Origin of the sequence: Micromonospora sp. NPDC049203 (genome assembly GCF_043197215.1) — a bacterium.
Taxonomy (GTDB): domain Bacteria; phylum Actinomycetota; class Actinomycetes; order Mycobacteriales; family Micromonosporaceae; genus Micromonospora.
On record NZ_JBICSV010000011.1, the window covers coordinates 1 to 56,321 of the forward strand.

Sequence of the window (56,321 nt, forward strand, 5' to 3'; positions counted from 1 at the left end):
CATCCGCTGGGAAATCCGCGACGACATCCACGAAGCCTTCCTCAGCCTCGCCTGCGCCCTCATCTGCTGGCGCCAACTCCAACGTTAGGAGTTCTAAGAAGGGGCCCTTCCTTACACAGCGGCGGGTGGGTGCCAGGTGACGCCGCGCAGGAGCTGGTCGGCGCCGAGCCAGGCCACGTTCATCATCCGCGTGGCGGTCTTCCCGGCGTCGGCCTCGGGGTGGTCGGCCAGCCAGTCGGCGAGCGACTCACTGGCGCCGACCAGCCCGTACGCGACCACCTCCAGGTCGGTGGCGCCGATCTCACGGCCGGACGCGCGCAGCGCGTGGTCGAGCATCCCGGCGACCACCTCGACCAGCCGGCCGCGCATGGCGGCGAGTTCGGCGGCGAACGGCTGGGAGCCGCGCGCCTGCCGGTAGAGCACCGCCCAGCCGTCCCGGTGTGCGCCGACGAAGCCGAAGAACGCGCGCAGCCCGCGCCAGAGCCGCTCGTCGGCGGGCAGGTCGGGGGCGGCGGCGCCGGCGATCGCCTCCATCATCCGGGTGCTCTCCCGGTGCAGGCAGGCGATGAAGAGTTCCTCCTTGGTGCCGAGATAGGCGTAGACCATCGGCTTGGAGATGCCGGCGTCGTCGGCGATCTCGTCCATGCTGGCGGCGTGGAAGCCGCGGCGGGAGAACACCTTCACCGCCGCGTCGAGCATCTGCTGCTCGCGTACGGCCCGGGGGAGGCGCTTGAAGGTCGGCGTGCTGGACACCCTTGCGAGCATACCTACCCGTGCGTAAGGTTACGCCAGAGTAACCAAAATGGCCCCGCCCGAGAGGTGCAATCCCCCATGACTGACTTCGACCCCGCCAACTTCGCGAACGTCGGCCCGAAGGAGTTCGCGCAGCTGGTCAAGTCCACGCCGGACGCCAAGATCGCCGAGATCATGTCCGGCGAGTCGCGCGGCAAGATCCTCAGCGAGGTCTTCAACCGGATGCCCGCGCTGTTCCGTGCCGACCGTGCCGGCGCCACCAACGCGGTCATCCACTGGAACATCACCGGCCGCCCGGACGGTGGCACCGACACCTACGAGGTCGTCATCGAGAACGGCACCTGCACCGCCTCGGAGACCCCGACCCGCGACCCGAAGCTGAGCCTCACCATGGGCCCGGTCGAGTTCCTGAAGATCATCACCGGCGGCGCCAACCCGGTGATGATGTTCATGACCGGCAAGCTGAAGGCCAAGGGCGACCTGGGCCTGGCCGCCAACATCGCCAACCTGTTCGACATCCCCAAGGCCTGACATGGCCGAGTTCTCGCTCGACCTGAACGAGGAACAGCGGGACCTTCGCGACTGGGTGCACGGCTTCGCCGCCGAGGTCGTGCGCCCGGCCGCGGCCGAGTGGGACGCCCGGGAGGAAACCCCCTGGCCGATCATCCAGGAGGCCGCGAAGGTCGGCCTGTACGGGTTCGAGTTCCTCGCCACCTGCTGGGCCGACCCCACCGGCCTCTCCCTGCCGATCGCCAGCGAGGAACTCTTCTGGGGTGACGCCGGCATCGGCCTGAGCATCTTCGGAACCTCCCTCGCGGTCGCCGCGATCTACGGCGCCGGCACCCCCGACCAGCTCGTCGAATGGGTGCCGCAGTGCTTCGGCGACGTCGACTCCCCGGCCGTCGCCGCGTTCTGCACGAGCGAGCCGGAGGCCGGCTCCGACGTCGGGTCGATGCGTACCCGCGCCGTCTACGACGAGGCCACCGACGAGTGGGTGCTCAACGGGCAGAAGGCGTACGCCACCAACGGCGGTATCGCCGGGGTGCACGTGGTCACCGCCTCGATCGAGCCCGAGCTGGGCTCGCGCGGGCAGGCCGCGTTCGTCGTACCCCCTGGCACGCCCGGCCTGACCGCGACCCGCAAGCTGCGCAAGCTGGGCCTGCGCGCCTCGCACACCGCCGACGTCTTCCTCGACGACGTCCGGGTGCCCGGCCGCTGCCTGCTCGGCGGCAAGGACGCGCTCGACGAGCGGCTGGCCCGCGCCCGGTCCGGGCAGCGTGCCTCCGGCCAGGCGGCGATGCGGACGTTCGAGCTGTCCCGCCCGACAGTCGGCGCGCAGGCGCTGGGCGTGGCCCGCGCCGCCTACGAGTACGCGCTGGACTACGCCAAGGAGCGGGTCCAGTTCGGACGCCCGATCATCTCCAACCAGGCGGTAGCGTTCGCGCTCGCCGACATGAAGATGGAGATCGACGCGGCCCGGCTGCTGGTCTGGCGCGCGTCCTGGATGGGCCGCAACAACCGGCCGTTCACCGCCGGCGAGGGCTCGATGTCCAAGCTCAAGGCCGGCGAGGTCGCCGTCTCGGTGACCGACAAGGCGGTCCAGCTCCTCGGCGGCGCCGGCTTCCTGCGCGACCACCCGGTCGAGCGGTGGTACCGCGACGCCAAGATCTACACCATCTTCGAGGGCACCTCCGAGATCCAGCGGCTGGTCATCTCCCGGGCCATCTCCGGGATGCAGATCCGCTGACCGCCGGCGGGCCGCGGCCCGACCCGTGACGACGCCTCGTGCCGTCACGGGCCGGGCCGCCGCTCCCGGGCCGACCCGAACCGCGATCGGGCACAAGATCACGCCGAACCGGACGGCAGACCGTCCGGAGCCTGGTCGACGAACCACGAACGCGAAGGAGTTGCGCCTTGGACCTGCCGTTCATCGCCGCCACGCTGACCCGACGTGGACTACTCGCCCCGGGCGGACCGATCCGCGTGGTCTCCCAACTGAACGCGCTACGCCGGTGGGGCTGGAGCCTCGCCGGGGAGCTGCGCCAGGCCGCCGCCCGCGACCCCGGCCGCGTCGCGGTGGTCGACGAGCGCGGCGCCACCATGACGTACCAGGAACTGCTCGACCGCTCCGAGCGGCTGGCCCGGTCGCTGCGGTCCCACCTCGGCGTGCGGACCGGCGACCGGGTCGGCGTGCTCTGCCGCAACCACCACGGCCTGATCGAGGCGATAGTCGCCGCGATGCTGCTCGGCGCGGACGCCGTCCTGGTAAACACCGGGCTGTCCGCCGCGCAACTCGTGACGGTGGCCGAGGAACAGGGCCTGCGCGTCCTGGTGCACGACGGCGAGTTCACCGAACGGGTCCTCGGCCTCCCGCCCGAGCTGTACCGGGTCGACGAGCGGCGGCAGGAGGAGCTGATCGCCGCCGCCGTGCCCGGCGAGAAGCTCCAGCCGCCGGAGCGCGACGGCCGCACCATAGTGCTGACCTCCGGCACCACCGGCGCGCCGAAGGGCGCCCGCCGGCCCACCCCGCACGGCTTCGGCCCGCTGGTGTCCATCATCGACCGCATCCCGCTGCACGCGCGGAACACCGTGATGATCGCCGCGCCGGTCTTCCACACCTGGGGGTACGCGGCGCTCCAGGTCTCGTTCGCGCTGCGCGCCACAGTGGTGCTGCACCGCCGTTTCGACCCGGCCGCCACGCTCGCCGCGCTCACCGCCCAGCGGTGCGACGCCATGTTCGCCGTACCGGTGATGCTCCAACGGCTGATGGAGGTCGCGCCGCCGCAGCCCCGGCCGCCGCTCAAAGTGGTGGCGGTGAGCGGATCCGCGCTGCCCGGCAACCTGGCCACCGCGTTCATGGACCGCTACGGCGACGTGCTCTACAACCTCTACGGCTCGACCGAGGTCTCCTGGGCCTCCATCGCCGGCCCCGCCGAGCTTCGTGCCGCGCCCACCACGGCGGGACGCCCGCCGCACGGCACCCGGCTGGCCATCCTGGACGGCACCGGCCGCCCGGTCCGCGACGGCGAGGTCGGGCGGATCTTCGTGGGCAACGAGATGCTGTTCGAGGGCTACACGTCCGGCGCCGGGCGGGAGAGCCGCGACGGCCTGCTGGACACCGGGGACCTGGGCCGGCTGAACGCCGACGGGCTCCTCTTCGTCGACGGCCGCGCCGACGACATGATCGTCTCGGGTGGCGAGAACGTCTTCCCGTCCGAGGTGGAGGATCTGATCGCCCGGCTGCCGCAGGTCCGCGAGGTCGCCGTGATCGGCGTACCGGACCCCGACTACGGTCAGCGGCTGGCCGCGTTCCTGGCGCTGCACACCGGCGAGACGCTCGATCCGGAGGCGGTCCGCGAGTACGTCCGGCGCTACCTGGCCCGCTTCTCCGTGCCGCGCGACGTGGTGTTCGTCAAGTACCTACCGCGCAACGCCACCGGCAAGGTGCTCAGCCGGGAGCTGCGCCGCTACTTCGACTGATCCACATCGGTCAGACAGCCGGTGCCTCCCGATGCTACGGTCTCCCCCGATCGAACGGGGAGACGGGGTGTGCCACAATGGACCGATTTCGGCGTCGTACCGCTCTCGGCCTTCTCGTCGGCGGCGCGTCCGCCGCCGCCCTCGGCCCGCTCGACCCGGTCTTCGGCGGCCGGCCCGGCGACTCACCCAACCGGTTGCCGATCCCGCCGGTCTCGCCGGTCGAGCGGGAGAACCGCGCCGCCGGTGAGCCGTGGTGGCCGGAAGACGACGGCCAGGCCGCCGACGACCGGCGGCGCCAGATCCAGGGGTACGCCTCGACGACGAGCGTCGCCCCCGGCGAGGAGATCACGTTCCACGTCGCGGTCAACCCGGCCGGCCGGTTCCGGATCAGCGTGCACCGCCTCGGCTGGTACGGCGGCGCGGGCGCCCGCACGATGCTGACCAGCCCCGAGCTGCGCGGCGTACCGCAGCCCGTGCCGGACGCCGACCCGGACACCGGCGTGCTCGACTGCCGGTGGCCGGTGTCCTGGCGGCTGTCCGTCCCGCACGGCTGGGCCTCCGGCCTCTACCAGGCGGTCTTCACCTCGGCCGACGGCTGGCGGGCGTGCACGCCGTTCGTGGTGCGCGACGACAGGCGTCCGGCCGCGCTCTGCGTGGTGCTGCCGGTGACCACCTGGCAGGCGTACAACCAGTGGCCACGCGACCGGCGGAACGGCAAGAGCCTCTACGGCGGCTACCGGCCCGACGGGCGGCGCGACCCCGAGCTGCGGGCCCGCGCTGTCACGTTCGACCGTCCCTACTCCGGTGCCGGCCGGCCCTTCCACTCCGACCGCGACGAGAACGCGATCCGGTGGCTGGAACGCAACCTCTACGACGTCACCTACGCCACCAGCTTCGACCTGCACTCCGGGCGGCTCGACCCGGCCCGGTACCGGGGCCTGGTGTTCTGCGGGCACGACGAGTACTGGTCGGCCGAGATGCGCCGCGCCACCGAGGTCGGCCTGGCCGGGGGCACAAGCCTGGCGTTCCTCGGCGCGAACAGCGTCTACTGGCACGCCCGCGTCCACCCCGCCGCCGACGGCCGGCCCGACCGGGTCGTCGAGTGCGCCAAGACCGACCCCCGCCGGGGTGCCGACGGCAGCGACCCGACGTTGACCTGGCGCAACCTCGACCAGCCGGAGCAGGCGCTGCTCGGCGTGCAGTACAACGGCATCGTGCTGACCCCGCAGCCGCTCGTGGTGCGCGGCGCCGACCACTGGGTGTGGGCCGGCACCGGCGTGGCCGACGGCGACCGCATCCCGGGTGTGGTCGCGGGCGAGGCGGACGGGGTGCACACCGCCCTCGCCCGGCCCGCCGGGACCACGCTCAGCTCGTCGCCGTACCCGGCCCAGCAGGGCGGGCGGCGGGTCCAGAACAGCCACGTCCACGAGACGGCACGCGGCGCTGTGGTCTTCGCCAGCGGCACGCTGGGCTGGACCATGGCACTGGACCGGCAGGGGCACCGTGACCCGCGCATCGAGCGGGCCACGGAGAACGTGCTCGACCGGATGGCCGGCCGGCGTCGCACGACATCGACCTGATCCGAGCCGCTACCGGCTCCGGCCGCCCGCCACCCTGTCCGCCGAGCGGGAGAACATCATTCACGGATAGAGCGTCAGCCCTGGTGCCTGCGCCAGAGCCGCCAACTGACCGACGGTGAGCAGTGGATTCCGGGCCCCGCGGGTCGGCTCGCGGTTCGCACCGACCTCCGCGTTGCTGGTGGTCACCGTCACCGTGGTGCCGTCCGTCCGCGCCACGACCGCCTGGCGCTGCACCACCCCGGGCACCCCGTACGGCGTCTCGATGACCAGCAGCGCACCGCCGTCGGGCAGCTCGGTCGTCGTGCAACGGTCGCGGGCGAGGGTGTACTGCTCGCAGTCGAGCCGCTCGCCCGCCCCGGTGGGTCGGACCGAGACGTGCAGGGGCCCCTGCTCGGTGGCCGTGGCCAGTCGCCCGCCCGCGGTGTACTCCCGGTAGCTCCGCTCGTACTGGAACTGCGGCGCGGTGCAACCGGGCAGGACCCCGCGCACGGTGACGCCGGACGGCACGTCGTTCTTCAACGCCTCGCGCAACTCCGCCGACAGGCGCTGCACGGCCGCCGCCGGCGCTTCGGTGGGAAGCGTCCGCACCGTCGGATCCGACTGCATCGGCGCGGTTGGTCCACTCGGCCTCGGCGTCACCGGTGCGCAGGCGGGCGTCGTGGGAGAGCCGACGGGCCCAGGCCATCCTGGGGCTGGGCGGCCCGAGGACGGGTCGCCTCCTCCCAGGCCCCGCAGGACGGGCGGGGCGACGAGCACCGACGCCAGCGTCACCGCCACCACGGCACCACCCGTCATCCATCCACGCCTCCGGCGATCCCGGTGATAGGTGGTGATCAGTCGGTCCAGGTCGATTCGGCTGGGTGGCGCCTCCGCTGTCGCCGCCCGCAGTTCCCGCATCAGCTCATCCATCGGTCCGCACCTCCAGACGGCCTCGCAGCGTCTTGAGCGCTCGCGCGGCTTGGCTCTTCACTGTCCCCGGGGAGCAGCCGAGTTCCCGCGCCGTCTCCTCGACCGACAGGTCGCAGAAGTAGCGCAGCACCAGGACGGCTCGCCGTCGTGGTGGCAGCTCGGCCAGCAGAGCGAGGAGGCTGAGACGTTCGGCGCTGTCCTCCGACACGGTGTGGACTCCGGTGTCCGGCACCTCCGCCCAGGAGCGCTCCCGCCGCCAGGGTCGGCGACGCTCGTCCAACCACACGCGCAGCAGTATCCGCCGGACGTAGGCGTCGGGATCGTCCATCGCAGAGACCCGGCGCCAGTGCCGGAGCAGTCGGAGCAACGCGGCCGACACCAGGTCGTCGGCGGTGTGCCAGTCGCCGCAGAGCAGGTACGCGGTACGCCGCAGCGGCTCCATGCGCGCCACGACATACGCGCGGTAACCCTCGATGTCCACCGGCAACCCGGCCACCTCCTCGCTTCCCCCTTCAAACGGAGGAAGCGACCGGCCGGGTTGCCCGGATCAGCGGGGAATCGTGACCCGTCCGCCGACCGCCGCGGCGGCGATGTCGGTGCGGTGGTGGGAACCGGCCAGCTCCACGTCGCGTACCAGGGCGTAGGCGGCGTCGCGCGCGGCGGCCAGATCCGGCCCGGTCGCCGTACCGCAGAGGACCCGGCCGCCCGCGGAGCGCAACGTGCCGTCGGCGTCCCGGCGGGTGCCGGCGTGGATGATCCCGGCGCGGTCCGCGCCGGTGATCACATCACCGGTACGCGGGCCCGCCGGGTAGCCGTCGGCCGCCACCACGACGGTGACCGCCGCGCCGTCGCGCCAGCGCAGCGGCGGGTGCGCGCCCAGCGTGCCGGCGGCGGCGGCGTGCAGCAGCCCACCCAGCGGCGTCTCCAGCAGGGCGAGCACCACCTGCGTCTCCGGGTCGCCGAAGCGCGCGTTGAACTCGATCACCCGTGGGCCGGACGGGGTGATCGCCAGGCCCACGTAGAGCAGACCGGCGAACGGGGTGCCCCGGCGGCGCAGCTCCGCCAGCGTCGGGTGCACCACGTCGCGCATCACGTCGTCGACCAGGCCGGGCGGGGCCCACGGCAGCGGCGCGTACGCGCCCATGCCGCCCGTGTTCGGCCCGGTGTCGCCGTCGCCGACCCGCTTGAAGTCCTGCGCCGGCAGCAACGGCACGGCCGCCTCGCCGTCGGTCACCACGAACAGGGAGACCTCGGGACCGGACAGGTACTCCTCGATCACCACCCGGCCGCACTCCGCCGCGTGCCGCTCGGCGGCCGCCCGGTCGTCGGTCACCACCACTCCCTTGCCGGCGGCGAGCCCGTCGTCCTTCACCACGTACGGTGCGCCGAACTCGTCCAGCGCGTGCGCCACGGCCCCCGCGTCCTCGCAGGTGTACGCGCGTGCGGTCGGCACACCGGCGGCGGTCATCACGTCCTTGGCGAACGTCTTCGAGCCCTCCAGCCGGGCCGCCTCCGCGCTCGGGCCGAACACCGCGATGCCCTTGGCGCGTACCGCGTCGGCGACGCCCGCCACCAGCGGCGCCTCCGGCCCGATGACAACCAGGTCGGCCGCGACCTCGACGGCGAGGGCCGCCACTGCTGCCGGGTCGGTGGGTGTCACCTCCCGCAGCTGCGCCACGGCCGCGATCCCCGGATTCCCCGGAGCCGCGACAAGTGCCTCGACGGCCGGATCCCCGGCGAGCCCGAGCGCGAGAGCGTGCTCCCGCCCACCACCACCCACAAGAAGTACGCGCACGACCGGCATCCTACTGACCACCCCACCCCTCCCCGTCGATCAAGGAGTTTGCGTCTCAGATTCGCGTGCCGAGGTCCGCAAACTCCTTGATCACCGGCGCTTCAGGGCGTGTTTGACCGTCTGGGGGATGTAGTCGGGGCGCAGGGTGTCGGACCAGGTGAAGCGGAGGATCCGCCAACCGGCGTTCACCAGGCGGTTCTGCCGGAAGCGGTCCGCGTAGACGGCCTCGGGCGTCAGGTGCGGGGCCCGGCCGTCCGCCTCGGCCAGGAATCCCCGCGCGGCAACCGCCCCCGGCGTCCCGTGAGGTGCGCGAGCACCAGAGAGGTCGCTCTCGGCCAGGATCCCCTGGTTGAGCGCGGAGTCGAGAACGCACACCGCCGGGTAGCGCCGAGCCCGCAGCAACACGTCGGCGACCGTGCGCGCCGGGGTCGTAGCCGGGATGTCGCCGGCCCGGCACACGTCCGCGTCGGCGAGCGTCAACTGGTGCACGGTCAGGCCGGGCTCCCCCCGCCGCTGCACGTGCGGTCGATCCGGCGGCACCGAGACGTGGATCGCCTCCGTCTGCGGAAGGCCGGCGATGCCGTGCAGTTCGGCGGCGGTGCCCAGCACGGCGACCGCGCCCGGCCCGAGGCTCGCAATCGTCGCCCGGATCACGGCCTGTCGTAGCGCCACCGGTGCCGGAACGGCGGGAAACGGCAGGTAGCAGCCACGTGAGACGCGCGTCCATCGCCCGGAGCGGACGAGGTACCGGATCCGCTCCCGGCCCAGGCCCAGCCGCAACGCCTGCCCCGCCGTCACGAACCCGCCCTGCGTCGCGGCCAGCCGCGTCAGCTCGTCGAATTCACCCACCCGCGCAGGCTCTCCCGCGCTACCCCACAGCCGACACCCCTGTGGACAACCTTGTGGATAACGAGAACGCCCTGCCCGCCTCCGCCCCGCCCCCGGCCGCCCTCGCCCGCAACCGCCCTCGCCCCGGGGGGTGAGGGGTGGGGGTTAGGGGAGGAGGGGGTGGCGGAGGACGTTTTCCTCTCGGCCTGGGCCTACGCCTACCACGCTCACGCGGGTGCCGGTCAGTTCCTCGATGCGGGCGATGTAGCGGCGGGCGTTCTCGGGGAGCTCGTCCTCGGTCCGCGCCTTGGTGATGTCCTCCCACCAGCCGTCGAGCTCTTCGTAGATCGGCGTGGCGTGGTGGAAGTCGGTCTGCGTCATCGGCATGTCGTCGAAGCGCTCGCCGTTGATCTCGTAGCCGACGCAGATCGGCACCTTCGCGAGGCCGGTCAGCACGTCCAGCTTGGTGACCACCAGGTCGGTGACGCCGTTGAGGCGGCACGCGTACCGGGCCACGACGGCGTCGAACCAGCCGCAGCGGCGCTCCCGGCCGGTGGTGGTGCCGTACTCGTGACCGACCTTGCGCAGGTGCTGCCCGTTGTCGTCGAACAGCTCGGTCGGGAACGGGCCGGAGCCCACCCGCGTCGTGTACGCCTTGCTCACCGCGATGACCTTGGTGATGGCGGTCGGCGGGATGCCCGCGCCCACGCACGCCCCGCCGGCCGTCGGGTTCGACGAGGTGACGAACGGGTAGGTGCCGTGGTCCATGTCGAGCATGGTGGCCTGGGCACCCTCCAGCAGCACGGTCTCGCCGCGGTCGAGCGCGTCCCAGAGCATCACCCGGGTCTCGGCGATGTACGGGCGTAGCCGCTCGGCGTACCGGAGGTATTCCTCGACGGTCTCCTCGACGTCGATCGCCTTACGGTTGTAGATCTTGAACAGGAGCTGGTTCTTCTCGCGGAGCGCCAGCTCCAGCTTCTTGCGCAGGATGCCCGGGTCGAGCAGGTCCTGAAGCCGGATGCCCATCCGGGCGACCTTGTCGCCGTACGCGGGACCGATGCCCCGGCCGGTGGTGCCGATGCGGGAGCTGCCGAGGTAGCGCTCGACCACCCGGTCCAGCGCCCGGTGGTGCGGCATGATCAGGTGCGCGTCGCCGGAGATGCGCAGGCGGGACACGTCCACGCCGCGCTCGGCGAGCCCGTCGATCTCCTGCAGCAGCACCTTCGGGTCGACCACCACGCCGTTGCCGATCACGATCATCGCGCTCGGTGACAGCGCACCGGACGGCATGAGGTGCAGCGCGTACTTCTGGCCGTCCGGCGTGATCACCGTGTGGCCTGCGTTGTTGCCGCCGGAGTAACGCACGACGTAGTCGACCCGCTCACCCAGCAGGTCGGTAACCTTGCCCTTGCCCTCGTCGCCCCACTGGGCGCCGAGCAGCACGATCGCTGGCATCTTCTCGCCTCCAGAAGGCTCGGGTGCCAGGTGGCGACCGGTCAGCGAGCCCGGGGTGTCAGGCTAACAAGTAGTGACGGTGGGACCAGCAGGGGTTGGTCAAGAACCAGGAGGCTCCTTCGTGTACGACGTGGTGCTGCTCACCCTCGGCTCGGAGCGGGACGCTCCCGGCGGTGGCTGCGGCAGCGGCGGCGCCTGCTGCGGCGGCGCGGACGACACCGCCGCCGAGAGCGGCGAGGAGCGCTGCGAGACGCCGCGCGTACCGGTGCTGGCCTGCGCGGACGAGCTGACCGCCCGGGGCGCGCGGGTGACCACCGTGACCGCCCGGTCGGACAAGGAGATCGACGAGGTGCTGGCCCGCCTCGACGGCCCGCCGCGTGCCGACGGCCTCACCTGGCCGGATTCCGACGGCAAGACCCGGCTGATCGTCGCCACCGCCAGTGACGGTCAGTTGCGCGCCGTCCTGCGCCGGCTGGTGCGCCGGTACGCTCCGCCGCCGAGCCGCCGCCCCGACGATCTGGCCGACAACCGTACGGTGCCCGACCTGCCGCCGGTCGGCGTACTCCCGCTCGATCCGGCCCGGTCCGGGACGGCGCGGGACCTGGCCGCGCAGCTCGGGCTGCCCCGGGATCCGGCCGGCGTGGCCGCCGCGGTGCTGGACGGCACCGCACGGCGGCTGGACCTGCTGCGCAACGACGGCGGCTCGGTGACGCTGGACGGCGCGCTGCTCGGCGCCGCCGACGACGCGGGCCGGCCGCTGCACTGGCGGGCCCGGGTCGAGGTCGACGGTGCGGTGCTCAGCGACGGCTCCGAGCCGATCACCGCGTGCGCGATCGGAAACGCGGGCGGGTACGGGCGCCTGGGCGAGGTGGACCTGCTGGCCGACCCGGATCCGGCCGACGGGCGGGTGACGGTGGGCGTCGCCGTACCGGTGGTCACCCGGTCGGCGTTGGGCCGGAAGAAGGTCCGGCTGGAGGTACGCCGGGCGCGGGGACGCGCGGTGGCGGTCGTGCCCCGTGACGAGAAGGTCCCCTTCCTCGACGACGGCGTCGAGGGCGAGCTGAGCCGCAAGCGCTCCTGGTGGACCGAGCCGGGCGCCTGGGCGGTCTGGACGGGCTGACCTCGGTCGATTCCCACCCGGCTCGCGCCGCTGGCCGAACCGCCTATCCTCGGCGGAGGGAATGGGGAGGAACCGTGGTGCACGAGAACGACGACCGGGCCCACGTACCGGGCCGACCGCAGGTGCCGCAGCGGGACGTCGAGCCGCTCTGGCCGCCGGAGGAGACCGACGCGGCGGCGGCCGCGATCCCGCCGTGGGCGTCGGTGCCCTGGCCGCTCCCGCCGGCGGACGCTCCCACGCCGGCGGCGGACGTCCCGGCGCCCGCTGTCGACCTGGACCGGCCGTTCACGCTCGACCAGGCGGCTTCCGGCCCGGCCGAACCGGCGGCGTCCGGCTCGCCGGCCACGGCGCCGGTGAGCCCGCCTTCGCCAACGCAGCAGCAGGTGACGCCCGTCCCCGAAACCACGCCGGTCCCGCAGGCCACGCCGGTTCCGGAGACCCCGCCGGTTCCGGGGGCCGGTGGCGAGGGTGCCGGGAACGGGCGGACCACCTCCCCCTGGGCGCAGCCGCCGCAGCGGACCACGCCGGAGAGCGCCACCACGCCTGATCCCGCTTCCGACGCCAGCGCGGCTGCGTGGCCCGGCGCACCGGAGGCCGACGGCACCGTCTCCGGCCGCGCCACCGTCGCCGGGCCACCGCCACCCGACGCCCTCCAGGCCGAGGGCCGGGCCACGGTCACCGCGCCACCGCCACCCGACACTTTCCAGGCCGAGGGCCCCGTCTCCGGGCGTGCCACGGTGGCCGGGGCAGCGCTCCCGCCGCCGTCGCCGGAATCCGGCGCGGGGCCGGGAGGGCCGGGCGATCCCACCCCGGAGCCGCCCCGGCTCGGACCGTTCCCGCCGTCGCCGGGCGTGCCGGCGCAGCCGTCCCCCTACGGCAACGGCTACCCGCAGCCCGGGTACCCGCCGCAGCCCGGTCAGGCCGGCTGGTACCCGCCGCCCGGCTGGACGCCCCAGGCCGGCCCGCCCCAGCCGGGCGTCCCGGTGCCTCCGCAGGCGCCGGTGTCCGGCCCCGTCGTGCCCCCTCCACCGCATGCCCAGCCGGAGCAGGGCTGGACGCCTCAGCAGGCGGTGCCGCCGACCGCCGAGGACTTCGCCCGCCGCCGCCAGGCCCGGCCGGTCGACCCGGTGGCCACCATGGGCGTACGCGCGGTGGTCAACAAGATCGGGCTGGTCCGGCTCGCGCCCGGGCGGCACGAGCAGGAGGTGCGGCGCGACATCGAGATGGTCCGCCGCAACTTCGGCGGGCTGCGCCAGGTGACTGTGGTCAACCCGAAGGGCGGCGCCGGCAAGACGGTCGCCATCCTGCTGCTCGCCATGACGTTCGGCCAGAAGCGCGGCGGGTACGTGCTGGCCTGGGACAACAACGAGACCCAGGGCACCCTCGGCATGCGGGCCCAGCAGGACTTCCACGCCCGTACGGTGCGGGACATGCTGCGCGACCTGTCCCAGTTCCAGGGTCCGCACGGCCGGGTCGGTGACCTGTCGCAGTACGTCCGCTCACAGGGCGAGGGCATGTTCGACGTGCTGGCCTCGGACGAGTCCGCGACCGGCGGCGAGATGCTCACCGCCGCCGCGTTCGCGGAGATCCGTGAGGTGGTCAGCCGGTTCTACAAGCTGATCTTCGTGGACACCGGGAACAACGTCCGGGCGCAGAACTGGCAGGCCGCGATGGACGCCACCGACCAGCTCGTGGTGACCATGTCGGCGCGTAACGACTCGGCCGAGACCGCCGCCCGGATGCTCGACCACCTGGAGCAGAGCGGCCGGCAGCGGCTGGTCCGGCAGGCGGTCACCGTGGTGTCGATGCCGCCGTCGCGCAAGGAGATCGACCTGCCCGCCATCCAGGCCCACTTCGCGGCGCGGACCCGGGCGGTGCTGCTGGCGCCGTACGAGCGGCTCATCGACACCGGCGAGCCGCTGCGGTACGGGCAGCTCTCCTCCGCCACCCGCGACGCCTGGCTGAAGATCGCCGCGTCGGTGGCGGAGGGGCTGTAGGACGGGCGCGACGGCCGGCACCCGGGTCGGGGCCGGCCGTCGCGGCGGTGGTCACTCGCCGGACAGCGCGTCCCCGGCGACCGGGTCGCAGTCCCGGAGGAACTGGGCGCAGCGGGCCGCCTCGTCCGCCTCGCCGATCTCCCCCGCGGCACGGGACAGCACGTAGAGGCAGCGGAGGAAGCCCTGGTTGGGCTCGTGCGACCAGGGCACCGGGCCGTGGCCCTTCCAGCCGTTGCGGCGCAACTGGTCCAGGCCCCGGTGGTAGCCGGTGCGGGCGTACGCGTAGGCGGTGACGACCTGATCCGCGGCGAACGCGCGGCCGGCCAGCGCGGCCCAGGCCGCGCTGTAGGTCGGGAAGCGGGCCGCGACCTCGGCGTACGCCTCGTCGGTGCCCTGCTCGGCCGCCACCGCGAGCGCGGCGTCGGCCTCCTCGTGGGCCGGGAGCAGGGTGGCCGGTGGCTCAGGCAACAGGTTATGCATCGCCCCATTCAACCCGCTTCGCCCTCGGGTACGCGAGAGGGCCCGCCCGTACGGTTGGCTGAACGGCTGAGGGTTTCGTCACGCCTGCGGCGGGAGCACACGTACCCGCGGCCCATGCCGCCGCAGTGGTTCTTGCACTACAAATACAGATCCGGAGCCTCCCCAGGACCCGGTTACGCAGGAGCCCGGCGGCGTGCCCGCCGGGCTTCTGTCGTCTTCGCCCCCGGTTTCGGCACTTGCCGTGCGGGGGCAGGATGGCCTGGTGCCGACCCCACCACCCGCGGACGTCATCGAGCCGCACGCGCCCCACGTCAACGAGATCGAGACCCGCACCGCGTTCGAGCAGCGGCTGGCCGGGGGGACCCTGGCCGGGCTGACAGTGCAGGGCCTGCGTCTCGACCTCGACCCGGTACCCGACCTGCGCGACGTCGACGTCACCGGCACCCTCTTCGTGGGCTGCCGCTTCGCCGGCCGCGAGGTGGGCGCGGACCTGGTCCGCCGGGGCGCCAACGTGGTCCCGCCGTTCTCCGGGCTGCCCTACCCGACGCAGCCGTCGCACCTATACACCGCCGACGAGCTGGCTGCCGGGTTCGCCGAGGGCGGCTTCGCCGGGATGTACGACACCCGGGTGTACGCGCACTTCCGGGCGCACGGCGGCGCGCTGCCGGACGTACGCGAGGCGCTCGGGCAGCGACTGCACGACCACGGCGTGGACAACGCGCTGGCCGACGCCACCCGGTCGTGGCTGGCCGCGCACGGGCCGCAGTCGGTGGTGGGGGTGATGGGCGGGCACGCGGTGCCGCGCGGCAGCGTCGCGTACCGGATGGCCGCGGTGCTGGGCTGGGAGCTGGCGCGGGCCGACCGCCTGGTGGTCACCGGCGGCGGTCCGGGCGTGATGGAGGCGGCGAACCTCGGCGCGTTCCTCGCGGCCTGGCCGGCCGAGGAGCTGACCGCCGCGATCGACGTGCTCGCCGTCGCGCCGGACTTCACCGACCACGACCGGTACACGGCGGCGGCGCTGGCGGTGCGCGAGCGGTACTCGGGCGGCCCGTCGCTGCCCTCGCCGCGCCCGTCGGCACCCGGCACCGAGTGGGCCCGTTCCGGCGGGCTGGCCATCCCCACCTGGCTGTACGGCCACGAGCCGGCGAACCTGTTCGCGGGCCGGATCGCGAAGTACTTCTCCAACGCCATCCGGGAGGACACGATCCTGCGGCTGGCCCGGGGCGGGATCGTGTTCGCGCCCGGCAAGGCCGGGACCGTGCAGGAGGTGTTCCAGGCGGCCACCAAGACGTTCTACGGCACCGACGGGGCGAGCGGGGCGTACGTGTTCCTGGACCGCACGTACTGGACGACCGAGCTGCCGGTGGAGTCGCTGCTGCGGCCGCTGTTCGCCGCGTCCCCGTTCGGCGACCTGTCGCACACCGTCCACCTGACCGACGACGTCCGCGACGCCGTCCGGGTGCTGGTGCGGTGAAAGGAAGGGCCCCCTCTTAACGCTTCCGGTAGGGGAAGGGCCCCTTGTTAACGCCGACGCGTTAACAAGGGGCCCTTCCTTACACGCGGGGTGTCACTTCATGGTGGTGCCGGTGGAGCGCAGGTGCTCGCAGGCCTCGACCACACGGGCGGCCATGCCGGCCTCGGCGGCCTTGCCCCAGACGCGCGGGTCGTACATCTTCTTGTTGCCGACCTCGCCGTCGACCTTCAGCACGCCGTCGTAGTTGCGGAACATGTGGTCCGCGACCGGGCGGGTGAAGGTGTACTGGGTGTCGGTGTCGATGTTCATCTTCACCACGCCGTAGTCCAGCGCCTCCCGGATCTCCGACAGCAGCGAGCCGGAGCCGCCGTGGAAGACCAGGCTGAGGGGCTTGTCCTTGCCGTACTTGGCGCCGACCGCGTCCTGGATCTGCTTGAGCACCTCGGGGCGCAGCTTGACGTTGCCCGGCTTGTAGACGCCGTGCACGTTGCCGAAGGTCAGCGCCGCCATGTAGCGGCCCTTCTCGCCCAGGCCGAGCGCGTCGACCATGGCCAGGCCGTCGTCGACGGTGGTGTAGAGCTTGTCGTTGATGGCGTTCTCGACGCCGTCCTCCTCGCCGCCGACGACGCCGACCTCGATCTCGAGGACGATCTTGCCCTTGGCGGCCTCGGCGAGGAGCTGCTCGGCGATCTCCAGGTTCTCCGCCACCGGCACGGCCGAGCCGTCCCACATGTGCGACTGGAACAGCGGCTCCTGGCCGCCCTTGACGCGCTCCTGCGAGATGGCCATCAGCGGCCGGACGAACTTGTCCAGCTTGTCCTTCGGGCAGTGGTCGGTGTGCAGCGCGATGTTGACCGGGTACTTCTTGGCGACCTCGTGCGCGTACGCGGCGAACGCCACGGCACCGGTCACCATGTCCTTCACGGACGGGCCGGACAGGTACTCCGCGCCGCCGGTGGAGACCTGGATGATGCCGTCGCTCTCCGCGTCGGCGAAGCCCTTGAGCGCCGCGTTCAGCGTCTGCGAGGAGGTCACGTTGATCGCGGGGTACGCGTACCGGCCGGCCTTGGCCCGGTCCAGCATCTCCGCGTAAGCCTCGGGGGAAGCGATGGGCATGTCGAACGCTCCTTACTTACCGCTCTCGGCCGTGCAGGCCGCTGTCTTCCATGGAGGGCGGCCGTTCCGGCCCCGGATCTTCCCCGGAGCCGACCGTTCCGGTCGCTGACGTCCACGGTGCGCCGGACCGCGCTGTCCACCGCGGGCAGTATCCCGCAGGAGCGTGAGCGGGGCGCAACCGGCCCGGACGCCGCTCACCTGTTCTCCAGCCGGTCCGGTACGACGACGCTGATCAGCCAGCTCACCACCGCGACCACGATGGCGCCCCAGAACGCGGCCCAGAAACCGTCGACGTGAAACGGGAGCTTCAGCACCCCGGCGATCCAGTCGGTCAGCAGGAACAGCAGCGCGTTCACCACGAGCGCGAACAGGCCGAGCGTGAGCAGGTAGAACACGCAGCCGAACACCTTGATGAGCGGCTTGAGCACCGCGTTGACCACACCGAAGACGAGCGCCACCACGATCAGGGTGAGCACGTTGTTGCCGGTGTTACGGCCGCTCACGTCCACCCCGGGCACGATCAGCGTCGCGATCCACAACGCGACCGCGGTGATCGCCAGTCGGATCAGAAAGCCCATGCCAAACATCCTGGCACCGGCCGCGCGCCGGGAGCGGGACAATCGCCGACTCCGCGTTCCGCCCGCCACCCAGCGGCGGCCCGGACCAGCCCGTACGGTGGTGGGGACGATGCCCGCACGGAGATCAGGGAGGGACGATGGGTCAGCCCGACGAGGACTTCGCGCCCGGTGACCACCTCGCCCCGGAGGAGCGGGATCTGGAGGCCGAGCCGGCCGACGCGGTCGAGCAGGCCACCACGGTGACCGACGACACCGACGGCGAGCCGCACCGCGGCATGGAGGTCGACGACTGGGACGCCATGGAGCAGGCCCGCGTCGTCACCGCCGACGAGGACGAGTACCGCTGATCCGGTGCCGGGTCACCGCAGGGCGGTGACCCGGGCCGGGTGGGTGGCGGCCCACTGCGCCAGCCGATCCGCGCGCAACGCGTCCAGGAATCCCGGCGCGAGCGCCGGGTCCGGCTCGAACCCGCGGCCGGTCCACTCGTCGCGCACCGGGAGAGCGAGCGCGACCGGTTCGGCGGCGCCGGCCCGGCCGGTCGCGCCCACCAGCGCCGGCAACGACAGGTCACCGGCGTCGATCGTGCCGGCCGTGCTGATCCGGACGAGCAGCCGGCTGAGCTGCGCCGGATCGGTCATCGTTCCCCGCTCGCGCATCTGGCGGAGCAGGCCGGCGGCGTAGCGCGCCGCGTTGCGGTCGCGGTCCAGTCCGCCGTCGCGCAGGTCGTACCGCTGCCGCAGCAGGTCCACCGCCGCCGCGCCGTCGAGCCGCTGGCATCCGGCCGGGAAACGCCGCTCGGTGTGCACCGAGCGCACCGGCTCCGGCAGGCAGACCGGTACGCCGCCGACCGCGTCGGTCAGCTCCCGCGCTCCCGGGTACGTGAGCACCGCGCCGGCGTCGACGCGTACCCCGGTCAGCCGGGCGACCGCCTGGCGGGTCGCCCGGTATCCGGCGGCCAGGTCGGTGCCCGACCCGGCGGCGCGGGAGAACGTCGCGTTGAGCTTCTCCGTCCCGCCCTGCGGCGGCACCGGCACCAGCAGGTCGCGCGGGAGCGACACCAGGTAGAGCCGGCTCCGGTCGGCCGGCACGTGCACCAGCAGCACCGAGTCGGCACGCCTGCTGCCGACCGGCTCGTCGACGCCGAGCAGCAGCAGGTTCAGCGCGCCGCCGGGCTCCGGCACCGGCTTGGTGAGCGCCGGCGCCGGCGGCCGGGGCGCCATCACCGTGAATCCGACGAGCGCGACGGCCACGACCACGAGCGCCGTGCTGGCCAGGCGTACGCGCCGACGGCGCCGGCGGCGGCTGATCACCATCCGGTCGACGGCGGCCCGGACCGGGCCCACGGGCGGGGTCGACTCCTCGAGGCGGGCGAACGCGGCCCGCAGCTCGTCCTCGATCATCAGCAGACCTCCACGTGTTCGGCTCGGAGGGTGGCCAGCGCCCGCGAGATGCTGGACCGGACCGTGCCCACGGCGCAGCCGAGCACCTCGGCGATCTCCCCGTCCGGCAGGTCCTCGTAGTAGCGCAGCACCAGCGCGGCGCGCTGCCGCCGGGGCAGCCGGGACAGCAGGGACCGGATCTGGTCCCGGTCCACGGCGGACTGGGCGTGGTCGGCCGGCGCGGGCACGGATTCGTCCGCCTCGCCGCGCAGCAGCACCCGCCGCGCCCACGATCCGCGCCGCCAGTCGACGAACTGGTTGGTGAGCATCCGGCGCACGTACCGCTCCGGAGCGTCGGTGCGGGCCACCCGCCGCCAGTTGAGCTGGACCCGGACCATGGTCTCCTGCACCAGGTCCTGGGCCTGGTGCGGATCTCCGGTCAGCATGACCGCGTACCGCAGCAGGGCGCCCAACCGCGCGTCGGCGAACTCCTCGTACGTCACTGCACCTCCCGGGTGTCCCGCATAGATGGACGGTCCCGGGCGGCCGGAACATTGCGGTGGCGTGCCGGATGCCCGGAAACCCCCACGACAGGAGCCGGAGACTCACGAGATCATCGACGGGTGCTGCTGACCCTGACCACGACTCACCGCCCCGCGACCGACCTCGGCCACCTCCTGGTGAAGCATCCGGACCGGGTGCAGAGCTTCGACCTGCCCGCCGGTGCCGCGCATGTGTTCTACCCGGAGGCGGACGAGGCGCGCTGCACGGCGGCGCTGCTGGTCGAGGTCGATGCGCTGAAGCTGGGCGGCGGCCGCCGGAACCGCGCGCCGGAGGGCTTCGCGCTCGGGCAGTACGTGAACGACCGCCCGTACGCGGCGTCGAGCCTGCTCTCGTCGGCGCTGTCGAAGGTGTTCCGCTCCGCCCTGCGGGGCGAGTCGCGCGATCGTCCCGAGCTGGCCGCGAGCGCGATCCCGCTGGCCGTACGGGTGCCGGTGCTGCGTTGCCGGGGCGGCGCCGAGCTGGCAGTACGCATCTTCGCGCCGCTGGGCTGGACCGTGACGGCCACCCCGATCCCGCTGGACGAGACGTACCCGGAGTGGGGTGACAGCCGTTACGTCGACCTGACGCTGACCGGCACGCTGCGGCTCGCCGACGCGCTCAACCACCTGTACGTGCTGCTGCCGGTGCTGGACGACGCCAAGCACTACTGGGTGGCGCCGGACGAGGTGGACAAGCTGCTGCGCGCGGGCGCCGGCTGGCTGGCCGGGCACCCCGAGCGGGGCCTGATCACGCGGCGCTACCTGGCACACCGCCGGGCGCTCGCGGGCGAGGCGATGGCCCGGCTGACCGAGCTGCGCCTGGCCGACGAGCCGCCCGCCGACGACAGCATCGAGCCGTCCGGCGTCGCGCCGTCGGAGGACGCCCGCCGGGCCTCCCTCGCGGTACGGCGGCGGGAGGCGGTGCTCGCCGCGCTGCGGGACAGCGGCGCGAGCCGGGTGCTGGACCTCGGCTGCGGTGGCGGCGCGCTGCTCACCGCGCTCGTCGCCGACCGGCGGTTCACCGAGGTGGTGGGCGTCGACGTGTCCGACCGGTCGCTCGGCATGGCGGCCCGGCGGCTGCGCCTGGAACGGCTGCCGGAGCGGCAGCGGGACCGGATCCGGCTGTGGCAGTCCGCGCTGACCTACCGGGACGACAGGCTCCGGGGGTACGACGCGGCGGTGCTGATGGAGGTGATCGAGCACCTCGATCCGCCGCGCCTCCCCGCGCTGGAGGACGCGGTGTTCGGCCACGCCCGGCCCGGCACGGTGGTGGTGACGACGCCGAACGTCGAGTACAACGTGCGCTACGAGGGGCTCGGGCCGGACCGGTTCCGGCACGCGGACCACCGGTTCGAGTGGACCCGGGCCGAGTTCGCCGCCTGGGTGGAGCGGGTGGCGGCGGCGCACGGCTACACGGCTGTCCTCGGCGGTGTGGGCGACGACGACCCGGAGGTGGGCACGCCGACCCAGATCGCGGTGTTCACCCGGCAAGAGCGGAACAACAGCAACGACCGGAAGGAGGCGACGAACCGATGACCGTCCTGGACATCCCCGAGCTGGCACTGGTGGCGCTCGTCGGCGTCTCCGGCTCCGGCAAGTCCACGTTCGCCCGGCGGCACTTCGCGCCCAGCCAGGTGCTCTCCTCGGACACGTTTCGCGGTCTGGTGGCCGACGACGAGAACGACCAGTCCGCGTCCGCCGACGCGTTCGACGCGCTGCACCACGTCGCCGCCATCCGGCTCCGCCGAGGGCTGCTCACTGTGGTCGACGCGACGAATCTCCAGCCGCACGCCCGCGCCGGGCTGATCCGGGTGGCCCGGGAGCACGACGTGCTGCCGGTGGCGATCGTGCTGGACGTGCCGGAGGCGGTGGCCTGGGAGCGTACCGAGGCGCGCGCCGACCGCACGCACGGCCGGCAGGTGCTCAACCGGATGCGCCGCGACCTGCGGCAGTCGTACGGGCGGCTGGCCCGCGAGGGCTTCCGCAAGGTGCACGTCCTGCGCGGGGTGGAGGAGATCGACGCCGCGGAGGTCCGCTACGAGAAGCTGTTCAACGACCGGCGGGAGCTGACCGGGCCGTTCGACGTGATCGGGGACGTGCACGGCTGCCGTACCGAGCTGGAGGCGCTGCTGTCCCGGCTCGGCTACGTGCTGAGCCGCGACGACGCGGGCCGCCCGGTGGACGCGGCGCATCCGTCGGGGCGTACCGCGGTGTTCGTCGGTGACCTGGTGGACCGCGGCCCGGACTCCCCCGGCGTGCTCCGCCTGGTGATGGGCATGGTGGCGGCCGGCAACGCGATCTGCGTGCCGGGCAACCACGAGCAGAAGCTGCTGCGCAAGCTGCGCGGGCGGGACGTCCGGCTGACCCACGGCCTGGCCGAGACGATGGAGCAGCTGGCCGCCGAGCCGCCGGAGTTCGTCGCCGGGGTGGAGACGTTCATCGACGGCCTGGTCAGCCACTACGTGCTCGACGGCGGCCGGCTCGTGGTGGCGCACGCCGGGCTGAAGGAGGCGTACCACGGGCGGGCGTCGGGCCGGGTGCGGTCGTTCGCGCTCTACGGCGAGACCACCGGCGAGACCGACGAGTACGGCCTGCCGGTGCGCTACCCGTGGGCGCGGGACTACCGGGGCTCGGCGATGGTCGTGTACGGGCACACGCCGACGCCCGTGCCGGAGTGGGTGAACAACACCATCTGCCTGGACACCGGTTGCGTGTTCGGCGGGCAGCTGACCGCGCTGCGCTACCCGGAGAAGGAGCTGGTCGCCGTCCCGGCGGTCAAGGAGTGGTACGCCCCGGCCCGTCCGCTGGTCCCGGTCGCGCCCGCGCGTCCGGACACCGTGCTGGACCTGGCCGACGTGACCGGGCGGCGGCACCTCACCCACGCGTACGGGTCGCTGACCGTGCCGGCCGAGAACGCCGCCGCCGCGCTGGAGGTGATGAGCCGGTTCGCGGTCGACCCGGGCCGGCTGGTGTGGCTGCCGCCGACCATGGCGCCCTGCTCCACGTCGAGCGTGGACGGTTTCCTGGAGCACCCGGCCGAGGCGTTCGCCGACTATCGCGGCGCGGGCGTGGACCGGGTGGTCTGCGAGGAGAAGCACATGGGTTCGCGGGCGGTGGTGCTCGTGGAGCGGGAGCCGGGCCGCTTCGGCGGCGGGGTGGTGCACACCCGTACCGGCCGGCCGTTCTTCGGCCCGCCGCTCGACGGCGAGCTGCTGGCGCGGGTGCGCGCCGCGGTCACCACCGCCGGTCTCTGGGCCGAGCTGGACACCGACTGGCTGCTGCTCGACACCGAGCTGCTGCCCTGGTCGGCGAAGGCGGGCGGGCTGATCCGCGAGCAGTACGCCGGGGTCGGCGCGGCCGGGCGGGCCGCCCTGCCGGCGGTGCTCGCCGCGCTGGACACGGCCGCCGGGCGCGGGCTGCCGGTGGCCGGGCTGCGCGACCGGATGGCCGGGCGGGCCGCCGAGGTCACCGCCTACTCGGCGGCCTACCGGGCGTACGTCCGCCCGACCGACGGCCTGCGCGGGGTGACGCTCGCGCCGTTCGCGGTGCTGGCCGGGGCCGGGGTGAGCTACGCCGACCGCGACCACGGCTGGCACCTGGCCCTGGCCGACCGGCTCTGCGCCGCCGACCCGGGGTTCTTCACCCCGACCCGGCGGCGGGTGGTGGACCTGGCCGACGAGTCGGCCGTGGCCGACGCCACCGAGTGGTGGCTGGCGCTCACCGCGGCCGGCGGCGAGGGCATGGTGGTCAAGCCGTACGCGGGCCTGGCCGCCCGGTCACCGAGGGGCTCGCTGCTCCAGCCGGGCATCAAGTGCCGTGGGCGGGAGTACCTGCGGATCATCTACGGTCCCGGGTACACCGACCCGGCTCAGCTCGCCGCGTTGCGCAGCCGTTCGCTGGGCCGCAAGCGCGGGATGGCGTTGCGCGAGCACGGTCTGGGCCTGGCCGCCCTGGACGCGCTGGCCGAGGACGCGCCGCTGTGGCGCCGCCACGAGCTGGTGTTCGCGATCCTCGCCTGCGAGTCCGAGCCGGTGGACCCCCGCCTCTGACGATGACGCCCGGTCCGGCCGATATGCCGGACCGGGCCGGGGTACCCTGTGTGGCCGTGGACACAGCAGAGAAGACCCGGATGTTCTCCGAGAGCGTGGCGCTGAACCCGCTCGACCCGAAGGACCTCATCCACACCTTCGGCATGATCGGCGTCTGGGTGATCCTCTTCGCCGAGACCGGGCTGCTGGTCGGCTTCTTCTTCCCGGGCGACTCGCTGCTGTTCCTGGCCGGGGTGGCGGCCTCACCGGTGGCCGACGCCATCTTCGGCGACGGCACCCGCCTCTCCCTGGCCGGGCTGATGATCGGCGGGCCGCTCTGCGCCATCGTCGGCGCGCAGCTCGGCCACTGGCTCGGCGCCCGGTACGGCCGCCGCATGTTCGAGAAGCCCAACTCCCGCCTGTTCAAGCGGGAGTACGTGGAGAAGGCGGAGTACTACTTCCAGAAGTTCGGCCCGGCGAAGGCAGTGGTGCTGGCCCGCTTCATCCCGATCGTGCGGACGTTCCTCAACCCGGTGGCCGGGGTGCTCGGCATGCCGGCCCGCCAGTTCTTCGTGTGGAACGTGGTGGGCGCGGTCCTCTGGGTGGACGGCATCCTGCTGATCGGCTACCTGCTGGCCCGGCAGATCTACGACGCCATCGGCGACAAGATCGACAGGTACATCCTGCCGGTGGTCGCGCTGATCATCGTGATCTCGGTACTGCCGATCTTCTTCGAGTTCCTGCGGGACCGGCGGGCACGCAAGCGCGGCGAGGCGGTCGCGGTGATCACCGCGGCGACCGTGGCCGGCACTGTGGACGCCGCCCGGGAGGGCATCGAGGAGCACCGGCCCGGGCACGGCGACGGGCACGGCGGTCAGCACCGCCGCTGAGCACGTACGGACACCGAAGGCCGGCCCTCGGACGAGGACCGGCCTTCGGACATCACTGCTCCAGCCGGGTCACACGGGACGACGGCAGCCGTCACCCGCGCACTGATGGCGCCACCCCTCGCACGCCACCGGTCACCCGGTCGGGACGACCCTCGCGGGCCGGCCCGGAAGGTTTCAGCGAGCCTTCTTGGTGGCCCGCTTCCGCGGCGGGGTGAGCAGATCCGCGATCGTGGCGATCGCGGACGGCACCAGCCGGTAGTACGCCCAGACCCCGCGCTTCTCCCGCTCCAGCAAGCCGGCCTCGGTGAGGATACGCAGGTGGTGGCTGACCGTCGGCTGCGAGAGGCCGAGCGGCGCGGTGAGGTCACACACGCACGCCTCCCCCTCGGGAGCCGACTGGATCAGGCTGAGCAGCCGCAGCCGGGCGGGGTCCGCGAGGGCCTTGAGGACCCCCGCGAGCCGCTCGGCGTCGGCACGTTCGATCGGCTCGCCGGCAAGCGGCGAGATCTGAGGCATGGTCATTTCAGCCAACGCAGTTCCCACGTATTCCATCCTTCCACCAGCAGCATCGATCCGCCTGCATATCAGCAGATCCGAATCGGCAAACTTTTACGCCACAAGGCCGAGGTCAGCCAACGTATAGGCCGCCCGATAGGGCAATCCGGCGGCTCGCACCGTGTCGCCGGCACCTCGATCAACAATAACCGCCACACCCACCACCTCGGCCCCTGCCTCACGCAATGCCTCGACCGCCGTCAACACACTTCCACCGGTGGTGGAGGTGTCCTCGACCGCGAGCACCCGTCGCCCGGAGACGTCCGGCCCCTCGATCCGGCGCTGAAGACCGTGAGCCTTGCCCTCCTTGCGGACAACGAAGGCGTCGACCGCGCGACCCGTGCCCGCCGAGGCGTGCAGCATGGCGGCGGCCACCGGATCGGCGCCCAGGGTCAACCCGCCGACCGCGTCGTACGACCAGTCGGCGGTGAGTTCCCGCATGACCCGGCCGATCAACGGAGCCGCCTCGTGATGGAGCGTGACGCGACGCAGATCCACGTACCAGTCCGCCTCGCGGCCCGACGAGAGCACCACCCGGCCGTGCACCACAGCGAGGTCAGTGATGAATTTGCGCAGGTCGTCGCGGTCGCCCATGGCGATAGAGCGTACTTCGCAAGTCTGAGCGCCGTCCTTCGGGTCCGCCCTGGTCAACCCTGCGGGCGACCGATCGGTGGCGATGAGCGGCTACGCTGTGCGACCGTCCATCCCGGTCGACCGCGACAGCGGCCCGCAGCCGGGCAGGTGCGGTCAGCCGCGCTGCCGGCCTACCGCACCCCTGGTGTCCCGCCCGAAGCCGCGCAGCAGGCGTTTCGGCGCGTGCCGCAGCCCGGCCACCGCCACCTTGTACTTCCAGTCCGGAACGCTCACCGACTTGCCTTTGCGCAGGTCACGCAGCCCTTCGGCGACCACGTCGTCAGCGCGTAGCCAGGCCCAGGCGGGCAGGCGCGACATGTCGATGCCCGCCCTTTCGTGATTTCCGGTTCGTGTGTAGCCGGGGCAGAGCGCCATCACGCGTACGCCGAGCGGCGCGACGGACTGGCCGATCGACTCACTGAAATTCGTCACCCACGCCTTGCTGGCCGAGTACGTGGATCCCGGCATGGGGACACCGAAGCCCGCAACGGAAGAGACATTTATCACTGCGCCCTGGCCTCGTTCGATCATCGGACCGAGCGCGGCATGGGTCAGACGCAGCACCGCGAGCACGTTGAGCCGCACCAGCCGCGCCTCGTCCGCCACCGACGAGCGGACGAAGGAGGTGTTCAGACTGATGCCGGCGTTGTTGACAAGCAGCTCGACCGGCGTACCGGCGGCCAGCCGTTGTTCGACGGCGGCGCAGCCGTCCTCGGTGGACAGATCGGCGGAGATCGTCTCCGCGTCGCCGCCGTGCCGGCCGGTCAGCTCGGCCGCCAGCGCGTCCAGCCGGGCGCCGTCGCGGGCCACCAGGACGAGGTCCCAGCCGTCGGCGGCGAGCCGGCGGGCGAACGCCTCGCCGATGCCCAGGCTGGCGCCGGTGATCAGGGCTCGGCGCCGGGAGGGGGTGTCACCTGTCATCGGCGGTCCTCGGTGGGTGGCGGGAACCCATCCGGCGGCGGCGCGGGCGGGCCGGACGGGGGCGGTGCGGGCCGTTCGTACGGCGACGGACCATCCGGCGGCGGCGTAGGCCCGGAGGCGGGCGGCGCGGAGGCGGGCGGCGCGGAGGGCGCGTGCAGGCCGGCCGGCGGGCCCCAGGGCGTCGGACCGGGCGCCTGCGTGCCGGACACGGTCGAGCCGTAACCGGACAGCCGCAGCGGTGCGGTGCGGTGGCGCAGGAACGCGCCGGCCGAGGGCAGCGTGAGCAGCGCGACCACCACCAGGTAGCCGAGGACCTGCGCCACCGACAGCGTCGCGTTCACCGGGATCCACCACGACGGGTAGGCGTCACCGACGAGTTCCAGCAGGTCGGCGGTGACCCGGTCGTCCGCGCCGAGCCGCAGCGGGACGGCCCGCTGGCCGACCAGCACCGCCAGCCCGCAGCAGCCGCAGAGCAGTCCCGTACCGGCGACCACCCAGGTCCCGGTCCGGGCGCCGGAACGGCCCGCGAGCAGGCCCAGGGCAAGCCCGGCGAGCAGCAACCCGGCGAGCACGCCGAGCACGGCGGCCAGCACTGTGGAGCCGCGCAGCAGGCCGGCCACCTGGTCGATGTCACCGCCGCCCGCGCCGGTCCGCTGGGCCGCCGCAACCCGGAACCGGTCCACCGTGCCGCCGCTGACGGCCAGGTTGAGCACCGCGTACGCCACGGCGCCGACCGCCATCGCCAGCAGCAGCGCCGCCGCGGCGAGGACGGTGCCCGGCCGACGGGGTGCGGCCCGATCGGGGTACGACACGACTGATCCCTCCGGTAGGCGTCGGCTTGCAACCTACTCGGAGGGATCGTCGGCGTCGCCGCAATCCGGAGGTCAACTTCCGGACGGCGGCTCCGGATCGCGGCGCTCACCCGGCTGGCCGCCGGGTGCGGACGGCGGCTGACCACCAGGCGTCGACGGCGGCTGACCGCCGGACGGGAAGGGCGGCTGGCCACCGCCAGGGAACGGAGGCTGGCCGCCGGGCGGGGGCGTGCCGGGCGGGGGCGGGTACGACGGGTAAGCCGGCTCCCCCGACTGGCCCGGGTACGCCGGGTAGGCGCCACCCGGCACCGGCGGCTCCCAGCCGGCCTTGGGCTTGCGGAAGAACTCGTTCGCCTGCGGCAGCGCCAACAGGATCAGCGCGGCCAGCAGGGCGAGCAGCGCGACCAGGCCCAGCAGCAGGTTGACGGGCGTGTACCAGGACGGCAGCACGTCCTCCAGCCGGCGCTGGATCTCCTCCGGGCTGGGCGCGTCACCGGTGGTGGTGCCGCCCGTCATGCCGCCGGAGATGCCGCTGACCAGCCCGCCGGCGGTGCAGCAGAACAGGATGCCGCCCAGCACCCAGGTGGTGATCCGGGAGCCGTTCTTGCCCCGGTTGTTCAACAGGGCCAGCACGACGAGCCCGGCCGCGATCAGCAGCGACACGACAGCCGAGATGAGACTGAACGCGTACGCGATGTCGCCGACCGACTCGGCGCCCGTGCCGGCGTACGCGTCGCTGAGCACGTCACGGATCTTGCCGATGACGGTCAGCGCCACGATCAGGTTCACCACCTGGATCGCGGCGACGAAAATGAGCAGCCAACTGGAAAGCGTCACCACACCGGGACGCGCGCGGGGCGGGGTGCCCGGAGCATCGACCATGACTCTCCCTTCCTAGATCAGATGCCCACCGTAGCGATCTCCGACCAGCTCAGCACCCTGGACCGGCTCACTTCTCGGCGCGGCGCAACCGGCGGTGCTCGGCGGTGACCACGCCGAGCAGCGCGAGATCGAGCGCGACAGCGGCGACCGCGCCGAACTGGTTGACGGTGAAGTTGAAGACCTGCCCGAACAGCAGGTCGACCAGCAGCGCCAGCTTGAACAGGCGGAACGCCTCGGTCCGGTTGCGGCGCAGCAGCCAGGCGGCCCACAGGCCGAGCACGGCGGTGATCAGCGCACTGGCGCTGACGCCCAGGATCGCGCCCCACTCCCGCTCCTCGCCCAGGTGCCCGGTCACGCCGTCGAGGAACACCGCCAGCACGGTGAGCACCGGCTCCACCACCAGGTAGACCACCACCGGCCAGATGAGCCAGCGGCGCCCGGCCGCCCAGACGGCGAGACGCCGGGCCCGGTCCGCCGCCCGCTGCCAGAGCCGCACCGGCGGCGGTTCCCGGTGCGGCACCGCGTCCAGCAGTCGCGCCACAGCGGTCTCGGTGGCCGGTCCGGTGCCCTGCACGAGCCGCAGCACGGCGGCCCGGCGGCGATCGGTCAGCCCGGCCGGCAGGCCGCTGAGCACCATGTCCAGCGCGTTCGCGGTGCGCTCGGCCGGAGTCAGCCGGGATCGTCCGGTGCGCCCGCGTACCGCCTGGGTGAGCAGGACCAGCAGCGCGAACGCGACGTAGATGATGGCGGCGGCCGGGGCGTAGAAGTAGTCGGTGCCGGTGGTGACGAACTTGCCCACCTCGTCGATGAACAGCCCGAACCCGATGCCGCCGACCACCGCCCCGGCGCTGCGCGACGCGTCGCCGAGGAAGACCAGCGGGATGCCCAGGCCGACGGCGAGCAGCAGGCCGCCCCAGAGGACGTGCGCGATGTGCAGCCCGCCGCCACCGAGCTGGGGATAGCCGGTGGCCTCCAGGTACGCCCGGACGGCCAGCACGGTGACCACGCCGGAGAGCACGAACCCCTGGAGGTAGGACGCCGCCTCGATCGCCCGGGTCGGCAGCCGGCGGACCAGCCAGCCGATCCCCGGTCGGTGGCGCGGCGATTCGGGTGGCATATCCCGAAACCTAGTAGCCGCGCCACTCCTCGCGGGCGTAGTCCAGCACCCTCGGTCGCAACAGGGTGGAGGCCGGCACGTCCAGCCGGGCCCGGTCGGCGGGGAACGTGGCGGCGGCGGCCAGCACCGCCGGGGTCAGGAACCGCAGCGGTGGCGGGTCGTCCGGCAGCGCCAGTTCCGGCGCGGCGTCGCCGGGCGAGGCGAGCACGAATCCCCAGTCGCCGAAGCTCGGCACGTCGACGTGGTACGGCACGGTGGCGAAGCCGGCCTCGCGGACCGACCGCTCGATCGACCAGTACGACCGGGGTGCGAAATACGGCGACCCGGACTGCACCACGAGCCGCCCGCCGGGGGCCAGCACCGGCCGGATCAGCGTGTAGAACTCGATCGTGTAGAGCTTCGCGGTGGCCGTCTCGTCCGGGTCGGGCAGGTCGGCGATCACCACGTCGAAGCGGTCCGTGGCGGTACGCAGCCAGGCGAACGCGTCCAGGTTGAGCACCCGTACCCGGGGGTCGGTGAGCGAGCCGCGGTTCAGCTCGCGCAGCTGCGGCTCGCGGCGGGCCAGCTCCACCACTGCCGGGTCGAGGTCGACGAGCGTCACCGAGCGCACGTCCGGGTACTTGAGGATCTCCCGCGCGGCCAGTCCGTCGCCCGCGCCGAGCACCAGCACGTCGCCGTGCGACCCGCGCATCGCCGGGTGCACGAGCGCCTCGTGGTAGCGGTACTCGTCGATCGAGCTGAACTGGAGGTCGCCGTTGAGGAACAGCCGCAGGTCGGTGTCGGAGTGGCCGGGCTCGCGCATCGAGCGGGTCAGCACGATCTCCTGGTAGCGGCTGCGCTCGGCGTGCACCACCGGGTCCCGGTAGAGCTGCTGGCGGGCGGTCACCTCGAAGTCGTGGGCGGTCACCCACGCGTACCCGAGAAGCAGGCCGACCACGACGGTGGCCGCGCCCAGCGCGGCCCGCGCCCGCCGGCTGAGGTCGGCGCGGAACACGGTGAAGACGAGCACCACACCGGCGACCGCGTTCACCGCGCCCACCACCAGCGCGCCCTTGAGCTGGCCGAAGACCGGGATCAGCAGGAACGGGAAGGCCAGCCCACCGAGCAGCGCGCCCACGTAGTCGGCGGCGAACAGGTCGGCCACCGCGCTGCCCGCCGACTGTTCCCGGATGCGTTGCAGCATCACCATGAGCAGCGGGATCTCCGCGCCGATCAGCAGGCCGAGCACGAACGCGGTGCCGACGAGCGCCGGGCCGTACAGGTCGAGCCAGGCGAACGCGGCGTAGAGGCCGAGCACGGACAGGCCGCCGAGCAGCGCCAGGGTCAGCTCGATCACCGCGAACGAGACCACCGCCCGGGACTGCAACGGCTTCGCCACCAGCGCGCCGACGCCCATCGCGCAGACCATCACGCCGAGCACGATCGACGCCTGGCCGACCGTGTCGCCGATCAGGTAGCTGCCGAGCGCGACCAGCGCCAGCTCGTACACCAGGCCGCAGGCCGCGCAGACGAAGACCGCGAGCAGGACCGCCGCGCGGGCCAGGCGCCACCGCGGCCGTGCGGCCACGTCGGCGGTCACCGGATGCTCCGGGTACGTCCGGCGGCTCCCGCCCCGGCGCGCTGCGCGGGCACCCCGCCCCGGTGCCTGCGGCGCTGCCGCACACCCACGGCGATGAACAGCGCGGCGAGCAGGAACAACGCCGCCGAGCTGAGGATGTAGAGCCACCGGTCCCGCCAGAAGTCGCTGCCGGCGTCCGGCAGCGGTGCGGACGGGGTGGACGGGCCGGCGGCAGGCGGCGCGGCCGGTCCGGCGAGCCCTCGCTCGGCGGCGAGCAGCGGCAGGATCGTGGCGGCCCGGGTGACGGCCCAGCCCGGGTCGCCGAGGAACGCGCCCTCGTCCAGCCCGAAGCGGCCGAGCCCCGTCTCGATCGCGTAGAGCTCGGAGTACTCGATGTCCTCCGAGCCCTTGATCTGGATCGTGGCGGAATCCTCCGACTCGCTGCTGGACGAGGTGTACCTGACGTTCGCGGAGACCGCGATCCAGCGCGCGCAGCCGGGCGCGTCGATGACTGTGGTGCCGTCGCCGAGGTTGGAGCCGACGCTCACGTCGTCGTACACGTCGAGCAGTTCCCATCCGTAGCAGATGCCCTGGCTGTCGGTGGCCGCCTTGAGGATCGGCACGGTGCCGGACCGTTCGTCGGCCGCCGGGGCGGGGACGGAGGTGTCCGAGTCGCCGCCGAACACGCCGATGGCGCAGACGAAAACCACGAAACCCCCGACCACGGACCAGATCACCGTCTGGGTGCGCTTGTCCTTCCCCACCCCGGGCCTGGCGGGCTTGCCGCTCATCAGATGATCGCGGCGGCGATGATCGCGCCGGTGGCGAGGTGCACCGTCGCCGAGACCCACACCGCCGGATGCGGCTGCGGATCCACCAGCAACTCACCGAGCTTGCCCGGAGTCGCCGCGTCCAGCAGCACGAACGCCACCGCCATGATCACCAGACCGAGAATGCCGTACGCGCCCGCCCCGATCAGACCCAGCCGGAAATCATCGGCACTCGCCACGATCGCCGCCACCACGATCGTGCCCACCCCGACCAGGTTCGACGAAAGCAACACCGCCGCGTTGCGATTGCGCTCAACCCAGATCAACTCGTGAAGCTTGCCCGGCGTCGCCACGTCGACCAGGACATAACCGATGGCCATCAGAGCGATGCCGACCACGCCGTACGCGAGCGTGACCAGCAGATCGGTGACGAGATGTTGCACAGAAGACTCCAGGGTGAGGGGATCGAGCGAAGGGCTACTTACCGGAACCGCGGGCGCGCTGCGCGGTCGCCTCGCCCCGCTGCTTGCGGCGCTGCCGCAGGCCCACGACGAGGAACAGTGCGGCGACCAGGAAGAACCCGGCCGAGGTGAGGATGTAACCCCACCGGTCCCGCCAGAAGTCGCTGCCGGCGTCCGGCAGCGGCGCGGCGGCGCTGGACGGCGCGGCGGTGGGCGCCGCGGCCGGTCCGGCCAGCCCGCGCTCGGCGGCGAGCAGCGGCAGGATCGTGGCGGCCCGGGTGACGGCCCAGCCCGGTTCGTCGAGGAACGTCTCCTCGTCCAGCCCGAAGCGGCGCAGCCCGGTTCGGATCTCGGTGAGGTCGGTGAACGTGATGCCGTCCGAACCCTCGATCCGGATGAGGACGTCGTCGTCCTCCCTCTCGCCCGTCATGGAGGAGTACCTGACCTCGGCGGTCACCTCGATCCAGCGCGTGCAGCCCGGCGCGCCGGGGGCCGGCATGCCGTCACCGTGGCTGGAGCCGACGCTCACGTCGTTCCACCCGTCGGACAGCCTCCAGCCGTAGCAGATGCCCTGGCTGTCGGTGGCCGCCTTGAGGATCGGCACGGTGCCGGAGCGCTCGTCGGCCGCCGGGGCGGGGACTGAGGTGTCCGAGTCGGGGCCGAAGACGCCGAGGAGGCAGATGGCGAGCACGCTCACCACCACGACCCAGAAGAACGCCTTCTTGCGCTTCTCCTTCACGTCCTCCGGTGTGGCAGCCCAGCCGTCGGCCGCTCCCGTGAACCGGCCCACCATCCTCCGGCGCTTCGCCTCCTTCTCGTCCGACGAGGCGGAGACGAACCATTCGTCCAGCATCTCCCCGGCCAAGGTCAACGCCGGGTTGCGCTTCTCCTTCTTCTCCCCCGAGGCGGCATTCCAGTCGTCCATCAGATGATCGCGGCGGCGATGATCGTGCCGGTGGCGAGGTGCACCGTCGCCGAGACCCACACCGCCGGATGCGGCTGCGGATCCACCAGCAACTCACCGAGCTTGCCCGGAGTCGCCGCGTCCAGCAGCACGAACGCCACCGCCATGATCACCAGACCGAGAATGCCGTACGCGCCCGCCCCGATCAGACCCAGCCGGAAATCATCGGCACTCGCCACGATCGCCGCCACCACGATCGTGCCCACCCCGACCAGGTTCGACGAAAGCAACACCGCCGCGTTGCGATTGCGCTCAACCCAGATCAACTCGTGAAGCTTGCCCGGCGTCGCCACGTCGACCAGGACATAACCGATGGCCATCAGAGCGATGCCGACCACGCCGTACGCGAGCGTGACCAGCAGATCGGTGAGGAGGTTCTCCACAGAAGACTCCAGGGGTGAGGGAATCGAAGAGGGCTACTTACCGGAACCGGGGCCGCCGCCCCGCACCGTGCTGCCTCGGCCCCAGCCCCAGCTGTTGCCGACGACGTTGTGGTAGCGGGGGTAGGCGGTGGTCATCTTCTCCAGCAGGATCACCGAGCCGACGGCGAGCGGGAGGATCACCACCGAGTCGTCGTCGTAGCGCAGGTAGACGCCGCTGCCGTCGACATACTGGTCGGCCGGCTTCCACTTGTCGGTGATCTGCTTGGACACCTGGCTCGGCGTCTTGTTCGAGGTGTACGCGATCGCGTTCGAGCCGATGTCCCGCCCGGAGGCGCGGGAGAAGTTGTCCTCCACGTAGCCCCGGGGCGAGAAGTTGCCGTAGAAGATCGTGAAGGCGGCGACGAGCGCGCCGATGACGGCGACCGCCATGCCCACCACGAACCACCGTCGGTACGTCACAGCTCCTCCACCACGGTCTCGGTCAGGACCAGCTCGTTCGTCTGGGGATAGACGTGCCAGGTGCGCCAGGCGAGCACGCCGTCCGGCGGCCGGGGCCGGACGGAGAGCGCGGTGACCGCGTCCTCGTCGCCGGGGAAGACCCCGATCAGCGCGTAGGGGTCGCCCGCGAGTTCGGCGCGCAGCGCCGCGACCCGGCTACGCAGGCCGTCGCCTTCGGGCCGGAGCACGGTGGCCATGAACCGGTAGCCGGCCGTTTCGTCGTGCAGCGCGTCCGGCAGGTGCGGCGGGCGGCCGGGCAGGCAGGCGACGGTCTCGGTGAGCCCGCCGAGCACCACCTGATGGGAGGCGCCGAGCAGGCGCAGCCGCAGCCGGGGCAGGCCGGGCAGGTCGAGGTCGCGTACGGCCAGCGCCGGCAGCTCCGGGCCGCCGAGGGCCAGGCTCAGGTCGGCGGCGCTGGTGTCGACGTAGGGCGCGTCCAGGCAGACGAGCACGTCAGCGCACCGTCTCCGGGCCGCCCTGCGGGTAGATCATCACCTCGGCGCGGCGCAGCTCCTCACCGAGGTTGACCTCCCAGCCGGCCTCCCCGTACGCCTCGAACGACAGCCGCGCCCCGCCGGGCGCCTGGTAGTCGTGGTAGCGCATGGTGCCGTGCGGATCGAGGCCGGTGCCCTCGGTCGCGGTGTACCGCGCCTGGCCGGACTCGTCCCAGTTGTAGCGGCGGCCGGACATCTCCAGCGTCGGGGCGCCCGGCGTCACGGTGGCCCCCGGCTCGCTGGTCCAGAGCACCAGCTCCAGGTCCGGGTCGGACTCGACGGAGAGCCAGCGCTTCACCCCGCCCGCGTCGTCGAGCAGGTGCTCCGCCCAGCTCCAGCCGCCCTCGACCAGGTGCACCGAGCCGCGCACGGTGTACGGCACCGTGCGGATCTCGACGATGTCGCCGGGCTTGAGCCCGCGCGGGTCGCCGCGCAGCGCGTCGGCGTCCCGGTCCCGGAACGGGTCCCCCGGCGCCGCCTTGGTCTTCGGGCCGGACGCGGACCGGGACTTCCGCACCGCGATCACGGCGATCACCACACCGGCCACCCCGACCAGGCACCCGAGCGTCGTCACCAGCCACGCCACTGAACCGTTCACAGCCGCCTCCCCAACGTGCTCGGCGGGAACGGTAACAACCGCACACAAGCTTGCTGAAGTCCCGGACGCTGAGTGGTCGCTCAGTTACCCGCGTGGCCGGCGAGCCGGTCGGCCGCGTACTCGCCCAGCGTGGCCCGGCCCATCAGGCAGCCGGAGAACGTGGTGAACTCGCCGTCGTCGTCGCGCAGCCGGGTCCACGCCGCCCGCCCGGCGGCCGGATCGACCGCCTCCAGCAGCGTCGCCGCGTACGCCCGCCCGGCCGGCGACCCCTTGCGGAGCAACCTGTCGATCCGCTTGCGGGCCGCCTCCGGGTGCTCGCGCAGCCCCTGCTCCAGCCGCCGGTACGCCTCGGTCGCGGGCAGGACCTGCCCGGCCAGCCCCACCCCGCCGAAGGCGAGGGTGTCCGCGCCGTCGAGTTCCCGCGCCGCCTCGTCCAGTTCCCGCTCCCACGTCCCGCTCATACCCCACTATGTGCCCACCCCACCAACCCCTCCAACCACAAGGAAGGGCCCCCTGTTAACGCCTCCGGTAGAGGAAGGGCCCCTTGTTAACACCCGCAGCACGGAGCACCCACGGCATGCAGCGCCGGCGGCACGCGGGCCGGCGCGGCCGGGGACGGCGAAGGCCCGGCCAGGGACGGCCGGGCCTTCGCGGGTGGGACGGGTCAGGCGGCGGTGACCGCCAGGGACTCCTTGGAGTCGGACAGGTCGACGCGGACCGTGTCGCCGTCGCGGATGTCACCGGCCAGCAGCGCCTTGGCGAGCTGGTCGCCGATCGCCGACTGCACCAGCCGGCGCAGCGGGCGGGCGCCGTAGATCGGGTCGTACCCGTGCTCGGCCAGCCACGTCCGGGCGGCGTCGCTGATGTCCAGCGCCAACCGGCGGTCCGCAAGACGGGTTCGCATCCGGTCGAGCTGGATGTCCACGATCGACCGCAGGTCCTCGCCCTGGAGCGCGGCGAACACCACGATGTCGTCGAGCCGGTTGAGGAACTCCGGCTTGAAGTGCGACCGGACCACCGCCAGCACACCCTCCCGGCGCTCGTTCTCGGTCAGCGTCAGGTCGCTGATCACCGACGAGCCCAGGTTCGAGGTGAGGATCAGGATCGCGTTGCGGAAGTCCACCGTACGGCCCTGACCGTCGGTGAGCCGGCCGTCGTCGAGCACCTGGAGCAGCACGTCGAAGACGTCCGGGTGCGCCTTCTCCACCTCGTCGAGCAGGATCACCGAGTACGGGCGGCGGCGTACCGCCTCGGTGAGCTGGCCGCCCTCCTCGTAGCCGACGTATCCGGGCGGGGCACCGACCAGGCGGGCCACCGAGTGCTTCTCGCCGTACTCGCTCATGTCGATGCGGACCATGGCCCGCTCGTCGTCGAAGAGGAACTCGGCGAGTGCCTTTGCGAGCTCGGTCTTGCCGACGCCGGTCGGGCCGAGGAACAGGAAGCTGCCGGTCGGGCGGTCCGGGTCGGCGACGCCGGCCCGGGCGCGGCGTACCGCGTCGGAGACCGCGCCGACCGCCTCGGCCTGGCCGACCACGCGGGCGCGCAGCGACTCCTCCATCCGCAGCAGCTTGGCGGTCTCGCCTTCCAGCAGCCGCCCGGCGGGGATGCCGGTCCAGGAGGCGACCACGGCGGCGATGTCGTCCGCGCCGACCTCCTCCTTGAGCATCGCGCCGTCGGCCTGGAGCCGGGCCAGTTCCTCCTCGGCCTGCTTCAGCTCGGTCCGCAGCGCGGGGATCCGGCCGTACCGCAGCTCGGCGGCGCGTTCCAGTTCGCCGTCGCGCTCGGCCCGCTCGGCCTCGCCGCCGAGGCGTTCCAGTTCCTCCTTGGCGGTGGAGAGCTTGGTGATGTGGCTCTTCTCGGTCTGCCAGCGCTCGGACAGCGCGGTGAGCTGCTCGCGCTTGTCGGCCAGTTCCTTGCGCAGCCGCTCCAGGCGCTCGGCGGACGCGGCGTCCGGCTCCTTCGCCAGCGCCATCTCCTCGATCTCCAGGCGGCGTACCGCCCGCTCGATCTCGTCCACCTCGACCGGCCGCGAGTCGATCTCCATGCGCAGCCGGGACGCGGACTCGTCCACCAGGTCGATGGCCTTGTCCGGCAGGAACCGGTCGGTGATGTACCGGTCGGAGAGCGCTGCGGCGGCGACCAGCGCGGCGTCGGTGATCCGTACGCCGTGGTGCACCTCGTAGCGTTCCTTGAGCCCGCGCAGGATGCCGATGGTGTCCTCGATGGTCGGCTCGCCGACCAGCACCGGCTGAAAGCGCCGCTCCAGCGCGGGGTCCTTCTCGATGTGCTCGCGGTACTCGTCGAGCGTGGTGGCGCCGACCATCCGCAGCTCGCCGCGCGCCAGCATCGGCTTGAGCATGTTGCCGGCGTCCATCGAGCCCTCGCCCTTGCCGGCGCCGACCACCGTGTGCAGCTCGTCGAGGAACGTGATGACCTGGCCGTCGGAGTTCTTGATCTCCTCCAGCACGGACTTCAGCCGCTCCTCGAACTGCCCCCGGTAGGACGCGCCGGCGACCATCGCGCCGAGGTCGAGCGAGACCAGCTTCTTGTCCCGCAGCGACTCCGGCACGTCGCCGGCCACGATCCGCTGGGCCAGGCCCTCCACGATCGCGGTCTTGCCGACGCCCGGCTCGCCGATCAGCACCGGGTTGTTCTTGGTACGCCGGGACAGCACCTGGATCACCCGGCGGATCTCCGAGTCCCGGCCGATCACCGGGTCGATCTTGCCGTCGCGGGCGCTCGCGGTGAGGTCCACGCCGTACTTGGCCAGGGCCTGGTAGGTCTGCTCCGGGTCGGCGGTGGTGACCCGGCGGTCCCCGCCGCGCACGGTCGGGAACGCGGCGACCAGGTTCTCCTCGGTGGCGCCGGAGTTCTTCAGCGCGACCGAGACCGCGCCGCCGACCCGGGCCAGCCCGGCCAGGAGGTGCTCGGTGGAGGTGTACTCGTCGCCCAGCGGCCGGGCGATCTGCTCGGCGGCGCCGATGGCGTTGACGAACTCGCGGGCCAGCGTCGGCTCGGCGATGCTGGATCCGCGCGCGGCGGGCAGCGCGTCCACCGAACGCAGCGCGACGCGGCGCAGCTCGGCGGGGTCGGCACCGACGGCGCGCAGCAGGCCCGCGGCGGTCGAACCCTCGGTGTCCAGCAGTGACAGCAGCAGGTGCCAGGGCTCCACGGTGGCGTGACCGCGCTGGTTCGCCAGCGCGACGGCACCGGTGATGGCCTCGCGGCTCTTGGTGGTGAGACGTTCCGTGTTCATGGGCTCCCCCGGATCGGCGTGTCCACTGGACATGACACAACCAGAGTTGAGTCTATTCCGCTCAACTCCACCCCTGTGACCTGAGTCACCCTTTACCTTTGACGGATCAGCGACGCGGGAGGCGCGCGAGGCAGGGAGTCTCGTGGTCGGCGCGCAGCACGCAACGCCGGCCACCGTCGAGCTTGCGGTCACAGAACACCCAATGGCGTACGGACTGGTCGTCCTCCGTCGACACGGTGATCCCGCCCAGCTCCACCACCGCGAGGAAGGCCAACGACCGGCCGGCCGTGCGACCGAGCATCTTCGCCCGGGCCAGGTCCGCCGCGCGCACCGGCAGATGGATCACGTACCGCCCGGTCACTGCCGCCCGGCCAGGTCGCGCATCGACGGAGCCTGACGGGACTGCCACTCGCGCAACGCACCCTTGATCCGGGCCGTCTCCTCCCGGCTCCGGGCGATTTCGGCGTACGCGGCGGCAAGGTCCCCCGCGACGCGGTCGAGGAACGCGGCGACCTCGGCGGGGTCCAACCCCCGACGGCATGTCGTGAAGCTGTGGCCCCGCACCTGCCAGGGCCGGAGCGGAAGGTACGACGTGGAGCGGTAGGCGCCGACCGGCGCGGAGTTGGGCGGACCGACGTTCCGCCGCCGCGAACGTATTCGCAGGAGATTACGCACGACACTGTCCCTTCTCGCCGAGGACCGGGGGTCGGGACGAGCCACGGGGATGCCCGCCCCGACCCTGGAAAGCTCCAGGTGCCATCCGGGAGCGTTCCTCAGCAACCTACAATCGGTACCAGTTGTAGGTCAACGACCGACCCACAATTGCTTGAGGTTGGAGGTGGGTGCGTGGTCGAATGGGCGTGCCATCCGGGGAGTGTGTATGCCCAAGCAGCAGTACCAAGTGCTCGCAGACGAGCTGAAGAGCAAGATCGATTCGGGAGAGTGGCCACCCGGCACCAAGCTGCCGAGCCGCGCCCAGCTGTGCAAGGAGTACGGCGTTTCGGACACGGTCGTCGGCAAGGCGATGATGATCCTCCGCGCGACCGGCCTCACCGAAACACTCGAGGGCGTCGGCGTGTTCGTGGCCGAGCGGGTCTAGACGAGCCGTATCGACCGATCTTTAGTTCGGCCCCGGGATCGGCGCGTGCGCCGCAGCGGTAGCCTCACCGGCGTGCGAGTACGTGTCGAACAGACCGCCCTGCCCGGGATCGGCGTACGTCATGATCTGATGACGGAGTCCGGCCGCCGGCTCGGCGTGGTCTCCCATCGCAATGGCCGTCGCGACCTGGTCCTCTACGACCCGGACGATCCCGACTCCTGCCAACATGACATACCGCTGACCGACGACGAGGCGGAGGCGCTCGCCGACATCCTCGGCGCGTCGCTGATGCTGGGTCAGCTCTCCGGGCTGCGCGAGCAGGCCGCCGGGCTGCTGACCGAACAGGTCGCCATCCCGGCGGGCTCGAAGTACGTCGGCAGGCGGCTCGCGGACACCAAGGCACGCACCCGGACCAGCGCGTCCATCGTGGCCGTGCTGCGTCAGGGCGCCGTGAACGTCTCGCCCGAACCCACCTTCCGGTTCGAAGCCGGCGACGTGATCGTCGTGGTCGGTACCCGTCAGGGCCTCGACGGCGTGACCGCGATCCTCGCCGAGACCGATCCGGACGGCTGACGCGTATGCACGAAACCACAATCCTGCTCATCGAAGTCGGCGCGCTGCTGCTCCTGCTCGGCCTGCTCGGCCGCCTGAGCCGCCGCGTCGGCGTCTCGCCCATCCCGCTGTACCTGCTCGCCGGCCTGGCGTTCGGGCACGGCGGCCTGCTGCCGCTCAACGCCAGCGAGGAGTTCTTCGCCGTCGGCGCGGAGATCGGCGTGATCCTGCTGCTGGTCATGCTCGGTCTGGAGTACAGCGCCAACGAGCTGGTGGGCAACCTCCGCTCGGCCGCGCCGGCCGGGGTGATCGACGCGGTGTTCAACGCGCTGCCCGGTTTCGCCTTCGCGCTCCTGCTCGGCTGGGGCTGGGTGGCGGCCGTGGTGCTGGCGGGCGTGACCTGGGTGTCGTCGTCCGGCGTGATCGCCAAGGTGCTCGGCGACCTGGGCCGGGTCGGTAACCGGGAGACCCCGGTGATCCTCTCCGTCCTGGTGATCGAGGACCTGGCGATGGCCCTCTATCTGCCGCTGGTCACCGCGCTGCTCGCCGGGGTCGGCCTGATGAAGGGCGGCATCGCGCTCGCCATCGCGGTGTTCACCGTCGTCGTGGTGCTGGCCGTGGCGATCCGGTACGGCCACCTGATCTCCGCCGCGCTCTCCGCGAAGGATCCGGAGGCGCTGCTGCTCGGGGTGCTCGGCCTGACCCTGCTCGTCGCCGGCGTCGCGGCCAAGCTCCAGGTGTCGGCGGCGGTCGGCGCGTTCCTGGTGGGCATCGCACTGTCCGGGCCGGTGGCGCACCACGCCACCGAACTGCTCTCCCCGCTGCGCGATCTGTTCGCCGCGGTCTTCTTCGTGTTCTTCGGGCTGGTCACCAACCCGCTGGACATGCCTCCGGTGCTGCTGCCCGCGCTGCTGCTCGCAGTGGTGACCATGGCGACGAAGGTGGCCACCGGCTACCTGGCCGCCCGCCGGGTCGGGATCGCCGAGCCCGGACGCTGGCGGGCCGGGCTGGCGCTGACCCCGCGCGGCGAGTTCTCGATCGTCATCGCCGGACTGGCCGTCGCGGCCGTCTACCCGGTGGAGCCGAAGCTCGCCGCACTCGCCACCGCGTACGTGTTGATCACGGTGGTGACCGGGCCGCTGCTCGCCCGGCTGCCCGACACCCGGTGGTTCAAGCAGTGGCTGCGCACCCGCGCCGCAGCCGTACGGCCACCCGCGCCGCTACCCCTGGGCTCCGGCGACTGACCCCGGTGCCGGGCCGGATCAGCCGCAGGGCAGATCCGGCCCGGCGTTGTCAAATTGATCCCGGGAAGGTCTACCACTGCTCCGTCCAACCGCGTTAACGTTTCGGCCCAGCAGCCAGGGTCCGCGGGTGGCCTGCGCCCCCCGCCAGCGCAAGCGGAAGGTCGGCCGGTGAGCGTGCAGGAAGGTACGTTCCGCGGCTTCGCCAACCCCGTCGATCCCTCGCCCACCGAACTGCGGGCGTGGGCTTATCAACCGGACTCGGTGCCGCTGACCTCGATGCCGCCGGACTGGGACCTGCTGGTCGCCGGTGACCACCTGGTGCAGACGCTGTTCGACCTGGCGATGGACCAGAGCTGCCCGGCCCGGCGGTTCGCCCTGCACTGCCTCTACATCTATGCCGCCGACGGCATCCGGACGAACTTCCGCGCCCACCCGAAGCGCCGGTTCCGCAAGCTGGTCGAGCAGGCCGAGAAGTCCGGCGACGACCTGATGCGCAACTGGGCGCACAACAGCCGGGTGCTGCTGGCCCGACCGGATCTCTTCGTCTACCGGGACTGGTGCGAGGGCGGCCTGGTCCGCGAGAACCGCCGCCTCTGACCCTCGCCGCCGGATACGAACGGGCCGCGATCCCCCGGATACGAACGGGCCGGGATCCCCCGTGGATCCCGGCCCGCACGTCGGCGGATCGTCAGGTCGATCCGCCCTGCTTACGGCGCCGCTCGTCGTCCCGCGCCCGGTCCACGCCGTGGTCCGTCTGGTCGGCGAAGCGCCCTTCCTTGACCTTGTCGCTGAAGCGTCCCTCGGTGACCCGGTCGAACCGCTCGCGGACGTTCTCGGCCACCTTCTCCAGCCGTTCTTCCGCGCGCTCGGCCACCTTCTTCGCCGGTTCCGTCATGACTCCCCCCGCCAGTCCGGAGTCCGCTTTGAGGCTTTTACCCCTGCGGAAAGCGTAGTGGACCCCACCCTGCCGCACCCCGGTTTCCGCCGACCGGCCCGCGCACGACGAAGGCCGGCGCGGCCCCGGGGGAGCGGGGCGCGCCGGCCTTCCGGTACGAGGAGGTCAGCGGTCGGGAGCGCGGCGTGGACGCCAGACGACGAGCGCTGTGGACGTGCGGTTTGTGGGCACGAGGTCACCGCGGGGGAAGCCGCCGAGCGACTCCAGCTCGGCGATCCGCCGGTACGCGGCGTCCAGCTCCGCCTCCAGCCGGGCCACCCGCTGCTGCGCCTCTTCGAGCAGCCGCTCCAACCCGATGATCCGCTTGACCCCGGCCAGGTTGATCCCGTCGTCCTGGCTGAGCCGCTGCACCTCGCGGAGCAGCACCACGTCCCGGACGCTGTACCGGCGACCGCCGCCGGACGCCCGGCCGGCCTGCACCAAGCCCAGCCGGTCGTACTGGCGCAGCGTCTGGGGGTGCATCCCCGCCATCCGCGCGGCTACCGAGATCATCAAGACCTTGGCCTCGTAGGCCGGGTCACCCGAGCCGACGTACTCCTCCGACATGCCCGCTCACCTCCGCTGCCGCCGTCAACTGAATCGACGTACCCGCGCCTCGAGATGTTCCCGCGCGGCGGGCGGGGTCTGCGCCGCGAAGGTCTCCAGCGCCGCCCGCGCCTCGTCCGAGACCTTCGCCGGGACCACCACGTCGAGCGTGACCAGCAGGTCACCGGCGCGGCCGTCCTTGCGTACGACGCCCTTGCCGCGGGCGCGCAGCACCCGCCCGCTGGGCGTACCCGGTGGCACCCGCAGGGTCACCGTCCCGTCCAGGGTCGGTACGCGCAGGTCCGTGCCGAGAACCGCCTCGGCGTACGTGATCGGGACGTTCAGGGTCAGGTCATCCCCGGTACGCCCGAACAGCTCGTCCGGACGGACCTTCACCTGCACGAACAGGTCACCGGCCGGACCGCCCCGCTCGCCGGGCTCGCCCCGGCCGGCCAGCCGGATCCGCTGCCCGTCGGCCACCCCGGCGGGGAAGCGCACGGTCAGCGTGCGGGTCTTGGTGACCCCGCCGGTGCCGTGGCACTCCGGGCACTTCTCCTCGACGATCGTGCCGACGCCCTGGCAGTTGCGGCACGGCTCGGAGAAGCTGAACGACCCCTGGTTGCGGGTGGTCACCCCGGCGCCGTGGCAGACCGGGCAGGCCACCGGCTGGGTGCCGGGCTTGGCGCCGTTGCCGTGGCAGGTTTCGCAGACCCCGGGGGCGCGCAGCGTCAGCGGCAGCGTGACGCCGTTCACCGCGTCGGTGAAGTCGAGCGCCACCTCGGCCTCGACGTCGCGGCCACGGGCCGGGCCGCGCGGACGCGCCGGGCCACCGCCCCCGCCGCCACCGGAGAAGATCGTGCTGAACAGGTCGGTGAAACCGCCGCCGCTGAACCGGCTGTCGCCGCCGCCGGCGCCGCCGCCGAACAGGTCGGAGACGTCGAACGGCATGCCGCCCGGCTGGCCCCCGCCGCGGGCGCTGCGCCGGAACGCGCCGGAGCCGAACAGCGAGCGCATCTCGTCGTACTCGCGGCGCTTCTTCTCGTCACCGAGCACCGCGTACGCCTCGGAGACGGTCTTGAACCGCTCCTCGGCCCCGCTGTCGCCGGGGTTGTGGTCCGGGTGCGACTCCCGGGCCAACTTGCGGTACGCCTTCTTGATCTCGTCCGAGGAGGCGGACTTGTCCACGCCCAACGCGGCGTAGTAGTCCTTCTCGATCCAGTCCTTGGAACTCACCGGTCCACCCCCTTCCACGGGTCGAATCCCGGTCGTCCCGCCCGCCCGGTGCGGGCGGGCGGGACGTCACGGGTCGGCACTACTCCGGGTCCGCGACCGCGACCATGGCGGGCCGCAGCAGCCGCTCGCCGAGCTGGTAACCCCGGCGCATGACCTGTACGCAGGTCGGCTCGGTCACGTCGGCGGAGGTCTGGTGCGCCACCGCCTCGTGCCGGGTCGGGTCGAACGGGTCACCCTTCTCGCCGAACGCGGTCAGGCCGAACTTGGCGAGCGCACCGGTGAGCTGCTCGGCCACGCTGCCGAACGGGCCCACCAGGTCGCCGTGCTCGCGGGCCCGGTCCAGGTCGTCGAGGATCGGCAGCAGCGCGGTCAGCACCGCCCCGGTGGCCTGCTCCTGCACCAGGTTGCGGTCCCGGTCGACCCGCTTGCGGTAGTTGGCGTACTCCGCCGTCACCCGCTGGAGGTCGCGGGTGCGCTCCTCCAGGTCGGTGCGCAGCGACTCCAGCTCGGCGCCGAGTGGCGCGTCCGTGCCGGTCCCGCCGTTCGGCTCGGCGGGCGAGTCGACCACTGCCGGACCGCTGACCTCGGCCTCGCCGCCGATCTCGTCGACCACGACCTCGGCCTCCTCGACCAGCCCTTCGGCGGGCGCGTCGGCGGCCGCGTCGGCCGCCGAGGCGTCGTTCGCCGACTGCTCGGTCGCCTTGCCGAGCTTGCGCTTGTCGCGGATGACGACCCGGGGTTCGTCGCCGGTGTCCTTGCCGGCGCCCGGCGCCGACCCGGTGGCACCCGGGTCGGCCGCTCGTGGCTTGTCCGTCATGCGGTTACCTCATCCCTCTGCCGTGCGAATCGTGTCCGGGACCGGATGTCACTTCTTGTCCTCGTCCACGATCTCCGCGTCGACCACGTCGTCGGCGCCACCGGCCTTCGGGCCACCGGCCGCACCCGCGCCGGCACCCGCGCCCGGCCCGGCCGCACCCGGGGCGGTCTGCTCGCCCTCCTGCTGCTGGGCGTAGAGCAGCGAGCCCGCCTGCTGGGAAACCTGCGCCAGCTTCTCGTGCGCGGACTTGATCTTCTCGATGTCCTGTCCGCCGAGGGCGCTGCGCAGCTCGCCGAGCGCCTCGTTGAGCTGGTCGCGGTTCTCGCCGGGCAGCTTGTCGCCGCTCTCGGCGAGGAACTTCTCGGTCTGCCACTGGAGCGCCTCGGCCACGTTGCGGGTCTCGGCCTCCTCACGGCGACGCTTGTCCTCGTCGGCGTGCTCCTCGGCGTCCCGGCGCATCCGCTCGATGTCGTCCTTCGGCAGCGAGGAGCCGCCGGTGATCGTCATCTTCTGCTCCTTGCCGGTGCCCAGGTCCTTCGCGTGCACGTTCACGATGCCGTTGGCGTCGATGTCGAACGTGACCTCGATCTGCGGCACGCCGCGCGGGGCCGGCGGGAGACCGGTCAGCTCGAAGGTGCCGAGCTTCTTGTTGTAGGCGGCGATGTCCCGCTCGCCCTGGAACACCTGGATCAGCACCGACGGCTGGTTGTCGTCGGCGGTGGTGAACACCTCGGAGCGCTTGGTCGGGATGGTGGTGTTGCGCTCGATGAGCTTGGTGAAGATGCCGCCCTTGGTCTCGATGCCCAGGCTCAGCGGGGTCACGTCGAGCAGCAGGACGTCCTTGACCTCGCCCTTGAGCACACCGGCCTGGAGGGCCGCGCCGACGGCGACGACCTCGTCCGGGTTGACGCCCTTGTTCGGGTCGCGGCCGGTGAGCTGCTTGACCAGGTCGGTCACGGCCGGCATACGGGTCGAGCCGCCGACCAGGATGACGTGGTCGACGTCGGAGATCTTGATCCCGGCGTCCTTCACGGCCTGCTCGAACGGGCCCTTGCAGCGGTCCAGCAGGTCCTGCGTCATGCGCTGGAACTCGGCGCGGCTGAGCGTCACGTCGAGGTGCAGCGGACCGGCCGAGCCGGCGGTGATGTACGGCAGGTTGATGTTGCTGGTGGTGGCGGCGGACAGCTCGATCTTGGCCTTCTCGGCCGCCTCCTTGAGCCGCTGCATCGCCATCTTGTCCTGCGAGAGGTCGATGCCGTGCTCGCCGCGGAACGTCTTCACCAGGTGGTCGATGATGCGCTGGTCCCAGTCGTCACCACCGAGCTGGTTGTCACCGCTTGTGGACTTGACCTCCACCACGCCCTCGGCCAGCTCCAGCAGCGACACGTCGAAGGTGCCGCCACCGAGGTCGAAGACCAGGACGGTCTGCTCCTTGGAGCCCTTGTCCAGGCCGTACGCCAGGGCCGCCGCGGTCGGCTCGTTCACGATCCGCAGCACGTTGAAGCCGGCGATCTCACCGGCCTCCTTGGTGGCCTGGCGCTGCCCGTCGTTGAAGTAGGCCGGGACGGTGATCACCGCGTCGGTGATCTGCTCGCCCAGGTACGCCTCGGCGTCCCGCTTGAGCTTCATCAGCGTGCGCGCCGAGATCTCCTGCGGGGTGTACTTCTTGCCGTCGATGTCGACGGTCCAGTTGGTGCCGATCTCACGCTTGACCGACCGGATGGTCCGGTCGGGGTTGGTCACCGCCTGGCGCTTGGCGACCTCACCGACGAGCACCTCGCCGTTGCGGGCGAACGCGACGATCGAGGGAGTCGTACGCGAGCCCTCGGCGTTGGCGATGACGGTGGGCTCACCGCCCTCGAGAACGCTGACGCAGGAGTTCGTCGTGCCGAGGTCGATGCCGACCGCACGTGCCATGTTCGCTTCCTCGCTTCGTAACGGGTGAGCAGGTCAGACGGCCTGCCCGGCGGGCCGCCCGGAAGCGACCGCACCACAAGTTGAGTGAACTTGACTCAATAGTGCCACGCGTTCGCCAATCCGCAAGTCGAGGTTGAGCCGACCCGGCGCAACCCGACCGTTACTACCGTCCGGTTGTCTTACCTTGCGTCGGTCGGGCACGCTTTAGCGGTGACGACGCATGGCGATTCCGCCACCCGTGCCGGCGCGCCCGCCGTCGCAGCCCGCACCGGAGCCACCACCGGCGACGACCAGCCTGCTCACGCCGCCGACGGCCTGCCCGCCGCGCTCACCGGCCTGCGGGCCGCGATCGGCGCGGCCCGCTTCCCGCTCGCCCTGCCCTCGGCCGAGCCGGCCCGGCACGCCGCGGCGAGCGTCACCGACCAGCTCGACGACTACCTGCTGCCCCGGCTGGCCCGCCTCGACGCCCCGCTCCTGGTGGTCGTCGGCGGCTCCACCGGTGCCGGCAAGTCGACGCTCGTCAACAGCCTGGTGAAGGCGCGGGTCAGTGCGGCCGGTGTGCTCCGCCCGACCACCCGCTCCCCGGTGCTCGTGTGCAGCCCGGCCGACGCCTCCTGGTTCCGGCAGGGCGAGCTGCTGCCCGGCCTGACCCGGACCACCGAACCGAGCGACCAGCCGGGCACCCTGCACCTGGTCACCGCCCCGGCGCTGCCGCCCGGCCTGGCCTTCCTCGACGCACCCGACATCGACTCGGTGGTCGACGCCAACCGGGCGCTCGCCGGCCAGCTCCTCGCCGCCGCCGACCTCTGGCTGTTCGTCACCACCGCCGCCCGCTACGCCGACGCCGTCCCCTGGGAACTGCTGCGCAGCGCCAGCGCCCGGGGCACCGCGGTGGCGATGGTGCTGGACCGGGTACCCCCGGAGGCGGCCGACGAGATCGCCACCCACCTGTCCGAGATGCTCGCCGAGCAGGAACTGGGCGCCGCGCCGCTGTTCGTGCTGCCGGAGACCTGGGTGGACGGGCAGGGGCTGCTGCCGGACCGGATCACCGCACCGCTGAGCGACTGGTTCACCCGGCTGGCCGCCGACGCCGAGGCCCGCGCCGCGGTGGTCCGGCAGACGCTCGACGGCGCGCTCGCCGCGCTGCACCCGGTGGTGGAGGTGCTGGCCGAGGCCGCCGACGAGCAGGTCACCGCCGCCGACGCGCTGGACGAGCGGGTGCGGGCCGCGTACCGCGGCGCGGAGCGGAGCGTCGACCAGGGGCTCAAGGACGGCCGGTTGCTGCGCGGCGAAGTGCTGGCCCGCTGGCAGGAGTTCGTCGGCACCGGCGAGTTCTTCCGTGGGCTGGAGGCCCGCATCGGGCGGCTGCGCGACCGGGTGGTCGCCGCGGTCACCGGACGGCCCGCACCCGCCGCGGAACTGCGTACCGCGATCGAGTCCCAGCTCGTCACGCTGCTGCGCGGGGTGACCGCCGAGGCGGCGGAGAACGCGTACACCAGCTGGAAGGCGCACCCGGCGGGCGCGGCGCTGCTGGAACCGGACCTGGCCCACCCCTCGGCCGACCTGCCCGAGCGGGCCGAGCAGCTCGTCCGCGACTGGCAGCGCGGCGTGCTGGAGCTGGTCCGGGTCGAGGGCGGCGACCGGCGGTTCGTGGCCCGCACGGCCGCGTACGCGGTGAACGCCACCGGCCTCGCCGTCATGATCGGCGTGTTCGCCTCCACCGCGTTCATCCCCACCGGGCTGGAGGTCGCCGCCGGCACCGGCACCGCGGTGGCCGGGCAGACGGTGCTCCAGGCGATCTTCGGCGACCAGGCGGTCCGCAACCTGGCCCGCACGGCCCGCGTCGACCTGCTCGACCGGGTCGGCAAGCTGCTGGCCGAGGAGGCCGCGCGCTACCTGACCCGCACCGAGGCCGAACGCCCGGCCGCGAACGCCGGCGCGGCGCTGCGCTGGGCCGCCGTCGAGGTCGAGCGGGCCCGGCACCGCAGCGGTCTGTTCCCGACCCCCGAGCAGGACGGCCGCCCGTGAGCGCAGGCAAGGACGGCACCGTGAGCAACATCGTGGGACGGATACGCGAGGCGATGCGGGGTGAGCAGCGGGTCGACCCGGACGTCCTGATCGAACGGCTGACCGCGATCCAGCGGTTCCTCGGCGCGGTGGACGGCCACGTGCCCGACGCCCAGCTCGTCCCCGCCCACACGGTGGTCGAGCGCGCCGGTGACCGCCTCGCGCTCTCCGGCCGGCACACGGTGGTCGCGCTCGCCGGCGCGACCGGCAGCGGCAAGTCGAGCCTGTTCAACTCGCTGGCCCGGCTCGACCTCTCCCCGGTCGGCGTGCGCCGGCCCACCACCGGTGTCGCGCACGCCTGCGTGTGGGGCCCGCTGGACGGCGCGGTCCGGCTGCTCGACTGGGTGGGGGTGCTGCCCCGGCACCGGTTCGTCCGGGAGAGCCCGCTCGACGGCGACGACGAGTCGAACCTGCACGGCCTGGTGCTGCTCGACCTGCCCGACTTCGACTCGGTGCAGCACGGCCACCGGCTGGAGGTCGACCGCCTGCTCGGCCTGGTCGACCTGGTGGTCTGGGTGGTCGACCCGCAGAAGTACGCCGACCGCGTGATCCACACCAGCTACCTGCGCGAGTTCCACAGGCACCGGGACGTCACGGTCGTGGTGCTCAACCAGGCCGACCGGCTGCACCCGACCGAGCTGCCCAAGGTCCTCGACGACCTGCGCCGGCTGCTCGACGCCGACGGGCTGGACGGGGTGCCGCTGCTGCCCACAGTCGCGGTGGACCCGAACGGGCTGGACGGGCTGCGGGCCGAGCTGGAGCGCACGGTCGCCGAGCGGCAGGCCGCGCTGCGCCGGCTCTCCGGCGACGTGGACGCCGTGGTGGCCGATCTCGAACCGCTCGTGGGGCCGGAGCCGCCGCGCACCCGGCCCGGTGACGCCTCGGCACAGGAGCTGACCCGGGCACTCGCCGGGGCGGCCGGGGTGCCGACGGTGGCGGCGGCGGTGGAGGGCGCGTACCGGCACCGGGCGGTGGGCAACACCGGCTGGCCGCTGCTGCGGAGCTGGCGCAAGCTGCGGCCGGATCCGCTGCGCCGGCTGCACCTGTCCGGCCGGGATCCGGACGCGCCGGCGGAGAGCCTGGTCGCGGCCACCTCCGTACCCGATCCGACGGCCGCGCAGCGCTCCGCCGTCACGCTGGCGATCCGCGCGGTGGCCGAGCGGTCCGGGGCCGGCCTGCCGGTGCCGTGGCCCACCGCGGTGACCGCCGCGGCCCGGGCCCGGCAGGCCGACCTGCCGGGCGCGCTCGACCACGCGGTCGCGGCGACCGACCTGGGCATGGAGCGGCGACCGGCCTGGTGGCGGGTGGTGGGCGCGCTCCAGTGGGTGGTCACCCTCGCCGCGCTGGCCGGCCTGGTCTGGCTGCTCCTCGGGTACGCGGTGCGCCTGCTCGGCCTGCCGCCGCTGGAGCACCCGACGCTCGGCGTGGTGCCGTGGCCGACCGTCCTGCTGCTCGGCGGCCTGCTGGCCGGGCTGCTGATCGCGGCGGTGACCCGGCCGGTGGTCCGGTGGGCGGCCCGGCGGGCCCGGTCGCGGGCCGAGGAACGCCTGCTCACGTCGGTGGGCAGCGTCAGCGAGAAGTACGTGCTGGACCCGGTCTGGGCGGTGCTGGCGCGCTACGGCACGGCGCGGGACGCGCTGCGCGAGGCGGGACGGCGCTGAGCCCGGCGTGCTGACCGGTGTGAGGGCGGCGCGTGCGGCGTAGGGTCGACGCATGGCCACGCCACAGACCCCCTACGACGCGGTGCTGCACGCCGCGCGCGACGTGACGAGGCTCGACTCGGCCCTGGACGCGGAAATGCTCGGCGCCGCGTTGCTGGGCAGCGTCTACGCCGTCGCGGAGCACGACCGGGAGCAGGCCGTCCGCGAGTTCGTCAGCGGCTTCCTCGCCGCCACGTCCCGGCGCCGCAGCGCCGCCGCGACCACCCTGCGGGCCGTCTTCGCCGCCCTGGTGCCCGACGCCGAGGGCGCCGCCCGGGTCCGGCCCGGCGCGTACGCCCCGTCGTGGGCCGGCCAGCTCGGCCGGGTGCGCGTGACGGGCGCCTGGGCCTACGGCGACGTGTACGGCGACCAGACCTCCTACCTCGCCACCTTCGCGTACGACGACGAGGAGGAAGGCGGCCCGGAGCACGCCCTGGTGGCCCTCGTCGACCACAACATCGGCATCACCAAGGACGTCTTCGTCGGCGGTCCGGCCGGACGGATCGTCGAGCAGGCCCGGGAGATCTGCACCGAGGACGAGTTCACCTGGTTCCGCACCGAGGACCCGGCCCGGATGCACGCCGAGGTGAGCCGTCACCTGGCGGTCACCGACGACCTCGCCGAGCTGCCCGCGCAGGGCTCGCTCGCCACCGACCGGGCGCTGGTGGGCGCCCGGCTGGCCGCGCTGCCGGGGCCGACGCCGCCGCCCGGTCCGGCGGTCGTGCCGCCGCCCACCGACGAGGAACGCACCCGCCTGGTCCGGGTTTTCCTCGACTCGCCGGAGGCGGCCCGGTTCGGCCTGCCCGAGGTGGCCGACGGCGAGCTGGCCTCGCTGCATTTCTGCCTCGGCCTGCTGCTCGACCACGCGGCCAGCTTCCCTGATGCCGACCCGATGCGGTGGAGCCCGATGGTGGCCGAGCTGTTCCTGCTCGACTGGGTGCACCGCCGCGCCGTGCTGGACATGGACGACGCGGCGATGCTTCCCCGGGTGCTGCGCGCCTGGGCGGCGTACGCGGCCCGGCAACGCGGGCTGTCGCAGCCGGCCGCCGCCCGGACGGACGAGGCGATCACCGAGATGGTCCCGGAGTTCGCCCGGCTCTACAGCACCGGCGAGCGGCGCAGTCCGGCCACCGCGGCGGTGGCCCAGCTGATGGCGGACGGGGTGGACCCGGACGACCCGGAGGCGCTGAACGCGTGGATCGAGGCGAACCGTCACCGCCTCACCGACGACCCGGCCTGACCCGAGGCGCCCCGTCGTCGCGTGGCCACGCCCCTAGGCGGTCGCTGTGGGCGTCGGCGTATCGGCTGGTGTTGTCGGCTCGGCGGTGGAACCCGACGACGACGTGGCGGTGGGCTCGGTGGTGGGGTCCGAGGGCGGCTCGGACGTCGGCTCGGCGGTGTCCGAGGGCTCGGAGGTCGGCTCGACTGTCGTGACGGACGGCTCGGGGCTCGGGCTGGGGCTCGGGGTCCGGCTGGGCTCGGGCGTACCCGGGTGCGACGGCGACGGTGAGGGCACCGGAGACGGGCGCGGCGGGCGTACCGGCGTGGGACGGACCGGCGTGGACGGCGGCGGCGGTACGGCGACCGGGCGGGACCGGCGCCGGGAGCCGAGGTCGCTGTCGTCGGGCAGGGCCGGCGCCGCCGGGAGTACCGGGATGAACGGTCGCGCCGGGGGCACCGAGGTCACGTCGACGGCGGGCGTGGGTGTGGACGGCACGGGGGCCTGGGTGCCGTGCGGCATCGGGATGACCACCGGTCCGACGGAGGGGGTCGGCAGGAACGGGGTGCTCGTGTCGGGGAGCGCGCTGTTGCCGACGGTGGCCGAGCCGGTGCTGATCGCGGCGAGGATCGGCATCGACGCGGTGCCGGCGAGCAGGGCCACGGTGAGCAGGTAGCCGCGGCTGGGACCGCCGGTTCCGGAGGCGCGGTGCGCGCCCACGATCCGGCGGTACGGCGAGGCGGGCAGCGCCCGGTGCCGGCCGAGGAGGGGCGTACCGGGCGGACCCTCTGGTTCGGACACCGGCACACTCCTCACGTGCGGACAGGACGGGAGAGCGCGCGCGGATATTAGGACAAATGCCGCGCTAGGGCTCGACGTCAGCTTGACCCAGTGACGCTCAGTTCACCAGCCGCAACCGCGTGTCGACACACATTTTGTACGTCGGGCCCTCCCGCCACTGCGGACAAACCCGCTTATCCGTCGTCAACCCGACCGAACCTCACCTGCGAGGGAGGCCATACTGTGGGCCCGCTCACCTCCTCTGCAATCATTCAGGCATGACGGCAACGCAGCCGGCACCTCCGCGTACCCCGCGGCTGGTGCGGAACGATGCCGGCGCTCCCGGGCCAGGGTCCGTCCCCGACTGACTCCGGCTCACGCCGCGCGGCAACCCCTACCGGGGTGAGGCGCGGTCGCCAGGGACCGACCCGGCACCAGCCGGGCGGCGCACGAGGTGCTCGGCTCGGGTCACCCCCGGCGCCGGCGCAGACAGACAGGGAGAGACGGATGGCAAAGGGCGACCCCGGGGCCGCCACCCGCAGCAAGCGGGCCGCACCCCGCACCAGACGCGCCGCCGCGACCGGTGAACCGGAACTCGTACAGCTGCTGACCCCCGAGGGTGAGCGGATCGAGACCGCGCTCGGCCCGGACGGGACCGAGTATCGCGTCGACTTCACCGACGAGGAGTACCGCGGGCTCTACCGCGACCTCGTGCTGGTCCGCAAGCTGGACGCCGAGGCCACCGCCCTGCAGCGCCAGGGCGAGCTGGGCCTGTGGGCCAGCCTGCTGGGCCAGGAGGCCGCGCAGGTCGGCTCCGGCCGGGCGCTGCGTACGCAGGACATGGCCTTCCCGACCTACCGCGAGCACGGCGTGCTCTACTGCCGCGGCATCGACCCGATCATGCCGCTGGGCCTGTTCCGTGGCGTCGACCAGGGCGGCTGGGACCCGAACGAGTTCAAGTTCAACATGTACACGATCGTCATCGGGGCGCAGACCCTGCACGCGACCGGGTACGCCATGGGCGTCGCCATGGACGGCAAGACCGGCGGCGAGGACGGCGAGGCGGTCATCGCCTACTTCGGCGACGGCGCCACCAGCCAGGGCGACGTCAACGAGTCGTTCGTCTGGGCCAGCGTCTTCAACGCCCCGCTGGTGTTCTTCTGCCAGAACAACCAGTACGCCATCTCCGAGCCGCTGGAGCGGCAGACCCGCGTGCCGCTGTACCGGCGGGCCGGCGGTTTCGGCTTCCCCGGCGTCCGGGTGGACGGCAACGACGTGCTCGCGTCGTACGCGGTGACCCGGCACGCGCTGGACAACGCGCGCAACGGCCAGGGCCCGAGCCTGATCGAGGCGTACACCTACCGGATGGGCGCGCACACCACCTCGGACGACCCGACCCGCTACCGCATCGCCAGCGAGGTCGAGGCGTGGCAGGCCAAGGACCCGATCGCCCGGATGAAGGCGTTCCTCACCAAGCAGAAGATCGCCGACGAGTCGTTCTTCACCGAGGTCGACGAGCAGGCCCGCACCGAGTCGGTGCACCTGCGCGAGCGCGTGCTCGCCATGCCCGACCCGCAGCCGGTGACCATGTTCGACCACGTCTACCCCAACGGCTCTCCCGAGCTGGACGAGCAGCGGGCCCGGTTCACGCAGTACATGGAGTCCTTCGAGGGGAGCGCGCACTGATGGCCACGGAGACGCTCACCCTCGGCAAGGCACTCAACACCGGCCTGCGGCGGGCCCTGGAGAACGACCCCAAGGTCGTCATCATGGGCGAGGACGTCGGCAAGCTCGGCGGCGTGTTCCGGATCACCGACGGCCTCCAGAAGGACTTCGGCGACCAGCGCGTGATCGACACCCCGCTGGCGGAGTCCGGCATCATCGGCACCGCCGTCGGCCTGGCCATCCGTGGTTTCCGGCCGGTCTGCGAGATCCAGTTCGACGGCTTCGTCTACCCCGCGTACGACCAGATCGTGTCGCAGGTGGCGAAGATGCACTACCGCTCGCAGGGCAAGGTGCGGATCCCGATGGTCATCCGCATCCCGTTCGGCGGCGGCATCGGCGCTGTCGAGCACCACTCCGAGTCGCCCGAGGCGTACTTCGCGCACACCGCCGGTCTCAAGGTGGTGAGCTGCGCGAACCCGCAGGACGCGTACGTGATGATCCAGCAGGCCATCGCGTCGGACGACCCGATCGTGTTCCTGGAGCCGAAGCGGCGCTACTGGGAGAAGGGTCCGGTGGACCTGGACGCGCCGGTCGCCGACGCGTACCCGCTGCACTCGGCCCGGGTCGTGCGGGCCGGCACCGACGCGACGGTGCTGGCGTACGGCCCGATGGTCCGCACCGCGCTGGACGCGGCCACCGCCGCCGCCGAGGACGGCCGCGAGCTGGAGGTCATCGACCTGCGCACGATCTCGCCGCTGGACCTGACCGCCGTGTACGAGTCGGTGCGGCGCACCGGCCGCTGCGTGGTGGTGCACGAGGCCCCGGGCAACCTGGGTCTCGGGTCGGAGATCGCGGCCCGGATCACCGAGGAGTGCTTCTACTCCCTGGAGTCCCCGGTGCTGCGGGTGACCGGCTTCGACACCCCCTACCCGGCCGCCCGGGTGGAGGAGGAGTACCTGCCCGACCTGGACCGGGTGCTCGACGCCGTCGACCGCACCTTCGGCTGGTGAGCGGCATGTCCCGGATCAAGGAGTTCAACCTTCCCGACCTCGGCGAGGGCCTGACCGAGGGCGAGATCCTCGCCTGGCTCGTCAAGGTCGGCGACGACATCGAGCTGAACCAGCCGATCGTCGAGGTGGAGACCGCCAAGGCGGCGGTCGAGATCCCGGCGAAGTGGGCCGGCCGGGTGCAGGCGATCTTCCACCCGGAGGGGTCGACCGTCGAGGTCGGCGTGCCGATCATCGCGATCGACACCGACCCGGGCGCCGGGCCGATCGAGGAGTCGACCACCGCCGTCCCCACGTCGGAGCTGCCCACCCCGTCGGCCGCGTCGCTGGCGGCGGTGCAGGTCGCGCCCGCCGAGGGCATGGTCGAGCCGGGCCTGATCGGTGGTGTGGCCCCGGGTGGGCGTACCGCCGTGCTGGTCGGCTACGGCCCGCGCAACGCCCCGGCCAAGCGCCGTCCGCGCAGGGGCGACGTGCCGGCGCAGCCGGCCGCACCGGCTCAGGCCGCCGCCCCGGCGGCACCCGCGCCTGTCGCTCCCGCGCCGGTGACGCCGGCGGTGAACGGCAACGGCCGGGTCTCCGGTCCGGTGCTGGCCAAGCCGCCGGTCCGCAAGCTGGCGAAGGATCTCGGCATCGACCTGGCCACGCTCACCGGCTCGGGTCCGCTCGGCTCGATCACCCGCGAGGACGTACAGCGGGCGGCGACGGCGACCCCGGCGGCGGCCGAGCCGCTGACGGTCGCGGCACCGGCCGCGTCGGCGGCGAGCTTCGGCGCGGACCGCGAGCAGCGCATCCCGGTCAAGGGGGTACGCAAGCTCACCGCCGAGAACATGGCCCGCTCGGCATTCACCGCCCCGCACGTCACGGAGTTCCTGACCGTCGACGTGACCCGGGCGATGAAGGCGCTGGACCGGCTGCGTGACCGGCGCGAGTGGCGGGACGTACGCGTCTCACCGCTGCTGCTCGTCGCCAAGGCGGTGCTGCTGGCGGTCAAGCGGCACCCGATGGTCAACTCGACCTGGGCCGGCGACGAGATCGTGGTGAAGGAGTACGTCAACCTCGGCATCGCGGCGGCCACCGAACGCGGTCTGATCGTGCCGAACATCAAGGACGCCGGGCGACTCTCGCTACGCGAGCTGGCGGACGCGATGACGGAGCTGGTGCGGACCGCGAAGTCGGGCCGGACGTCCCCGTCGGACATGTCCGGCGGCACGCTCACCATCACCAACGTCGGCGTC

56 protein-coding genes (1 of these 56 running past the window's edge) are annotated in these 56,321 nt (G+C 72.8%); 21 read left to right on the forward strand and 35 right to left on the reverse strand.

Features of this window, described 5'->3' with window-relative positions; translation table 11 throughout:
* Positions 1–111: 111 nt before the first annotated feature.
* Positions 112–753 (reverse strand): TetR/AcrR family transcriptional regulator, encoded by a 642-nt coding sequence (locus ACGFIA_RS24385; RefSeq protein ID WP_357385144.1) that lies wholly within the window; start codon positions 751–753, stop codon positions 112–114.
* A gap of 78 nt (positions 754–831) precedes the next feature.
* On the opposite strand from ACGFIA_RS24385, the gene ACGFIA_RS24390 reads away from it, so the two are divergent.
* The 4 genes from ACGFIA_RS24390 to ACGFIA_RS24405 all read left to right on the forward strand — a co-directional run bounded on the left by ACGFIA_RS24390 (position 832) and on the right by ACGFIA_RS24405 (position 5,813).
* On the forward strand, positions 832–1,284 hold the full coding sequence (locus ACGFIA_RS24390; protein ID WP_357385146.1) for an SCP2 sterol-binding domain-containing protein: 453 nt from the start codon (positions 832–834) through the stop codon (positions 1,282–1,284).
* A 1-nt stretch (position 1,285) separates the two neighbouring features.
* Positions 1,286–2,500: an acyl-CoA dehydrogenase family protein gene (locus tag ACGFIA_RS24395; protein ID WP_357385148.1), complete on the forward strand. Its 1,215-nt coding sequence runs from the start codon at positions 1,286–1,288 to the stop codon at positions 2,498–2,500.
* A gap of 167 nt (positions 2,501–2,667) precedes the next feature.
* Positions 2,668–4,233 (forward strand): AMP-binding protein, encoded by a 1,566-nt coding sequence (locus ACGFIA_RS24400; protein ID WP_357385150.1) that lies wholly within the window; start codon positions 2,668–2,670, stop codon positions 4,231–4,233.
* 77 nt (positions 4,234–4,310) lie between these two features.
* The gene (locus ACGFIA_RS24405; RefSeq protein ID WP_357385152.1) at positions 4,311–5,813 is read left to right on the forward strand and encodes a N,N-dimethylformamidase beta subunit family domain-containing protein; all 1,503 of its coding nucleotides are present in this window, start codon (positions 4,311–4,313) and stop codon (positions 5,811–5,813) included.
* A 60-nt stretch (positions 5,814–5,873) separates the two neighbouring features.
* On the opposite strand, the gene ACGFIA_RS24410 is transcribed toward ACGFIA_RS24405, so the two are convergent.
* The 5 genes from ACGFIA_RS24410 to ACGFIA_RS24430 form a co-directional block, all read right to left on the reverse strand.
* The gene (locus ACGFIA_RS24410) at positions 5,874–6,401 is read right to left on the reverse strand and encodes a hypothetical protein (RefSeq protein WP_357385154.1); all 528 of its coding nucleotides are present in this window, start codon (positions 6,399–6,401) and stop codon (positions 5,874–5,876) included.
* 313 nt (positions 6,402–6,714) lie between these two features.
* Positions 6,715–7,209 (reverse strand): SigE family RNA polymerase sigma factor, encoded by a 495-nt coding sequence (locus ACGFIA_RS24415; RefSeq protein ID WP_357385324.1) that lies wholly within the window; start codon positions 7,207–7,209, stop codon positions 6,715–6,717.
* A 60-nt stretch (positions 7,210–7,269) separates the two neighbouring features.
* The gene (purD, locus tag ACGFIA_RS24420; RefSeq protein WP_357385156.1) at positions 7,270–8,517 is read right to left on the reverse strand and encodes a phosphoribosylamine--glycine ligase; all 1,248 of its coding nucleotides are present in this window, start codon (positions 8,515–8,517) and stop codon (positions 7,270–7,272) included.
* A gap of 90 nt (positions 8,518–8,607) precedes the next feature.
* Entirely contained in the window at positions 8,608–9,366 is a 759-nt protein-coding gene (locus tag ACGFIA_RS24425) for a type IV toxin-antitoxin system AbiEi family antitoxin domain-containing protein (RefSeq protein WP_357385159.1), read from the reverse strand.
* Positions 9,367–9,510: 144 nt separating this feature from the next.
* Positions 9,511–10,800, reverse strand: a complete 1,290-nt coding sequence (locus ACGFIA_RS24430; protein WP_357385161.1) for an adenylosuccinate synthase — start codon at positions 10,798–10,800, stop codon at positions 9,511–9,513.
* A gap of 121 nt (positions 10,801–10,921) precedes the next feature.
* Between ACGFIA_RS24430 and ACGFIA_RS24435 the strand changes: the two genes are divergently transcribed.
* Positions 10,922–11,920 (forward strand): diacylglycerol kinase family protein, encoded by a 999-nt coding sequence (locus ACGFIA_RS24435; RefSeq protein WP_357385163.1) that lies wholly within the window; start codon positions 10,922–10,924, stop codon positions 11,918–11,920.
* A 74-nt stretch (positions 11,921–11,994) separates the two neighbouring features.
* Positions 11,995–13,917 (forward strand): chromosome partitioning protein, encoded by a 1,923-nt coding sequence (locus ACGFIA_RS24440; RefSeq protein WP_357385165.1) that lies wholly within the window; start codon positions 11,995–11,997, stop codon positions 13,915–13,917.
* A gap of 51 nt (positions 13,918–13,968) precedes the next feature.
* Here the strand turns inward: ACGFIA_RS24440 and ACGFIA_RS24445 are convergent, their stop codons facing one another.
* A complete protein-coding gene (locus ACGFIA_RS24445; protein ID WP_357385167.1) occupies positions 13,969–14,397 on the reverse strand; it encodes a DUF3151 domain-containing protein in 429 nt (142 codons plus the stop codon).
* 262 nt (positions 14,398–14,659) lie between these two features.
* On the opposite strand from ACGFIA_RS24445, the gene ACGFIA_RS24450 reads away from it, so the two are divergent.
* Entirely contained in the window at positions 14,660–15,871 is a 1,212-nt protein-coding gene (locus ACGFIA_RS24450; protein WP_357385169.1) for a hypothetical protein, read from the forward strand.
* A gap of 93 nt (positions 15,872–15,964) precedes the next feature.
* Here the strand turns inward: ACGFIA_RS24450 and fbaA are convergent, their stop codons facing one another.
* Positions 15,965–16,987, reverse strand: coding sequence for a class II fructose-bisphosphate aldolase (fbaA, locus tag ACGFIA_RS24455; protein ID WP_013283394.1), 1,023 nt, complete (start codon positions 16,985–16,987; stop codon positions 15,965–15,967).
* Between the two features lie 194 nt (positions 16,988–17,181).
* Positions 17,182–17,565 carry a phage holin family protein gene (locus ACGFIA_RS24460; RefSeq protein WP_184680857.1) on the reverse strand — a complete coding sequence of 128 codons (384 nt, stop codon included), beginning with the start codon at positions 17,563–17,565 and terminating at the stop codon, positions 17,182–17,184.
* 137 nt (positions 17,566–17,702) lie between these two features.
* On the opposite strand from ACGFIA_RS24460, the gene ACGFIA_RS24465 reads away from it, so the two are divergent.
* Entirely contained in the window at positions 17,703–17,912 is a 210-nt protein-coding gene (locus ACGFIA_RS24465; protein WP_357385172.1) for a hypothetical protein, read from the forward strand.
* Positions 17,913–17,924: 12 nt separating this feature from the next.
* Here ACGFIA_RS24465 and ACGFIA_RS24470 read toward each other — a convergent pair whose 3' ends face one another.
* Together ACGFIA_RS24470 and ACGFIA_RS24475 are read right to left on the reverse strand one after the other, a co-directional pair.
* Positions 17,925–18,965 carry an LCP family protein gene (locus ACGFIA_RS24470; RefSeq protein WP_357385174.1) on the reverse strand — a complete coding sequence of 347 codons (1,041 nt, stop codon included), beginning with the start codon at positions 18,963–18,965 and terminating at the stop codon, positions 17,925–17,927.
* Entirely contained in the window at positions 18,965–19,447 is a 483-nt protein-coding gene (locus tag ACGFIA_RS24475; RefSeq protein ID WP_357468441.1) for a SigE family RNA polymerase sigma factor, read from the reverse strand. Before ACGFIA_RS24475 ends, ACGFIA_RS24470 begins: the two co-directional genes overlap by 1 nt.
* A gap of 120 nt (positions 19,448–19,567) precedes the next feature.
* Between ACGFIA_RS24475 and ACGFIA_RS24480 the strand changes: the two genes are divergently transcribed.
* From ACGFIA_RS24480 to ACGFIA_RS24490, 3 genes are read left to right on the forward strand one after another with little or no spacing between them, the layout of a single operon-like run.
* A complete protein-coding gene (locus ACGFIA_RS24480; protein ID WP_393262294.1) occupies positions 19,568–21,022 on the forward strand; it encodes a 3' terminal RNA ribose 2'-O-methyltransferase Hen1 in 1,455 nt (484 codons plus the stop codon).
* A complete protein-coding gene (locus tag ACGFIA_RS24485; RefSeq protein ID WP_357385180.1) occupies positions 21,019–23,535 on the forward strand; it encodes a polynucleotide kinase-phosphatase in 2,517 nt (838 codons plus the stop codon). Before ACGFIA_RS24480 ends, ACGFIA_RS24485 begins: the two co-directional genes overlap by 4 nt.
* A gap of 23 nt (positions 23,536–23,558) precedes the next feature.
* Positions 23,559–24,404 carry a DedA family protein gene (locus ACGFIA_RS24490; RefSeq protein WP_357385326.1) on the forward strand — a complete coding sequence of 282 codons (846 nt, stop codon included), beginning with the start codon at positions 23,559–23,561 and terminating at the stop codon, positions 24,402–24,404.
* Between the two features lie 174 nt (positions 24,405–24,578).
* Here the strand turns inward: ACGFIA_RS24490 and ACGFIA_RS24495 are convergent, their stop codons facing one another.
* From ACGFIA_RS24495 to ACGFIA_RS24580, 18 genes are all read right to left on the reverse strand, one after another.
* Positions 24,579–24,956: a helix-turn-helix transcriptional regulator gene (locus ACGFIA_RS24495; RefSeq protein WP_007454255.1), complete on the reverse strand. Its 378-nt coding sequence runs from the start codon at positions 24,954–24,956 to the stop codon at positions 24,579–24,581.
* Between the two features lie 57 nt (positions 24,957–25,013).
* Positions 25,014–25,553: an orotate phosphoribosyltransferase gene (gene pyrE / locus ACGFIA_RS24500; RefSeq protein ID WP_357385182.1), complete on the reverse strand. Its 540-nt coding sequence runs from the start codon at positions 25,551–25,553 to the stop codon at positions 25,014–25,016.
* A 153-nt stretch (positions 25,554–25,706) separates the two neighbouring features.
* The gene (locus ACGFIA_RS24505; protein WP_393262297.1) at positions 25,707–26,513 is read right to left on the reverse strand and encodes an SDR family NAD(P)-dependent oxidoreductase; all 807 of its coding nucleotides are present in this window, start codon (positions 26,511–26,513) and stop codon (positions 25,707–25,709) included.
* Positions 26,510–27,325, reverse strand: a complete 816-nt coding sequence (locus ACGFIA_RS24510) for a hypothetical protein (RefSeq protein ID WP_357468457.1) — start codon at positions 27,323–27,325, stop codon at positions 26,510–26,512. The genes ACGFIA_RS24505 and ACGFIA_RS24510 overlap by 4 nt, the downstream gene beginning before the upstream one ends.
* Before the next feature lie 72 nt (positions 27,326–27,397).
* The gene (locus ACGFIA_RS24515; protein WP_357385188.1) at positions 27,398–28,207 is read right to left on the reverse strand and encodes a hypothetical protein; all 810 of its coding nucleotides are present in this window, start codon (positions 28,205–28,207) and stop codon (positions 27,398–27,400) included.
* 67 nt (positions 28,208–28,274) lie between these two features.
* Complete coding sequence (locus ACGFIA_RS24520; RefSeq protein WP_357385328.1) at positions 28,275–29,270, reverse strand: hypothetical protein; 996 nt, start codon at positions 29,268–29,270, stop codon at positions 28,275–28,277.
* Between the two features lie 64 nt (positions 29,271–29,334).
* Positions 29,335–30,903 carry a polyamine aminopropyltransferase gene (locus ACGFIA_RS24525; RefSeq protein WP_393262301.1) on the reverse strand — a complete coding sequence of 523 codons (1,569 nt, stop codon included), beginning with the start codon at positions 30,901–30,903 and terminating at the stop codon, positions 29,335–29,337.
* A complete protein-coding gene (locus tag ACGFIA_RS24530) occupies positions 30,900–31,673 on the reverse strand; it encodes a hypothetical protein (RefSeq protein WP_357468463.1) in 774 nt (257 codons plus the stop codon). The genes ACGFIA_RS24525 and ACGFIA_RS24530 overlap by 4 nt, the downstream gene beginning before the upstream one ends.
* Complete coding sequence (locus ACGFIA_RS24535) at positions 31,673–32,095, reverse strand: DUF350 domain-containing protein (protein WP_357385194.1); 423 nt, start codon at positions 32,093–32,095, stop codon at positions 31,673–31,675. Before ACGFIA_RS24535 ends, ACGFIA_RS24530 begins: the two co-directional genes overlap by 1 nt.
* Positions 32,096–32,129: 34 nt before the next feature.
* Positions 32,130–33,038: a hypothetical protein gene (locus ACGFIA_RS24540; RefSeq protein WP_357385196.1), complete on the reverse strand. Its 909-nt coding sequence runs from the start codon at positions 33,036–33,038 to the stop codon at positions 32,130–32,132.
* Complete coding sequence (locus ACGFIA_RS24545) at positions 33,038–33,460, reverse strand: DUF350 domain-containing protein (RefSeq protein WP_357468466.1); 423 nt, start codon at positions 33,458–33,460, stop codon at positions 33,038–33,040. Before ACGFIA_RS24545 ends, ACGFIA_RS24540 begins: the two co-directional genes overlap by 1 nt.
* A gap of 33 nt (positions 33,461–33,493) precedes the next feature.
* On the reverse strand, positions 33,494–33,919 hold the full coding sequence (locus tag ACGFIA_RS24550; RefSeq protein WP_357468470.1) for a DUF4247 domain-containing protein: 426 nt from the start codon (positions 33,917–33,919) through the stop codon (positions 33,494–33,496).
* On the reverse strand, positions 33,916–34,410 hold the full coding sequence (locus ACGFIA_RS24555; RefSeq protein ID WP_357385200.1) for a DUF2617 family protein: 495 nt from the start codon (positions 34,408–34,410) through the stop codon (positions 33,916–33,918). The genes ACGFIA_RS24550 and ACGFIA_RS24555 overlap by 4 nt, the downstream gene beginning before the upstream one ends.
* Position 34,411: 1 nt before the next feature.
* Positions 34,412–35,050: a DUF4178 domain-containing protein gene (locus ACGFIA_RS24560; protein WP_357468473.1), complete on the reverse strand. Its 639-nt coding sequence runs from the start codon at positions 35,048–35,050 to the stop codon at positions 34,412–34,414.
* Between the two features lie 80 nt (positions 35,051–35,130).
* Positions 35,131–35,511, reverse strand: coding sequence for a hypothetical protein (locus ACGFIA_RS24565; RefSeq protein WP_393262306.1), 381 nt, complete (start codon positions 35,509–35,511; stop codon positions 35,131–35,133).
* A gap of 203 nt (positions 35,512–35,714) precedes the next feature.
* Positions 35,715–38,306: an ATP-dependent chaperone ClpB gene (gene clpB, locus ACGFIA_RS24570; protein WP_357385206.1), complete on the reverse strand. Its 2,592-nt coding sequence runs from the start codon at positions 38,304–38,306 to the stop codon at positions 35,715–35,717.
* Positions 38,307–38,412: 106 nt separating this feature from the next.
* Entirely contained in the window at positions 38,413–38,667 is a 255-nt protein-coding gene (locus tag ACGFIA_RS24575) for a hypothetical protein (protein ID WP_030500546.1), read from the reverse strand.
* Complete coding sequence (locus tag ACGFIA_RS24580) at positions 38,664–38,981, reverse strand: DivIVA domain-containing protein (protein WP_393262309.1); 318 nt, start codon at positions 38,979–38,981, stop codon at positions 38,664–38,666. The genes ACGFIA_RS24575 and ACGFIA_RS24580 overlap by 4 nt, the downstream gene beginning before the upstream one ends.
* A gap of 205 nt (positions 38,982–39,186) precedes the next feature.
* On the opposite strand from ACGFIA_RS24580, the gene ACGFIA_RS24585 reads away from it, so the two are divergent.
* From ACGFIA_RS24585 to ACGFIA_RS24600, 4 genes are all read left to right on the forward strand, one after another.
* Positions 39,187–39,405 carry a winged helix-turn-helix domain-containing protein gene (locus ACGFIA_RS24585; RefSeq protein ID WP_357385210.1) on the forward strand — a complete coding sequence of 73 codons (219 nt, stop codon included), beginning with the start codon at positions 39,187–39,189 and terminating at the stop codon, positions 39,403–39,405.
* 72 nt (positions 39,406–39,477) lie between these two features.
* Positions 39,478–39,978 (forward strand): cation:proton antiporter regulatory subunit, encoded by a 501-nt coding sequence (locus tag ACGFIA_RS24590; RefSeq protein ID WP_357385212.1) that lies wholly within the window; start codon positions 39,478–39,480, stop codon positions 39,976–39,978.
* A 5-nt stretch (positions 39,979–39,983) separates the two neighbouring features.
* Complete coding sequence (locus ACGFIA_RS24595; protein ID WP_357385214.1) at positions 39,984–41,201, forward strand: cation:proton antiporter; 1,218 nt, start codon at positions 39,984–39,986, stop codon at positions 41,199–41,201.
* Positions 41,202–41,369: 168 nt separating this feature from the next.
* Positions 41,370–41,798: a hypothetical protein gene (locus ACGFIA_RS24600; protein ID WP_357385216.1), complete on the forward strand. Its 429-nt coding sequence runs from the start codon at positions 41,370–41,372 to the stop codon at positions 41,796–41,798.
* A gap of 91 nt (positions 41,799–41,889) precedes the next feature.
* On the opposite strand, the gene ACGFIA_RS24605 is transcribed toward ACGFIA_RS24600, so the two are convergent.
* The 5 genes from ACGFIA_RS24605 to dnaK form a co-directional block, all read right to left on the reverse strand.
* A complete protein-coding gene (locus ACGFIA_RS24605; RefSeq protein WP_018785523.1) occupies positions 41,890–42,096 on the reverse strand; it encodes a hypothetical protein in 207 nt (68 codons plus the stop codon).
* A 165-nt stretch (positions 42,097–42,261) separates the two neighbouring features.
* Positions 42,262–42,702, reverse strand: coding sequence for a heat shock protein transcriptional repressor HspR (locus ACGFIA_RS24610; protein ID WP_120572381.1), 441 nt, complete (start codon positions 42,700–42,702; stop codon positions 42,262–42,264).
* A 24-nt stretch (positions 42,703–42,726) separates the two neighbouring features.
* Positions 42,727–43,914, reverse strand: coding sequence for a molecular chaperone DnaJ (gene dnaJ, locus ACGFIA_RS24615; RefSeq protein WP_357385219.1), 1,188 nt, complete (start codon positions 43,912–43,914; stop codon positions 42,727–42,729).
* Positions 43,915–43,993: 79 nt separating this feature from the next.
* Positions 43,994–44,731, reverse strand: coding sequence for a nucleotide exchange factor GrpE (gene grpE / locus ACGFIA_RS24620; protein ID WP_357385221.1), 738 nt, complete (start codon positions 44,729–44,731; stop codon positions 43,994–43,996).
* A 48-nt stretch (positions 44,732–44,779) separates the two neighbouring features.
* The gene (dnaK, locus tag ACGFIA_RS24625; RefSeq protein WP_357385223.1) at positions 44,780–46,648 is read right to left on the reverse strand and encodes a molecular chaperone DnaK; all 1,869 of its coding nucleotides are present in this window, start codon (positions 46,646–46,648) and stop codon (positions 44,780–44,782) included.
* A 210-nt stretch (positions 46,649–46,858) separates the two neighbouring features.
* Between dnaK and ACGFIA_RS24630 the strand changes: the two genes are divergently transcribed.
* From ACGFIA_RS24630 to ACGFIA_RS24640, 3 genes are read left to right on the forward strand one after another with little or no spacing between them, the layout of a single operon-like run.
* Entirely contained in the window at positions 46,859–48,676 is a 1,818-nt protein-coding gene (locus ACGFIA_RS24630) for an ABC transporter (RefSeq protein ID WP_357385225.1), read from the forward strand.
* Entirely contained in the window at positions 48,673–50,376 is a 1,704-nt protein-coding gene (locus ACGFIA_RS24635; protein WP_393262315.1) for a GTPase, read from the forward strand. Before ACGFIA_RS24630 ends, ACGFIA_RS24635 begins: the two co-directional genes overlap by 4 nt.
* A 52-nt stretch (positions 50,377–50,428) precedes the next feature.
* Positions 50,429–51,655 carry a hypothetical protein gene (locus ACGFIA_RS24640; protein ID WP_357385229.1) on the forward strand — a complete coding sequence of 409 codons (1,227 nt, stop codon included), beginning with the start codon at positions 50,429–50,431 and terminating at the stop codon, positions 51,653–51,655.
* Between the two features lie 33 nt (positions 51,656–51,688).
* On the opposite strand, the gene ACGFIA_RS24645 is transcribed toward ACGFIA_RS24640, so the two are convergent.
* The gene (locus ACGFIA_RS24645; protein WP_357385231.1) at positions 51,689–52,435 is read right to left on the reverse strand and encodes a hypothetical protein; all 747 of its coding nucleotides are present in this window, start codon (positions 52,433–52,435) and stop codon (positions 51,689–51,691) included.
* A 486-nt stretch (positions 52,436–52,921) separates the two neighbouring features.
* Between ACGFIA_RS24645 and pdhA the strand changes: the two genes are divergently transcribed.
* The 3 genes in view from pdhA to ACGFIA_RS24660 are tightly spaced (at most 5 nt apart) and all read left to right on the forward strand, a layout consistent with a single transcriptional unit that may run on beyond the window.
* Entirely contained in the window at positions 52,922–54,100 is a 1,179-nt protein-coding gene (gene pdhA, locus ACGFIA_RS24650) for a pyruvate dehydrogenase (acetyl-transferring) E1 component subunit alpha (protein WP_357385233.1), read from the forward strand.
* Positions 54,100–55,089: an alpha-ketoacid dehydrogenase subunit beta gene (locus tag ACGFIA_RS24655; RefSeq protein WP_357385235.1), complete on the forward strand. Its 990-nt coding sequence runs from the start codon at positions 54,100–54,102 to the stop codon at positions 55,087–55,089. Before pdhA ends, ACGFIA_RS24655 begins: the two co-directional genes overlap by 1 nt.
* A gap of 5 nt (positions 55,090–55,094) precedes the next feature.
* Positions 55,095–56,321: the 5' portion of a dihydrolipoamide acetyltransferase family protein gene (locus ACGFIA_RS24660; protein ID WP_357385332.1), read on the forward strand. 237 nt of this gene lie beyond the right edge of the window; only the first 1,227 of its 1,464 coding nucleotides appear in the window; the start codon lies at positions 55,095–55,097; its stop codon lies off the right edge, out of view.

Excerpts from the sequence above, each read along its gene's own strand:
- ACGFIA_RS24395 (WP_357385148.1), top strand. The coding sequence starts at position 1,286 with ATGGCCGAGTTCTCGCTCGACCTGAACGAGGAACAGCGGGACCTTCGC.
- ACGFIA_RS24640 (WP_357385229.1), top strand. The coding sequence starts at position 50,429 with ATGGCCACGCCACAGACCCCCTACGACGCGGTGCTGCACGCCGCGCGC.
- ACGFIA_RS24405 (WP_357385152.1), top strand. The coding sequence starts at position 4,311 with ATGGACCGATTTCGGCGTCGTACCGCTCTCGGCCTTCTCGTCGGCGGC.
- ACGFIA_RS24490 (WP_357385326.1), top strand. The coding sequence starts at position 23,559 with ATGCCGGACCGGGCCGGGGTACCCTGTGTGGCCGTGGACACAGCAGAG.
- ACGFIA_RS24390 (WP_357385146.1), top strand. The coding sequence starts at position 832 with ATGACTGACTTCGACCCCGCCAACTTCGCGAACGTCGGCCCGAAGGAG.
- ACGFIA_RS24515 (WP_357385188.1), bottom strand. The coding sequence starts at position 28,207 with ATGGTCGATGCTCCGGGCACCCCGCCCCGCGCGCGTCCCGGTGTGGTG.
- ACGFIA_RS24610 (WP_120572381.1), bottom strand. The coding sequence starts at position 42,702 with ATGTCGGAGGAGTACGTCGGCTCGGGTGACCCGGCCTACGAGGCCAAG.
- ACGFIA_RS24585 (WP_357385210.1), top strand. The coding sequence starts at position 39,187 with ATGCCCAAGCAGCAGTACCAAGTGCTCGCAGACGAGCTGAAGAGCAAG.
- ACGFIA_RS24595 (WP_357385214.1), top strand. The coding sequence starts at position 39,984 with ATGCACGAAACCACAATCCTGCTCATCGAAGTCGGCGCGCTGCTGCTC.
- ACGFIA_RS24465 (WP_357385172.1), top strand. The coding sequence starts at position 17,703 with ATGGGTCAGCCCGACGAGGACTTCGCGCCCGGTGACCACCTCGCCCCG.
- fbaA (WP_013283394.1), bottom strand. The coding sequence starts at position 16,987 with ATGCCCATCGCTTCCCCCGAGGCTTACGCGGAGATGCTGGACCGGGCC.
- ACGFIA_RS24530 (WP_357468463.1), bottom strand. The coding sequence starts at position 31,673 with ATGAGCGGCAAGCCCGCCAGGCCCGGGGTGGGGAAGGACAAGCGCACC.
- ACGFIA_RS24540 (WP_357385196.1), bottom strand. The coding sequence starts at position 33,038 with ATGGACGACTGGAATGCCGCCTCGGGGGAGAAGAAGGAGAAGCGCAAC.
- ACGFIA_RS24605 (WP_018785523.1), bottom strand. The coding sequence starts at position 42,096 with ATGACGGAACCGGCGAAGAAGGTGGCCGAGCGCGCGGAAGAACGGCTG.
- pyrE (WP_357385182.1), bottom strand. The coding sequence starts at position 25,553 with ATGGGCGACCGCGACGACCTGCGCAAATTCATCACTGACCTCGCTGTG.
- ACGFIA_RS24470 (WP_357385174.1), bottom strand. The coding sequence starts at position 18,965 with ATGATCGAGGACGAGCTGCGGGCCGCGTTCGCCCGCCTCGAGGAGTCG.
- ACGFIA_RS24485 (WP_357385180.1), top strand. The coding sequence starts at position 21,019 with ATGACCGTCCTGGACATCCCCGAGCTGGCACTGGTGGCGCTCGTCGGC.
- ACGFIA_RS24505 (WP_393262297.1), bottom strand. The coding sequence starts at position 26,513 with ATGACAGGTGACACCCCCTCCCGGCGCCGAGCCCTGATCACCGGCGCC.
- dnaK (WP_357385223.1), bottom strand. The coding sequence starts at position 46,648 with ATGGCACGTGCGGTCGGCATCGACCTCGGCACGACGAACTCCTGCGTC.
- grpE (WP_357385221.1), bottom strand. The coding sequence starts at position 44,731 with ATGACGGACAAGCCACGAGCGGCCGACCCGGGTGCCACCGGGTCGGCG.
- ACGFIA_RS24460 (WP_184680857.1), bottom strand. The coding sequence starts at position 17,565 with ATGGGCTTTCTGATCCGACTGGCGATCACCGCGGTCGCGTTGTGGATC.
- ACGFIA_RS24565 (WP_393262306.1), bottom strand. The coding sequence starts at position 35,511 with ATGAGCGGGACGTGGGAGCGGGAACTGGACGAGGCGGCGCGGGAACTC.
- ACGFIA_RS24430 (WP_357385161.1), bottom strand. The coding sequence starts at position 10,800 with ATGCCAGCGATCGTGCTGCTCGGCGCCCAGTGGGGCGACGAGGGCAAG.
- ACGFIA_RS24445 (WP_357385167.1), bottom strand. The coding sequence starts at position 14,397 with ATGCATAACCTGTTGCCTGAGCCACCGGCCACCCTGCTCCCGGCCCAC.
- pdhA (WP_357385233.1), top strand. The coding sequence starts at position 52,922 with ATGGCAAAGGGCGACCCCGGGGCCGCCACCCGCAGCAAGCGGGCCGCA.
- ACGFIA_RS24655 (WP_357385235.1), top strand. The coding sequence starts at position 54,100 with ATGGCCACGGAGACGCTCACCCTCGGCAAGGCACTCAACACCGGCCTG.
- ACGFIA_RS24495 (WP_007454255.1), bottom strand. The coding sequence starts at position 24,956 with ATGGAATACGTGGGAACTGCGTTGGCTGAAATGACCATGCCTCAGATC.
- clpB (WP_357385206.1), bottom strand. The coding sequence starts at position 38,306 with ATGAACACGGAACGTCTCACCACCAAGAGCCGCGAGGCCATCACCGGT.